Source organism: Streptosporangium sp. NPDC087985, assembly GCF_044741965.1.
Taxonomy (GTDB): Bacteria; Actinomycetota; Actinomycetes; order Streptosporangiales; family Streptosporangiaceae; genus Streptosporangium.
Map to the genome: position 1 here is coordinate 151,993 of NZ_JBIUTQ010000010.1, position 43,298 is coordinate 195,290.

32 protein-coding genes and 1 riboswitch are annotated in these 43,298 nt (G+C 69.9%); of the genes, 11 read left to right on the forward strand and 21 right to left on the reverse strand.

The genetic code is table 11. The features are described from left to right. Window positions 1-54: 54 nt before the first annotated feature. Window positions 55-1,740 (forward strand): heparinase II/III family protein, encoded by a 1,686-nt coding sequence (locus tag ACIN94_RS20155; RefSeq protein WP_400708080.1) that lies wholly within the window; start codon window positions 55-57, stop codon window positions 1,738-1,740. 56 nt (window positions 1,741-1,796) lie between these two features. Here the strand turns inward: ACIN94_RS20155 and cimA are convergent, their stop codons facing one another. Next, complete coding sequence (cimA, locus tag ACIN94_RS20160; protein ID WP_400708082.1) at window positions 1,797-3,374, reverse strand: citramalate synthase; 1,578 nt, start codon at window positions 3,372-3,374, stop codon at window positions 1,797-1,799. 294 nt (window positions 3,375-3,668) lie between these two features. On the opposite strand from cimA, the gene ACIN94_RS20165 reads away from it, so the two are divergent. Next, window positions 3,669-4,322 (forward strand): O-methyltransferase, encoded by a 654-nt coding sequence (locus tag ACIN94_RS20165; protein WP_400708084.1) that lies wholly within the window; start codon window positions 3,669-3,671, stop codon window positions 4,320-4,322. A gap of 56 nt (window positions 4,323-4,378) precedes the next feature. Here ACIN94_RS20165 and ACIN94_RS20170 read toward each other — a convergent pair whose 3' ends face one another. Both ACIN94_RS20170 and ACIN94_RS20175 read right to left on the reverse strand, forming a co-directional pair. Then, the gene (locus ACIN94_RS20170) at window positions 4,379-5,473 is read right to left on the reverse strand and encodes a branched-chain amino acid aminotransferase (protein ID WP_400708086.1); all 1,095 of its coding nucleotides are present in this window, start codon (window positions 5,471-5,473) and stop codon (window positions 4,379-4,381) included. Between the two features lie 171 nt (window positions 5,474-5,644). After that, entirely contained in the window at window positions 5,645-6,691 is a 1,047-nt protein-coding gene (locus ACIN94_RS20175; protein ID WP_400708088.1) for a 3-isopropylmalate dehydrogenase, read from the reverse strand. Window positions 6,692-6,848: 157 nt separating this feature from the next. After that, window positions 6,849-7,065, forward strand: a riboswitch (cyclic di-AMP (ydaO/yuaA leader). Window positions 7,066-7,067: 2 nt separating this feature from the next. Here ACIN94_RS20175 and ACIN94_RS20180 point away from each other — a divergent pair. From ACIN94_RS20180 to ACIN94_RS20190, 3 genes are all read left to right on the forward strand, one after another. Continuing rightward, window positions 7,068-7,694, forward strand: a complete 627-nt coding sequence (locus ACIN94_RS20180) for a C40 family peptidase (protein ID WP_400708090.1) — start codon at window positions 7,068-7,070, stop codon at window positions 7,692-7,694. A gap of 184 nt (window positions 7,695-7,878) precedes the next feature. Then, window positions 7,879-8,730, forward strand: coding sequence for a helix-turn-helix domain-containing protein (locus ACIN94_RS20185; protein WP_400708092.1), 852 nt, complete (start codon window positions 7,879-7,881; stop codon window positions 8,728-8,730). 47 nt (window positions 8,731-8,777) lie between these two features. Further along, window positions 8,778-9,071, forward strand: coding sequence for a hypothetical protein (locus ACIN94_RS20190; RefSeq protein ID WP_400708094.1), 294 nt, complete (start codon window positions 8,778-8,780; stop codon window positions 9,069-9,071). 568 nt (window positions 9,072-9,639) lie between these two features. On the opposite strand, the gene serA is transcribed toward ACIN94_RS20190, so the two are convergent. Then, window positions 9,640-11,229 carry a phosphoglycerate dehydrogenase gene (gene serA, locus ACIN94_RS20195; protein ID WP_400708096.1) on the reverse strand — a complete coding sequence of 530 codons (1,590 nt, stop codon included), beginning with the start codon at window positions 11,227-11,229 and terminating at the stop codon, window positions 9,640-9,642. Between the two features lie 208 nt (window positions 11,230-11,437). Between serA and ACIN94_RS20200 the strand changes: the two genes are divergently transcribed. Beyond that, entirely contained in the window at window positions 11,438-12,415 is a 978-nt protein-coding gene (locus tag ACIN94_RS20200; protein WP_400708098.1) for a hypothetical protein, read from the forward strand. A 57-nt stretch (window positions 12,416-12,472) separates the two neighbouring features. Here the strand turns inward: ACIN94_RS20200 and ACIN94_RS20205 are convergent, their stop codons facing one another. Genes ACIN94_RS20205 through ACIN94_RS20215 form a run of 3 tightly spaced genes read right to left on the reverse strand, consistent with a single transcriptional unit; the run spans window position 12,473 to window position 16,387 of the window. Further along, complete coding sequence (locus ACIN94_RS20205; RefSeq protein WP_400708100.1) at window positions 12,473-15,103, reverse strand: ABC transporter permease; 2,631 nt, start codon at window positions 15,101-15,103, stop codon at window positions 12,473-12,475. Window positions 15,104-15,155: 52 nt separating this feature from the next. Beyond that, the gene (locus tag ACIN94_RS20210; protein ID WP_400708102.1) at window positions 15,156-15,863 is read right to left on the reverse strand and encodes an ABC transporter ATP-binding protein; all 708 of its coding nucleotides are present in this window, start codon (window positions 15,861-15,863) and stop codon (window positions 15,156-15,158) included. After that, window positions 15,860-16,387, reverse strand: a complete 528-nt coding sequence (locus ACIN94_RS20215; protein ID WP_400708104.1) for a PadR family transcriptional regulator — start codon at window positions 16,385-16,387, stop codon at window positions 15,860-15,862. The genes ACIN94_RS20210 and ACIN94_RS20215 overlap by 4 nt, the downstream gene beginning before the upstream one ends. An 88-nt stretch (window positions 16,388-16,475) precedes the next feature. On the opposite strand from ACIN94_RS20215, the gene ACIN94_RS20220 reads away from it, so the two are divergent. Continuing rightward, window positions 16,476-17,021, forward strand: coding sequence for an FHA domain-containing protein (locus ACIN94_RS20220; RefSeq protein ID WP_400708106.1), 546 nt, complete (start codon window positions 16,476-16,478; stop codon window positions 17,019-17,021). A gap of 196 nt (window positions 17,022-17,217) precedes the next feature. Beyond that, the gene (gene dacB, locus ACIN94_RS20225; RefSeq protein WP_400708108.1) at window positions 17,218-18,768 is read left to right on the forward strand and encodes a D-alanyl-D-alanine carboxypeptidase/D-alanyl-D-alanine-endopeptidase; all 1,551 of its coding nucleotides are present in this window, start codon (window positions 17,218-17,220) and stop codon (window positions 18,766-18,768) included. A 132-nt stretch (window positions 18,769-18,900) separates the two neighbouring features. Here the strand turns inward: dacB and ilvC are convergent, their stop codons facing one another. From ilvC to ACIN94_RS20250, 5 genes are all read right to left on the reverse strand, one after another. Then, window positions 18,901-19,881 (reverse strand): ketol-acid reductoisomerase, encoded by a 981-nt coding sequence (ilvC, locus tag ACIN94_RS20230; RefSeq protein WP_400708154.1) that lies wholly within the window; start codon window positions 19,879-19,881, stop codon window positions 18,901-18,903. Between the two features lie 39 nt (window positions 19,882-19,920). Beyond that, on the reverse strand, window positions 19,921-20,445 hold the full coding sequence (gene ilvN / locus ACIN94_RS20235) for an acetolactate synthase small subunit (protein ID WP_400708110.1): 525 nt from the start codon (window positions 20,443-20,445) through the stop codon (window positions 19,921-19,923). Between the two features lie 55 nt (window positions 20,446-20,500). Next, window positions 20,501-22,237: an acetolactate synthase large subunit gene (locus ACIN94_RS20240; protein ID WP_400708112.1), complete on the reverse strand. Its 1,737-nt coding sequence runs from the start codon at window positions 22,235-22,237 to the stop codon at window positions 20,501-20,503. Between the two features lie 239 nt (window positions 22,238-22,476). Continuing rightward, the gene (locus ACIN94_RS20245) at window positions 22,477-25,143 is read right to left on the reverse strand and encodes a putative bifunctional diguanylate cyclase/phosphodiesterase (RefSeq protein WP_400708114.1); all 2,667 of its coding nucleotides are present in this window, start codon (window positions 25,141-25,143) and stop codon (window positions 22,477-22,479) included. A 254-nt stretch (window positions 25,144-25,397) separates the two neighbouring features. Continuing rightward, window positions 25,398-26,306, reverse strand: a complete 909-nt coding sequence (locus ACIN94_RS20250; protein ID WP_400708116.1) for a 2-hydroxyacid dehydrogenase — start codon at window positions 26,304-26,306, stop codon at window positions 25,398-25,400. 73 nt (window positions 26,307-26,379) lie between these two features. On the opposite strand from ACIN94_RS20250, the gene ACIN94_RS20255 reads away from it, so the two are divergent. Next, complete coding sequence (locus tag ACIN94_RS20255; protein WP_400708118.1) at window positions 26,380-27,459, forward strand: PQQ-dependent sugar dehydrogenase; 1,080 nt, start codon at window positions 26,380-26,382, stop codon at window positions 27,457-27,459. 168 nt (window positions 27,460-27,627) lie between these two features. Here the strand turns inward: ACIN94_RS20255 and ACIN94_RS20260 are convergent, their stop codons facing one another. Further along, on the reverse strand, window positions 27,628-29,427 hold the full coding sequence (locus tag ACIN94_RS20260) for a VanW family protein (protein ID WP_400708120.1): 1,800 nt from the start codon (window positions 29,425-29,427) through the stop codon (window positions 27,628-27,630). 546 nt (window positions 29,428-29,973) lie between these two features. Here ACIN94_RS20260 and ACIN94_RS20265 point away from each other — a divergent pair. Next, window positions 29,974-30,933, forward strand: a complete 960-nt coding sequence (locus ACIN94_RS20265) for a tripartite tricarboxylate transporter substrate binding protein (RefSeq protein WP_400708122.1) — start codon at window positions 29,974-29,976, stop codon at window positions 30,931-30,933. Between the two features lie 164 nt (window positions 30,934-31,097). On the opposite strand, the gene gatB is transcribed toward ACIN94_RS20265, so the two are convergent. The 8 genes from gatB to ACIN94_RS20305 all read right to left on the reverse strand — a co-directional run bounded on the left by gatB (window position 31,098) and on the right by ACIN94_RS20305 (window position 41,772). Then, window positions 31,098-32,603 carry an Asp-tRNA(Asn)/Glu-tRNA(Gln) amidotransferase subunit GatB gene (gatB, locus tag ACIN94_RS20270; protein ID WP_400708124.1) on the reverse strand — a complete coding sequence of 502 codons (1,506 nt, stop codon included), beginning with the start codon at window positions 32,601-32,603 and terminating at the stop codon, window positions 31,098-31,100. Beyond that, window positions 32,600-33,178 (reverse strand): hypothetical protein, encoded by a 579-nt coding sequence (locus ACIN94_RS20275; protein ID WP_400708126.1) that lies wholly within the window; start codon window positions 33,176-33,178, stop codon window positions 32,600-32,602. The genes gatB and ACIN94_RS20275 overlap by 4 nt, the downstream gene beginning before the upstream one ends. Next, complete coding sequence (locus ACIN94_RS20280; protein WP_400708128.1) at window positions 33,175-34,263, reverse strand: AAA family ATPase; 1,089 nt, start codon at window positions 34,261-34,263, stop codon at window positions 33,175-33,177. Before ACIN94_RS20280 ends, ACIN94_RS20275 begins: the two co-directional genes overlap by 4 nt. 30 nt (window positions 34,264-34,293) lie before the next feature. After that, a complete protein-coding gene (gene gatA / locus ACIN94_RS20285; RefSeq protein ID WP_400708130.1) occupies window positions 34,294-35,784 on the reverse strand; it encodes an Asp-tRNA(Asn)/Glu-tRNA(Gln) amidotransferase subunit GatA in 1,491 nt (496 codons plus the stop codon). Beyond that, on the reverse strand, window positions 35,781-36,080 hold the full coding sequence (gatC, locus tag ACIN94_RS20290; protein ID WP_400708132.1) for an Asp-tRNA(Asn)/Glu-tRNA(Gln) amidotransferase subunit GatC: 300 nt from the start codon (window positions 36,078-36,080) through the stop codon (window positions 35,781-35,783). The genes gatA and gatC overlap by 4 nt, the downstream gene beginning before the upstream one ends. Window positions 36,081-36,228: 148 nt before the next feature. After that, window positions 36,229-38,310, reverse strand: coding sequence for a putative bifunctional diguanylate cyclase/phosphodiesterase (locus ACIN94_RS20295; protein ID WP_400708134.1), 2,082 nt, complete (start codon window positions 38,308-38,310; stop codon window positions 36,229-36,231). A 130-nt stretch (window positions 38,311-38,440) separates the two neighbouring features. After that, window positions 38,441-40,621 (reverse strand): NAD-dependent DNA ligase LigA, encoded by a 2,181-nt coding sequence (gene ligA, locus ACIN94_RS20300; RefSeq protein WP_400708136.1) that lies wholly within the window; start codon window positions 40,619-40,621, stop codon window positions 38,441-38,443. Window positions 40,622-40,767: 146 nt separating this feature from the next. Next, window positions 40,768-41,772, reverse strand: coding sequence for a methionine synthase (locus ACIN94_RS20305; RefSeq protein ID WP_400708138.1), 1,005 nt, complete (start codon window positions 41,770-41,772; stop codon window positions 40,768-40,770). Between the two features lie 197 nt (window positions 41,773-41,969). On the opposite strand from ACIN94_RS20305, the gene mycP reads away from it, so the two are divergent. Continuing rightward, complete coding sequence (mycP, locus tag ACIN94_RS20310) at window positions 41,970-43,121, forward strand: type VII secretion-associated serine protease mycosin (protein ID WP_400708140.1); 1,152 nt, start codon at window positions 41,970-41,972, stop codon at window positions 43,119-43,121. The last annotated feature ends 177 nt before the right edge of the window (window positions 43,122-43,298 follow it).

The window sequence follows — 43,298 nt, forward strand, 5'->3', positions numbered from 1 at the left end:
CTGGGATTCGGACAGCATGATCCGCTCCCCTCGTCCGGCCCGGAAGGAATTGGCGTGCGCCGCCGCACCGAAGCACTCGTCCTCTCGCTCATCCTCCTCGTGACCTGTGGTGCGACGACCGGCCCGGCAGAGGCCGCGGAACAGGTCAGACGCACGACCGAGTGCCAGGGCGACTGGTTACCGGCGACGCCGACGGCGCCGGACATCATGAACGGCGAGGTGGAGTTCCTGGGCCTCCCCCCGGTGAAGGTGAGCAAGGGCGTCAACTGGCGCACCGATCCCTATCGCAACCGCTCGTGGAGCATGGTGTTCCACTCCCTGCGCTGGATGGGCCGCCTGGTCGCCGACTACGAGACCACCGGTGAGACGGCCTACCTCACCCGCGCCACCGAGATCGCCAAGAGCTGGGTGACGGACAACCCCCGGCGAGGGGGCCCCAAGGCCAGCCCCTACGCCTGGCAGGAACACCCGATCGCGCTGCGCGCCCCCGCCCTGGTCTGCCTCAGCAAGCACGTCAACGCGTCCTGGCTGACCGCCAGCCTGGCCGAGCACGCCACGATGCTGTCCAACCCGAACCTGTACGAGAAGGGCCACAACCACGGCATCGACCAGGACATCGCCCTGCTCGGCATCGGCTGCCGGTACGGCAACAGCACCTGGTCCGGTCTCGCCGTCAGGCGGCTGACCGAGACGGTGATACTCGACGTCGACGCCCAGGGCGCGCTGCGCGAGCAGGCCCCGCGCTACGCGATCTACGTCCATGAGCGGCTCAAGGTCGCCATGGACGGGATCAGGGCGTGCGGGCTGAAGGTGCCCGCCGAGATCACCCGGCGCTGGGAGTCGCTGGAGGACTTCATCTCCCACTCCACCCAGCCCAACGGGTTCATGGTCCCGATCGGGGACGGCGGCGCCGACGTGCGTCCGGTCGGGTACGACCACCCGAAGCAGACCGTGCGGGTGTTCGGCAACGGCTACGTCTACGGACGCACCGCGTGGGACAGGCCCGAGTCGGCGTTCTACTCCATCCGCTTCGGTCCCGGCCTGAAGCACCACGGCCACGAGGACCACCTCGGCGTGACCTACTACGCCCAGGGCCGCGACGTCCTGGTCGACGTGGGCTTCCACTCCTACGAGAACACCGCTTACCGTCGCTGGACGATGTCCACCGAGGCGCACAACACCCCGTCCGTCGTCGGCGCCACGTTCCGGGGCAAGACGGCCACCGCGCTGAGCAGATCCTCGATCGGGGGGGACCGACAGAGCTACCGGCTGACCGACAACGCCTACGGCGTGCCCAGGACCCGCTCGGTGCTGGTCAACCACGGGCAGGACGTGATGGCCGTGCTGGACACGGTCCCCAAGGGCTCCCGGGTCAGCAACCTCTGGCACCTCGCCCCCGAGCTGTCGACCGTGTCGAACAGCGGCGGCCGGATCGTGGTCAAGGACAAGGCAGGCTGGAAGGCGACGCTGGTCCAGGTGTCGATGCCCTCCTGCACGCCCGTCAGCGGGCTGAAGGTGGTCCGGGGTCAGTCGGACCCCTACCAGGGCTGGGTCTCCCCCGCCTACCTGCAGAAGCAGCCCGCTCCCACGGTCGTCTCCCCCGCCTCCGCGGACCCGCTGCTCACCATCGTGGTGCCCGGCACCGACAAGCCCTCCGTCTCCTGCTCCGGCGGCAGGGTGAACCTGGAGACCTCCACCGGCCCGGTCAGCTTCCGGGTCAGCGGCGCCGACCTCTCCTGAACCGTTCGCCGACGGTCACGCGGGGTACGGCCTGGCCGTACCCCGCGGCAACCGGATCAGTCGACGGGGTGGCCCGCCTTGAGCAGGCCGTAGGTGACGGCCTGCTCAAGGGCCTGCCAGGAGGCCTCGATGACGTTCTCGTCGACGCCGACCGTGGCCCACTCGCCGGTCGCGTCGCTGGAAGTGATCAGCACGCGCGTGACCGCGTGGGTACCGTGGGTGCCCTCCAGGATCCGCACCTTGAAGTCGATCAGCTCGACCTCCGCCAGCTCGGGGTAGAGCCTCTCCAGTCCCTGCCGGACAGCCCTGTCCAGCGCGTTGACCGGACCGTTCCCCTCGCCGGTGGCGATGATCCGCTCGCCCTTGGCGTGCAGCTTGACCGTGGCCTCACTGACCAGCTCGCCGCTGCGGGTCCGCTCGACGATCACCCGCCAGGACTCGACCTCGAAGTGGCGCCTGCGCCCGCCCGCCACGGTGTCGCGGAGCAGCAGCTCGAAGGAGGCGTCGGCCGCCTCGAAGGTGTGGCCCTTGGACTCCATCTCCTTGACCCGCTCCACCAGCTCGCGCGAGGTCTCCGGTGACAGCTCGTAGCCCAGCTCGCGGCCCTTGAGCTCGACGGAGGCGCGACCGGCCATGTCGGAGACGAGCATGCGCATGTCGTTGCCGACCTGGGCCGGGTCGATGTGCTGGTAGAGGTTGGGGTCCACCTTGATGGCGCTGGCGTGCAGCCCGGCCTTGTGCGCGAAGGCGGAGACGCCCACATAGGGGGCGTGGGAGTTCGGGGTGACGTTGGTCACCTCGGTGATCGCGTGCGCGATCCGGGTCATGTCGGCCAGCGCCTCCTGCGGGACGAGGTCGAAGCCCCGCTTGAGCTGGAGGTTGGCCACGACGGTGAACAGGTTGGCGTTGCCCGACCGCTCGCCGTACCCGTTGGCGCAGCCCTGCACGTGGGTGGCGCCCGCCTTCACGGCGGCCAGGGTGTTGGCCACCGCGCAGCCGGTGTCGTCGTGGCAGTGGATGCCGATCCGGGCGGAGGTCCCCACGGCCGCGTGGACGACCTCGGCGAGCTCGTCGGGGAGCATGCCGCCGTTGGTGTCGCACAGGGCGATGACCGAGGCGCCCGCCTCGGCGGCGGTGCGCAGCACCTCCAGCGCGTAGGCCGGATTGGATCTGTAGCCATCGAAGAAGTGCTCGGCGTCGAGGAAGACCCGCTGTCCCTCCGCACGGAGGTGGGAGACCGTGTCGCGGATCATCGCGAGGTTCTCCTGGAGAGTCGTGCGGAGGGCCAACTCAACGTGGCGGTCGTGACTCTTGGCGACAAGGGTCACGACCGGCGCGCCGGATTCGCGCAGGGCGGCCACCAACGGGTCGTCGGCTGCCTTCACTCCGGCTCGGCGGGTCGCGCCGAACGCGGCGAGCTGCGCATGCTTCAGGTCGAGCTCGGTCTGAGCCCGCCGGAAGAACTCGGTGTCCTTCGGGTTGGAGCCGGGCCAGCCGCCCTCGATGAAACCGACCCCGAGGCCGTCCAGGTGGCGTGCGATCGCCAGCTTGTCGGCCACCGTGAGGTTGAGGCCCTCCTGCTGGGCGCCGTCACGGAGTGTCGTGTCGTACACATGGAAGCGGTCGTCGGCCATGTCAGTCTCCTTCGCGGTTCGATGGTTCGCCGCGCGCTCATCCGGCTCTGAGAAACAAAAAAACCCCTCACGGACGTGAGAGGTCTGCGCGCTGGCGGTGTCCCTTTTCAGCCAGCGCGCCTGCCGATAATGAGCAGACCGTAGAACATGATGCTTCGGAGTCTGCCACACGCCGACACTATTTGACACATCGATCTCACTATACGAGATCCACCGTCTCATCCGAGCCGCTGGACACGCCCTTCCATCCGTCCTCCGCCTGAAGGATCGGCGACACGGACAAGAATGGCGCGCATGAAGGCTACTTATCTCGACCCGGGCATCGGGCAGTACCTGATCGCGCACACCACCCCGCCCGACGACATCCTCGACGCGCTCGCCCTGGAGACCCGCGAGGCCACCGGCGAGAGCGCGGGCATGCAGATCTCCCCCGACCAGGGGCGGTTCCTGACCATGGTCACCCAGCTCGGCCGCGCGAGGAACGTGGTGGAGGTGGGCACCTTCACCGGCTACTCGTCAGTCTGCATCGCCCGGGGGCTGGCCCCCGGCGGCAGGCTGAGTTGCTTCGACGTCAGCGAGGAGTGGACGGCGATCGCCCGGCACTACTGGGAGAAGGCGGGGTTCGCCGACCGCATCGAGCTCAGGGTCGGCCCGGCCGCCGAGCGGCTGAAGGAACTCCCTCCCGAGCAGACGGTCGACCTGGCGTTCATCGACGCCGACAAGGCCGGTTACCCCGTCTACTACGAGATCCTCATGTCCCGCCTCGTTCCGGGCGGCCTGATCCTGGTCGACAACACCCTGTGGGGCGGGCGCGTCGCCGACCCCACCGTCGACGACGACGGCACCCGGGCCATCCGCGCGTTCAACGACATGGTCATGGCCGACAGCCGGGTGACCTCGCTGATCCTCCCCATCGCCGACGGCCTCACCATGATTCGAAAGCACTGAAGAGAACGGAGGAGAGCCCGGCCTCGTGGAAGGCCGGGCTCTCCTCGGTGCGGGGATCAGCAGATCTTGTGGACCCAGCTGTACGGGTCGGGGCGGGAGCCGTACTGGATGCCGACCAGCTCCTCGCGGATCCTGGAGGTGACGGGTCCCTCGGTGCCGTCGCCGATCGTCCAGGCGCGGTCGGCGCCCTTGACCGAGCCGACCGGAGTCACGACCGCGGCGGTGCCGCAGGCGAAGGCCTCGGTGAGCTCGCCGGACTCGCTGGCCGCCTGCCACTCCTCGATCGACAGGCGCCCCTCCTCGGCGGTCAGCCCGAGGCGGGCGGCGAGGGTGAGGATCGAGTCGCGGGTGATGCCGGGCAGGAGCGTGCCGGTGAGGGCCGGGGTGAGCAGGCGGTCGCCGTAGACGAAGAACAGGTTCATCCCGCCCATCTCCTCGACGTAGCGGTGCTCGCCCGCGTCGAGCCAGACCACCTGGTCGCAGCCCTGCTCGACGGCCTGGCGCTGGGCCACGAAGGCCGCCGCGTAGTTGCCGCCGCACTTGGCGAAGCCGGTCCCGCCGGGGGCGGCGCGGGTGTATTCGGTGGAGAGCCAGACCGAGACGGGCTTACCGGCGCCGAAGTAGGCGGCCGCCGGGGAGGCGATCACCATGTACCGGTAGGTCCTGGAGGGGTAGTTGACGCCCAGCGCGGCCTGCGTGGCGATCATGAAGGGGCGCAGGTAGAGGCTGTGACCCGGGGTGGTGGGGACCCACTCGCGATCGGTCTGGACGAGAAGCTCCAGCGACTCGACGAACGTCTCCTCGGGCAGTTCCGGCATCGCCATCCGCGCCGCCGACCGGTTGAAGCGGGCGGCGTTGGCGTACGGCCGGAAGGTCGCGATCGTGCCGCCCTCCTGACGGTAGGCCTTCATACCCTCGAAGAGCTCCTGGGCGTAGTGGAACACCGCGGTCGCCGGGTCCAGGATCAGCGGGCCGTACGGCGTGAGCCGCGCGTCGTGCCAGCCCTCACCTTCGGTGTAGTCGATCGAGACCATGTGATCGGTGAAGACCTGCCCGAATCCTGGACTCGCCAGTACCTGCTCGCGCTCGGCTGCGGTGCGCGCGTGGTCGGAGAGCTGCACGTCGAAGCTGAGCTTCTGAGCGGTGGTCATGGCGGAGATCCTTCTCTTTGTGACGGTTTGCCCTTAGTCCATTCTGCGATGGACCGGGTAACGGGAAACTACTGCATCCAGGTCGAAACCCGGCAGCGCCCCGGATAAACAGAGACGCGCCTGGCGGCTCGTGAGCCGCCAGGCGCGTCTGAGATCGGGGAGGCGGCTCCGTCAGCCGGCTACTCGGGCGGTGATGTCGTCGCCGATCTCGCGGGTGGTCCGTCCGGCCCAGCCGGTCAGCCGTTCGAGGAGGTCCTCGGCCACGGCCTGCTCGACCTGGGCCGCCTGGGCGGACAGGCCGAGGTGGTCCAGGAGCATGGCGACGGACAGGATGGTCGCGGTCGGATCGGCCTTGCCCTGGCCCGCGATGTCGGGGGCGCTGCCGTGGACCGGCTCGAACATGCTCGGCGCGGTGCGGTCGGGGTTGACGTTGCCGCTGGCCGCCAGGCCGATGCCGCCGGCGACGGCGGCGCCGATGTCGGTGAGGATGTCGCCGAACAGGTTGTCGGTGACGATCACATCGAACCGCTCCGGCTGGCTGACGAAGAACATCGAGGCCGCGTCGACATGACAGTAGTCGGTCTCGACGTCGGGATACTCCAGGCTGACCCGGTCAAACGTGCGGGCCCAGAGGTCGCCGGCGTAGGTGAGCACGTTGGTCTTGTGGACCAGCGTCAGCTTCCTGCGTGTCCGGCCGAGCGCCTTGTCGAAGGCGTAGCGGATGACCCGCTCGACGCCGAAGGCCGTGTTCAGCGACTCCTGGGTGGCGATCTCGTACGGCGTGCCCCGGCGCATCACGCCGCCGGCTCCCGCATACGGCCCCTCGGTGCCCTCGCGGACGACGATCATGTCGATGTCCTCGGGGCGGGCGTTGCCCAGCGGGGTCTCGACGCCGGGGAAGAGCTTGACCGGGCGGAGATTGACGTAGTGGTCGAGCTGGAAGCGGAGCCTGAGCAGCAGATCGCGCTCCAGGATGCCCGGGGGCACGCTGGGGTCGCCGACCGCCCCGAGCAGGATCGCGTCATATCCCCGCAGTTCGTCCAGGACGGTGTCGGGGAGGGTCTCACCGGTCTCGTGGTAGCGCCTGGCGCCAAGATCATAGGTGGTGGTCTCCACCTGCGCGCCGACCGCTTCGAGGACCTTCAGGCCCTCGGTGACGACCTCGACTCCGATCCCGTCCCCGGGGATGACTGCCAGGCGAATGTTACGCGCGTCCATGCAGGCACCTTACCGGCCCGTCTCGGTAACCGAACACTGGTCTCATCCATCGGACATTTCCGACCCCCGGAGTCCTCGCGATCATTTTGTCCGGTTTTGCGAGGTATTGACCCTTTCGTGAAGTTTCGTTATCGTCCTCACCATTCGAACCGATGCCTAATCCGCACGGCCGCTCCCCCATCGGCCTGCGCGGAGCCGGGGAACCACTTCCGGGGCCACGGCCGCCCAGGACATCTCGCTCCCTCACGCGGAGCCCAGATGTCCAGGGCCGCCATCACTGGGTCCCTTGGGGCGAATCAGCGCTTCTCGCGCCGTAGGGCGGCCTCCACGCCCGAGCCCGACAGCTAACCCGGCCGGCCTTATGGAAGGAATCATCTTGTCCGGCAAGATCTGTCCCCGCGTCCTGACCCTGCTCGTCGCCGGCGCCGCCGCGCTCGCGACCCCGTCACTCGCCCAGGCCGCCGTCTCCGCCCCCCAGGCCGCTCCCAAAGCCCCCGCCTCCGCCCCTGAGGCCGCCACGCTCACCGGCGCCAAGCTCAAGGAAATCCTCACCCACCAGGCCTCCAAGCCCGCCTGGCAGAAGGCCCTGCAGTGGGCCATGGCCCAGCGCGGCACCCCGTACGTCTGGGGCGGCACCGGCAACGGTGGTTTCGACTGCTCCGGCCTGATGCTCCGTGCCTACGGCGCCGCCGGGATCAAGCTGCCCCGCGTCACCTACGACCAGTACGCGGCGTTCTCCAAGAAGATCGCCTGGAAGGACCTCAGACCCGGCGACCTGGCCTTCTTCAGCGGTCTCGGCCATGTCGGCATGATCAGCAAGCCCGGCTACATGGTCCACGCCCCGCAGACCGGCGACGTGGTCAAGGAGGAGAAGCTCAGCGACTGGCGCCGCAGCAGTTTCGTCGGCGCCGTCCGGCCCGACGCCCAGGGCGTCAAGATCTCCATCGAGCAGGCCAAGCTCGCCGCCGAGCCTGCCCCCTCGATGCTCGAAGCCAGCCTCTGATCGACGGGCACCGGCCCGGGTATCCCCGAGGCCCGGGCCGGTGCCCGTCAGGAGTACACCGGAGTTCGGGCGAGCACCGCCCCGCCCGATGACGAGACGCAATAATTCGCAACATAACGAGATATTTCACAATTTCGGGCGTATCCTCGCAGCCAATACCCCCCAACAGGGACGAGGTGGCTCGATGGCAACCTCCACCCGCATCGACGAAGCGAAGGGCATCCTCGCGGCGCGCCTGCGCGCACTCCGCTCGGATGCCGGCCTGACCGGCCGGGCGCTGGCCACACGGACCGGCATGGACCACACGAAGATCTCCAAGATCGAGAACGCCGTTCAGATGCCGAACCAGACCGACATCCGGGCCTGGTGCAAGGCGTGCAGCGCCGAGGAGCAGGTGGTCGACCTGATCGCGGCGGCCCAGAACATCGAGGCCATGTACACGGAGTGGCGACGCCTGGAGGAGACGGGGCTCGGGCGTGTCCAGCGCTCGTTCCAGCCCCTGTACGAGAAGACCAGCAGGTTCCGCGTGTGGCAGCACTCCGCGATCCCCGGCCTGCTCCAGACCTCCGGGTACGCGCGGGGGCATCTACGGACCGTCATCGACTTCCGGAACATCCCTGACGACATCGACGCCGCGGTGGCCGCGCGGCTGCGGCAGCAGGGCGTGCTGCGCGACGGCACCAAACGGTTCGCGTTCATCGTCGGCGAGCAGGCTCTCCGCACGCCGCTGGTCGGACCGGCGGAGATGGCCGCCCAGCTGGACCGGCTCATCGAGCTGACGAGCGGCGTGGCGAACCTGTCGTTCGGGATCATCCCCGTGACGGCGAAACCGCCGATGATGCCGCCGGAGAACTTCTGGATCTACGATGCCAGCCGGGTGCGCGTCGACACGGTGCCCGGCCAGATCCAGCACAAGGCCCCCTCGGACGTCGCCGTGTACGAGAAGGCGTTCGAGGCGCTGCACACGGCCGCGGTGTACGGCGAGGCCGCCCGCGCCGTGCTCCGGGCGGTGGCGGGCGAGTTTCGCGCAACATAACGCAACATCGTTGATGCGGGCGCATCCGGCTCCTTAGCGTGGCTACCGTGCCCCCGCCGCGCTTCTCCCTGACCGGGTATGACACCGAGGAGATCGACGCCGCCGCCAGGGTCCAGGCGGACGCGCCTGGCTGGCTGGTCATGTGGCGGCCGTGGCGGCGGTGCTTCACCGCGTTCGAGTGCCGCGACCCGTGCCAGGTCCGGATCGTCGAAGCCGGGACGGCCGACGAACTACGCGATCTCATGCAGCACGTCGAAGTCGAGCTCTGGCAGACCTTGCCCCTTCCGTCCACGGCGGAGTCGCCACCCACACGCGACCTGCCGCTGAGGTCTGCCAGGTAACAACCCTGTGGCCCCGGGGCGAGGACTCGTTCTCGGAGGGGTGCTCTTCAGGGAGAGGGGAGCCTCCCGGGGCCACAGGCGCCACCACCCCCGTCGCGCCGGGGGTCACAGGGTGGGGCCCGGGGGGATCAGCGGGTGGGAACGCCTCCGTTGTCGCGCCGGTCCAGGGCGATCTGGAGGGCCTCGGCGGCCTCGTCCCTGGTCTCTTCGGGACGGTTCCAGGGATACATGTCGTACATGGCGATCCTCATCTCGGTCGCGTGCGAGCAGGGGAGATGGTCCGGACTCCGGTCACGAGTCCAACCGGGCCTGGAGGTCGCGGGTCCGGATCACGGACCGGCGACAAGACATGGGACCGGCGAGCACCGCGACACCGCGGCGGGCCGCCGGCCTGTCCTGTCAGGCCCCGCCGCGGCAGGTAATGAGTGCGAAAACCTGGCGCATTGCCTCCCACGGTACCCGCTCACGGACATACCGTCTCGCCTGCCGTACGCACTTCTCACATGATGAGACGACATACGGCTGCCGCCACCCCCGGTCGAGGGTGGCGGCAGCCGTACGGGACGATCTAGTCGGCCAGGTCGACCGAGCGGCCGCTGTCGGCGCCGATCTCGCCGCCGATCTGGTCGATCACGTTGGCCGGGATACCGGTGTCGACGGTCAGCGCGATGAGGGCCTTGCCGCCCTTGACGTCGCGGGCCACCTGCATCGAGGCGATGTTGATGCCGTGGTCGCCGAGGATCCGACCGACGACGCCGACCACGCCGGGACGGTCGGTGTAGGTGAAGAACGACAGGTGGTCGGTCGGCTCGATCTCCATCTGGTAGCCGTTGACCTCGACGATCTTCGTGATCTGGCGCGGGCCCGACAGCGTGCCGGAGACCGAGACCGTACGGCCGTCGGCGAGGACGCCGCGGACGGTGACGACGTTGCGCCAGTCGGGGCTGTCAGAGCTGGTGACCAGCTCGACGGTCACGCCGCGGTCCTTGGCCAGGAGCGGGGCGTTGACATACGTGACCGAGTCCTCGACCACGTCGGTGAAGATGCCCTTGAGCGCGGCCAGCTCCAGCACGCGGACGTCGTGGGAGGCGATCTCGCCGCGGACCTCGACGTCGAGCCTGGTGGCGACCTCACCGGCTAGAGCGGTGAACACCCGGCCGAGCTTCTCGGCCAGCGGCAGGCCGGGCTTGACGTCCTCGGCGACGGCACCGCCCTGGACGTTCACCGCGTCCGGCACGAACTCGCCGGCGAGGGCGAGCTTCACGCTCCGCGCGACCTGGGTGCCGGCCTTCTCCTGGGCCTCGTGGGTGGAGGCGCCCAGGTGCGGGGTGACGACGACCTGGTCGAGCTCGAACAGCGGGCTGTCGGTGACGGGCTCCTTGGGGAAGACGTCGATGCCGGCACCGGCGACGCGGCCTTCCTTGATCGCGGAGTAGAGCGCACCCTCGTCGATGATGCCGCCGCGGGCGACGTTGACCAGGCGCACCGACGGCTTGACCGTGTGGAGCTCCCTGTCCCCGATAAGCCCGATGGTCTCCTTGGACTTGGGCAGGTGCACGGTGATGAAGTCGGCCTCGCGCAGGGCCTCCTCCAGCGACACCAGGCGGACGCCCATCTGCGCGGCGCGGGCCGGCTGCAGGTAGGGGTCGTAGGCGATCAGCTCGACGCCGAACGGCTGCAGGCGCTGGGCGACCAGCTGCCCGATCTTGCCGAGACCGAGGATGGCGACGACCTTCTCGTCGAGCTCCACCCCGGTGTACTTCGAACGCTTCCACTCGCCGCCCTTGAGCGCGGAGTGCGCCTGGGCGACGTTGCGGGCGGAGGCGAGGATCAGGGCGACGGTGTGCTCGGCGGCACTGGTGATGTTGGAGGTGGGCGCGTTGACGACCATGACGCCGGCCTTGGTGGCGGCCTCCACGTCCACGTTGTCCAGGCCGACGCCGGCGCGGGCGACGACCCGGAGCTTCGGCGCGGCGGCGATGGCCTCCGCGTCCACCTGCGTGGCACTGCGCACGATGAGCGCGTCCACGTCGGCGAGGGCGGGCAGGAACTGGGCGCGGTCGGCGCCATCGGTGTGGCGGACTTCGAAGTCCGCGCCCAGGACCGCGAGACCGGCTTCGGAAAGTTCCTCTGCGACCAGTACGACGGGCTTGTTCACAGGCTGGATCCTTTGAGACGTGAAGGCTGCTGCACGGACCTCACGTAGTCTATCGGCGCTTGTGAACGTATTCACGAATGTCCCGCGATCCGAGACGGCTACCCGCCCCGGCTCCATCTCATGCGGAGAAAATTCAACTTGGTCTTGATCCGGAGAAAACTTCACGATTACCCTCATAGGCCGTGGTCCCCTATCTATCGTTCTTTATATGAGCATCGGGAACCCCGCTCTCGGCGATGTGCTCGCGCAGCACGGCGGCCCGCACCGGCTGCTGACGGCGCTTGCCGAATGGGGCCTCCTGGTTGCCGTGCGACCGGATCGCTCCGTCGTGCTGGGCACGACGCAGACCGGTGACCGAGTCCTGCTCGGATACACCTCGGCGAGCACCTACGCACGGCACCGTGGCAGCCACTCGTTGTCGGCCTGCGACGCCGACACCATCCTCGACATCCAGCGCGTCACCGGTGTGCGGGAAATCGTGATCGACGCCGCGGGACCGGCGGCAGCCGCCGTGCCCATCGAGGACCTCCAGCGCTACCTGCTCTCGACCCGCACCGGCCCCACGCCGGCGCTGTCGAGCGCGACCCCGACGGCGTACGCGACCGGGGCGATGGCCACGGTCCCGCCCCTCCCAGCCATCCCCGCTCCCCCTGTGGCCCCTGTGGCGCGCCCCCAGGACGTCCCTGTGACGCGTCCCCAGGACATCCCTGTGGCGCGCTCCCAGGACGTCCCTGTGGCGCGCTCCCAGAGTGCCCCGGTGCCGGCGGCTCAGCGGATCCCGGTGCCGGCGGCACCCGCCCAGCCGTGGATCCCCGCGCCCCGGCCCCATCTGTCGGGGCCGATGCAGATGGTGGACCCCGGCTACCGGCGGTGCGAGCATCCGATCCTGCCCGCGCTCCGCGTCGCGATCTCGCACCTGCTCACCGGCTACCCGCTCGTCCACCACGTGTGGATCTCCGAGGCCAAGACCTCCTCCGGCGCGCCGGGGATCATGCTGCACGTGAAGGTGCACATGTCGGCGGCCGAGGACGTGGTGCGGGACATCCACCGCGGGGTCCGCGCCCGGCTGCCGCAGCTCGCGGCGAGCGAGGCGCCGATCCTCATGGCCCGGGTCGCCGACGCGCGCAGCGAACAGCGGATGGTCGAACTGGGCGCCCACGTGGTCTGCGCCGACGTCACCGACTGAACCGGCGGGAACCGCCTGCCGGACAGGACCGCGCCCCTGTCCGGCAGGCGGTTCCGGCTAGCCCGTCCGCCGCACCAGCGTGACCTTGGTCCTGGCAGACGCCATCGCGATCAACGCCGCCAGCAGCGGCAGGCCGATGCCCACCGCCAGCAGCGTCGGCCACGGCACGCTGAGGACGACCCCCACCTTCTCGAATGGGACCCCGTTCAGCCCGATCTCCGGCTCGCCGCCATGCCGCAGGCTCACCTGGCTCGCCAGCGCGAGCCCGGGGACCAGCCCGACGAGCAGGCCGAGGGGCACACCGAACCCGGCGACGACCGTCGCCTGCCCCGCCGCCACCAGCCTGCGTGTCAGGGGACGTGCCCCGACCGCCGAGAGCGTGTCAAGGTCGGAACGGGCGTCCGTCGCGGCCAGCCCCGAGGCGGCGAGGGTTCCGCCGAGCACCACCACCGAGGCCAGGGCCGCCATGATCCACAGGGTGCGGAGAGCCCCGCTGTCGTCGTTCTGCCGGCTCCCCCGCTCGGTCCGGACCGCGACTTTCGACGTGACGGCGCGCACCGGCACGCTGAGCCGTTGCTCCTGCTCCGGGGTCAGGCGTGCGACCGCCGGGTCCACGAGCAGGTGACTCAGCTTGGGGGTGAGCCCGGCCTTGGTGATCGCGGCGACCGGCATCACGCCGAGCACGTTGAACGGTCCCGGAACGGTGACCACCACCGCGGGAATGGTGAGTGCCTTCACCTTCTCCTGGTCTGCCGTCCAGTCCCAGCTTGAGACATTGAAGCGGATCCTGCCGTCCCTGACCGCCTCCGGGTTGAAGATCACCATCTTCCCCTCCGCCAGCGCCGTCTCGGCTACCCGGTCGGTACGGCCCAGCAGGAGGCGGAGCAGGTCGGGCCCGCCCGCCGGAAGCCGGCCCAGGGGCCCTTGCGAGGTGAAGCAGCGGCTGCAGTTGCCGTCCACCTGGTCGAAGTACACCGACTGGCCGTCGGCTTCGACGGGCCGGTATGTCTCCACCAGCGGCACACCGGGGAGCGTCCGATCGACGATCGGCCGGATCTTCCCCCAGGCTTCCTCGGTGACGTCGTCACCGTAGATCGCCGTGGCGCCCGTCGGGTAGGCCTGCCGGTAGTACTCCTGCGATGCCCTGTCTCTGCTGGCGACACTGACCGCGACCGTGCTGAACGCCGCCGCCGCGGCCAGCACCGCCACGATGGCGGGAGCCGTACGGCCTCGGTTGCGGGAGGCGTCGCGGACGGCCAGCCGGAGGGGGAGCGGGAGCCTCCCTGCCGGCCTGCCGATCAGCCGGACCAGCCAGGGTGTCACCATGACCAGGCCAAGCAGCCCGAGCACCCCGCCGAAGAGGATCATCACATCGGCCGACCGGATCCCGAAGACCATGGCCCCTGCCCCCGCCGTCAGCAGGACCAGCCCGAGCAGCGGCCAGCCGGCCCGGTCGCGCACCGTGGGCCGCCGACCGGCCAGCGCCGCGACCACGTTCACCCGGGCGGCCTGCACGGCGGGCACCACGGCCGCCGCCACCCCGCTGAAGACCCCGAGCGCCGCGACCAGTGCTATCTGTCCGAAAGGCACTTCGAAGGGGCCGAGCCTGCCGGCCGGCCAGATCCCCATATAGGCCACGATCCCCCTGGCGACGCCGACTCCGAGGACGGCGCCGAGGACGGCGGCGGTCAGTCCCAGGGTCAGCCCGTCGGCCAGCACGACCAGCTTGAGATGGCGGGCCGAACCGCCCTGGGCGGCGATGAGCGCGAGCTCCCCGCGGCGGCGCCGCAGTCCCACGGCGAAGGCGGGCCCGGCCAGCAGGACGACCTCGATGATCGCCAGGGTCACCCCCAGCACGGCGGTCAGGACGTCGATGCCGTTCAGGGGCCGCGCCATGGAGAGAAGTGCCTGCCCGGGTCCGTTACCCTCGGGTGGCGGGTTCTCCAGTACCGCCCGCGACCACACGCGCACCCCCGCCTGATTGAACCGGAGCGTGTCGTCCCAGGTGATCGGCGCCGGAGCCGCCACCAGCCAGGACCGTTCGACCTCGGCCGGGCCCGAGGCGAGGATCAGCGAGCCGGGAAGCCCGATGATTACCATCCGGGGATCTAATGGCCGCCGGACCACCGTCCCCACCACGCGTTTGGGCACGCCGTCCCGGTGGTAGACGCGGAGGGTCGAACCCGTGGCAAGCTCCATGGGCGCGGTGACGACCACCTCGTCGGCGGCCTGCGGGTAGCGTCCCCGGACGAGCGGGAACATGGCGCCCGCCATCGGGTCGCGCAGGTCCACCTCCCGGACACCGACGTACTCGTCGTCGGTTCCCGCCCAGTAGGGGGCGTAGCCCTCGTTCATCGGGATGAGCCGGCTACCGGGCCCGGCCAGGGCCTGAATCTCCGCCTGGGACCGCCGCGACTTGCCGACGACGCCCCCGGGCTCCCAGGCGCCACCGGTCACGTCCTGCCGGATCGGCTCGGTGGCCCCGGTGTCCGTCAGCTTGGCATCGGCCGCACCGAGTTCCATGGTCAGCCGCTCCTCCGGCCGGAGGTCCTCGGTCGCGAAGTAGGTGAGCACGGCGGTGATGGCGAGGACGGGCAGGCCGATCATGACGATGATGAGTGCGCTGCGCGCCCTGGCCCGGCCGATGCCTCGTCGGGAGATCCGCAGCGCGGCGAGGAGGGCGCTCACGCGGCGCCCTCCCCGGAGTTCGCCGAAGTGCTCCTGCCGTCTGTCCGTTCGCTCACCGGGCACTCTCCAGGGGGACGGCGGTGGAGTCGGCGATCTCGCCGTCTCGGAGGAAGACCACCCGGTCGGCCCAGGCGGCGTAGCGGGGTTCGTGGGTGACGAGCAGCACGGTGGCTCCCGCGTCGCAGCGGGCGCGCAGGAGCTGGAGGATGTCGTCACCGGTGGGGGTGTCGAGGGCGCCGGTGGGCTCGTCGGCCAGGATCAGCCGTCGCTCCCCGGCCAGGGCGCGGGCGATCGCGACCCGCTGGCGCTGGCCGCCGGAGATGTCGTCGGGGAAGCGGCTGGCGACGTCGGCGAGACCGACCTCGGCGAGCACCTCCAGCGCCTCGCGGCGGGCGTCCTTCGCCTTGATGCCGTCCAGCTCGCGCGGGAGCATGATGTTCTCCACGGCGGTGAGCGACGGGATCAGGTTGAGGTCCTGGAAGACGTAGCCCACGTGCCTGCGGCGGAGCGCGGCGAGCTCCCTGGCCGGCAGCCCGGCCAGGGAGGTGCCCTCGACGACCACGTCGCCGGAGGTGGGCAGGTCGAGGCCGCCGGCGAGGTTGAGCAGGGTGGACTTGCCGGAGCCGGACGGTCCCATCACCGCGACCAGCTCTCCGGCGGCGACGTCCAGGCTCACCCCCCGGAGTGCCGCCACGGCCTGTGGTCCGTCACCGTGCACGCGGCTGACGTCCGCGAGCCGTACGACCGGATCGAAACTCATCTCTGTGTCTCCTGCGTCTGGGGGGAGGCCGTGAGCACGGCCTCGCAGTGATCGAGCCAGCGCTGCTCGGCCTCGGCCTGGAAGATCATCGAGTCGAGCACCAGCCGCTGTGCGGTGCCGTCCACGCCTGACCGCTTGGCGCGGGTCAGCTCCTGCAGCGTGCGCATGGTCGCGGTGCGCTGGGCCTGGATGACGGGCCGTACGTCGGCGACGGCGGTGACCGCCATCGCCAGCTTGATGACCAGTTCGTCCCGGGGCCGGTCGGCCTGGGCGACGGGGGTGCCGAACCATCGCTCCATCTCGGCCCGACCGGCCTCGGTGATCGTGTAGACGACCCGGCCCTGGTCGTCCTGCTCGCCGGGGGTCACCAGGCCGTCGCGTTCCATGCGGGAGAGCGTCGTATAGACCTGGCCGATGTTGAGTGGCCAGGTCGCCCCTGTGGACGCCTCGAACTCGGCCCGTAACTGGTAGCCGTGCTGGGGCCCCTGGCTCAGCAGAGCGAGCAGCCCATGTCGGATCGCCATGGATACTGAGTATGCATACTCAGTATGTCCACTGCAAGAGATCCGCATATTCTGGACAGGTTCCGCCCCGGGGGCGGATACTCGGGGGATGAGCTCGCCGCCTCCCCCGTCCCGCGCGTCCGATGGGGACCGCGATCGTGCGATCAACGAGCTCCGCGACCGCGCCGCCGAGGGCCGGCTCTCCCACGACACGTTCCTCGGCCGCGTCGACATGGCACTGCGCGCACGCAGCCAGGGCGAGCTCGACGACCTGATCGCCGACCTGCCACCCCGGGGCCGGTTCCGCCGTGTGGTGACCGAGATCGTCTCCTCGGCCTCCGACTTCACCAAACGGGTGGAGTCCGCCTGGAGACGTCCCCGGCTGCCCCGGCTCGCACTGCCCGGCGACAGCCGTACCCGCTACGTGGTCGGCCGCGGCTCGGCCTGCGACCTGGTGCTGGCCGACCTGACCGTGTCACGGGTGCACGCCGAGCTCCGCCGCGACGAGGACGGCTGGATCGTCGTCGACCTCGGCTCGCTCAACGGCACCCGGCTGAACGACTGGCGCCTGGTCGGGCCGGCGAAGGTCCGTCCGGGCGACGTCCTCTCCTTCGGCGACTGCATGTTCCTGGTGATCACCGCCCAGCTGCTCTGAGCGCCTCCACGGTGACGGTGCAGCCGACGCGGGGCACGGTGACCAGGGCAGGAACGGGCTCCGATGTGATCGTGCGCACATCCAATCGCAGCAAGCAATCGCTTGGCAGACCCGAAAGATACGAATATTTCCGTATTGTCGCGCGGTCTGCGATTCCTCATGATCTTCGCAGACACCCTAGGCACAGGGAGAAACCGTGCGGCCCTCGCGACGAACCACGCTCTCTTTATCCGCCCTCCTCCTCGCCGGTCTTGCCTGGACCTCGGTCCCGGCGAGCGCGCTCGAACCCACCTCCGGAGTCACCGACCTGGTCAAGGACCTCGACCAGATTCTCAGCGACGCCCGGCTGACCCCCGCGCGGGCGGGCGTGGTGGTCAAAAGCGCCACCTCCGGTGAGGAGCTCTACGCTCAGGACCCGGGCAGGATCCTCACCCCCGCCTCCAACACCAAGCTGGTGACGTCGGCCGCCGCGGTCGACTCCCTCGGCCCGGACTTCCGTTTCACCACCGATGTGCTGTCCACCGGCCGGCGCGCCGACTCGGTCCTGACCGGAGACCTCTACCTCAGGGGCACCGGCGACCCGACCCTCCTCGCCGCCGACTACGACGCGCTGGCCGCCCGCGTGGCCGCCACGGGGCTCAAGGTGGTCACCGGCAAGCTGGTCGCCGACGACACCTGGTTCGACTCGGTACGGCTGGGCACCGACTGGGCCTGGGACGACGAGCCGTACTACTACTCGGCGCAGATCTCCGCGCTGACCGCCTCGCCGGACACCGACTACGACGCCGGGACCGTCATCGTCTCGGTCGCCCCCGGCAACTCCGCGGGCAAGCCCGCCAAGGTGTCCACCACCCCCGAGACCGACTACCTGAAGATCGACAACCGGGCGACGACCGGGACCTCGACCGACGTGACGGTCGAGCGGCAGCACGGCACCAACACCGTGCTGATCACCGGGACCGTCGCGGAGAAGTATGACGAGTGGGTCACCGTCGACGATCCCACCGGGTACGCTGCCTCGCTCTTCCGTAAGGCACTGACCGGGCACGGCGTGCGGGTGCTGGGGGCCACGGCCCGCGAGACGACCCCCGCGGGGGCCGTCACCGTGGCCTCGCGCGAGTCGATGCCGCTGGGTGAGATGCTCGTCCCGTTCCTGAAGCTCAGCAACAACATGCACGCCGAGATCCTGACCAAGTCGATCGGGCGCAAGGTCTCCGGAGCGGGGACCTGGAACGCCGGGCTCGCCGCCATCACCGCCTTCGCCCGGGCCAACGGCATGCCGACGCTGCGCGTGCGGGACGGTTCCGGCCTGTCCCGGGTGGACGGCCTGACTCCTGACGGCGTCACGGGCCTGCTGATCGCCCTGCGCTCCAAGCCCTGGTTCTCCACCTGGTACGGTGCGCTGCCGATCGCCGGAGAGCCCGACCGGATGGTGGGCGGAACGCTGCGGAGCCGGATGCGCGGCACCCCCGCCGCCGGGAACGTCCGCGCCAAGACCGGGTCGCTGACCGGCGTCACGGCCCTGTCCGGTTACGTGACCAGTGCGGACAACGAGCCCCTGGTCTTCTCCGTGATGCTCAACCAGTTCCTGTCCGGCTCCCCCAAGGACATCGAGGACAAGATCGCCATCCGTCTCGCCCAGTTCAGCCGGACCGCCCCCGCCGACATCGCAAACGTCCAGCTCCGCCAGGTCCAGCAGGACTCCGCCGACCTCGAGTGTTCCTGGCTGAAGCCCGCCCAGTGCTGACCCGCTGACCTCCTCCCCCGTCGCCCCGCGGCGAGGGAGAACGGCGACGCCCCCGCGACGGATGAGCGTCGCGGGGGCGTCGCCGTACGAGATGACCCGTTCAAGCACGGGCCACCCGGAGAGAGCCCGCCGCTACTTGAGCCAGCTCATCATCGGACGCAGCTTGGCGCCGGTCTTCTCGATCGGGTGCTTGGCCAGCTCCTCGCGGTAGGCGGTGAACTTCTTCTGGCCGCTGTCGAACTCGTCCACCAGCTCCCTGGCGAACTCACCGGACTGGATCTCGGCGAGGATGCGCTTCATCTCCTTCTTGGTCTCGGCGTTGACGACGCGCGGGCCACGGGAGTAGCCGCCGTACTCGGCGGTGTCGGAGACCGACCAGTACATCTTGTGGATGCCGCCCTCGTACATCAGGTCGACGATCAGCTTCATCTCGTGAAGGCACTCGAAGTAGGCGACCTCGGGCTGGTAGCCGGCCTCGATCAGAGTCTCGAAACCGGTCTTGATCAACTCGGACACGCCACCGCAGAGGACGGCCTGCTCACCGAACAGGTCGGTCTCGGTCTCCTCCGTGAAGGTCGTCTTCAGCGCGCCGGCGCGAGTGCCGCCGATGCCCTTGGCATAGGACAGCGCGAGGTCCCAGGCCGTGCCGCTGGCGTCCTTCTCGACGGCGATGAGGCACGGCACGCCGCGGCCCGCAGTGTACTGGCGGCGGACGAGGTGACCGGGGCCCTTGGGCGCGACCATGGCCACGTCCACACCCTCGGGGGCCTCGATGAGGCCGTAGCGGATGTTGAAGCCGTGGCCGAAGAACAGGGCGTCGCCCTCGACGAGGTTCGGAGCCACGTGCTCGGCGTAGAGGTGACGCTGGATGTGGTCCGGCGCCAGGATCATGGTCAGGTCGGACTCCTCGACGGCCTCCGCGGGGGTGACCACCCGCAGTCCGTCGGCCTCGGCCCTCTCACGGCTCTTGGAACCCTCCGGCAGACCGACCCGGACGTCCACGCCGGAGTCGCGCAGGGACAGGGCGTGGGCGTGCCCCTGGCTGCCGTATCCCAGGACAGCCACATGCCGGCCCTGGATGATCGACAGGTCGGCCTGGTCGTCGTAGAAGATCTCAGTCACTTGCTTAACCTTTCAGGTTTCTCGTACTGCCTACGCAGTCCGGTCCAGGGCCCGGAGAGAACGGTCGGTGATGGAACGGGCGCCGCGGCCGATGGCCACCATGCCCGACTGGACCAGTTCCTTGATGCCGAACGGCTCCAGAAGCCTGATGAAGGCCTGCAGCTTGTCCGGCGTGCCGGTGACCTCTATGGTCACCGCGTCAGAGGCGACGTCAACGCAACGCGCGCGGAAGAGGTTGACCAGTTCCAGAACGCTGGAACGGGTCTCGGCGTCGGCACGCACCTTGATCAGCGTGAGCTCGCGCTGCACGGCCTGCGCGGGATCGAGCTCCACGATCTTCAGCACGTTGACCAGCTTGTTGAGCTGCTTGGTGACCTGCTCAAGCGGCAGCTCCTCGACGTTGACCACGATGGTCATCCGCGAGATGTCCTCGTGCTCGGTCGGCCCGACCGCCAGCGAGTCGATGTTGAACCCTCGGCGGCTGAACAGCGACGCGACGCGCGCGAGCACGCCGGGCTTGTTCTCCACCAGCACGGAGAGCGTGTGCCTGCTCATGCCTTCCCCCTCGCCCGGCCGTGCCTGCCCGGCCACCCGCTTCGATCACTCACCGCTAGTCCTCGCTGTCCCAGACCGGCGCCATGTCGCGCGCGAACTTGATGTCGTCGTTGCTGGTCCCGGCTGCGACCATCGGCCAGACCATGGCGTCCTGGTGGACGACGAAGTCGATCACGACGGGCACGTCGTTGATCTCCATCGCCTTCTTGATCGTCGCGTCCACGTCCTCAGGGCGCTCGCACCGCAGACCGACGCAGCCGTACGCCTCGGCCAGCTTCACGAAGTCGGGGATCCGGCGGACCGTCTGCAGGTCGGTGTTGGAGTAACGCTTGTTGTAGAACAGCGTCTGCCACTGCCGGACCATGCCGAGGTTGCCGTTGTTGATGATGGCGACCTTGATCGGCACACCCTCGATGGTGCAGGTGGCCAGTTCCTGGTTGGTCATCTGGAAGCAGCCGTCACCGTCGATGGCCCAGACCGTGGTGTCGGGGCTGCCCATCTTGGCGCCCATCGCGGCCGGGAGCGCGAAGCCCATCGTGCCGGCCCCACCGGAGTTGATGAAGCTGCCGGGCTTCTCGTAGCCGATGAACTGGGCGGCCCACATCTGGTGCTGGCCGACACCCGCGGTGTAGATGGCGTCCGGCCCGACGATCGCACTCAGCCGCTCCATGACGTACTGGGGAGCGAGGGAGCCGTCCTCGAACTCGTCGTAGCCCAGCGGGTAGGTCTTCCGGTAGGAGTCGAGCTGGGTCCACCACTCGCTGTAGTCGCCCTTACGGCCGTCGTTGCGCACCGCGGCGATCAGCTCGGAGATGACCTCCTTGCAGTCGCCCACGATCGGGACGTCGGCCTGCCGGTTCTTGGAGATCTCCGCCGGGTCGATGTCGGCATGGACGATCTTCGCGTGCGGCGCGAAGGTGGAGAGCTGTCCGGTGACGCGGTCGTCGAAACGGACCCCGAGCCCGATGATCAGGTCGGCGCGCTGCAGCGCCCCGACCGCCGGCACCGAACCGTGCATGCCCGGCATGCCCAGGTGCTGGCGGTGACTGTCGGGGAAGGTACCGCGCGCCATCAGTGTGGTGACCACGGGGATGCCGGTCAGCTCGGCGAACTCCAGCAGCTCCGCCGCGGCCCCGGCCTTGTGCACGCCGCCACCGACGTAGAGGACGGGCTGCCTGGCCTCGGCGATCAGCCTGGCGGCCTCTCGGATCTGCTTGGAGTGCGGCCGGAGGACCGGCCGGTAGCCCGGCAGCTGCATGACGACCGGCCACTGGAAGGTCATCGTCGCCTGGAGCGCGTCCTTGGCGATGTCGACCAGCACCGGCCCCGGACGCCCGGTCGAGGCGATGTGGAAGGCCTCCACGATCGTCCTGGGAATGTCGTTCGGGTCGGTCACCAGGAAGTTGTGCTTCGTGATCGGCATGGTGATGCCGGAGATGTCGGCTTCCTGGAATGCGTCGGTGCCGATGGACCCGCTGGCCACCTGGCCGGTGATCGCGACGATCGGGACCGAGTCCATGTAGGCGTCGGCGATCGGGGTGACCAGGTTGGTCGCGCCCGGACCGCTGGTCGCCATGCAGACCCCGACCCTGCCGGTGGCCTGCGCGTAGCCCTGGGCCGCGTGCCCGGCGCCCTGCTCGTGCCGTACAAGCACATGCCGGACCTTGGTCGAGTCGTAAAGGGGATCGTAGGCGGGAAGAATCGCGCCGCCCGGGATCCCGAACACGGTGTCGACCCCGACGTTCTCCAGTGCTCTGACGAGGGCCTGGGCTCCTGTCATCTGTTCGGTCATCGGCTCGTTCCTTGTGGCTCAGCGTGTTCGGCGGCATAAAAAATGCCCCATCCCGCCAGGGATGGCGGAGCTGGGGCGGCGCGCAGGTCGAAGTGCTTCGCTATCGGCCCGCGCGCCGGCGAAGTACTACGAGAATCCCACTGTGATGCATGAATCCACCATGACCGACGGAGTGCGTCCACGTCAAATTCATGGGACGCGAGTCTCAAGATTCGAGACCACGATCAAGGTGAGCGCCGTCAGACGCCGCTGTGCAGGCTGGAGAGGCTGGTCCGCATGAGGGAGTCGACCCCGCGGGCGGCCATCGGCCGCGCCACCAGGAAACCCTGCCCCCGGGTGCAGCCCATCTCGCGCAGCAGTTCGAGCTGCTCCGGACGCTCGATGCCCTCGGCCACCACGACCAGCCCCAGGTCATGGCCGAGCCGTACGATCGTGCGGGTCAGCAACGTGAGCGTCTCGTCGCGGCCGAGCCCGGACACGAACGACGGGTCGATCTTGATCATGTCCACCGGGAGCTGCCGCAGGAGCGCCAGCGACGCATAGCCGGTGCCGAAGTCGTCGATGGCCAGCCGTACTCCGAGCCTGCGCAGCTCCGAAAGCCGCGTGATGGTCTCCTCGGCGTCCTCGACCAGCATCTCCTCGATGACCTCAAGGGTCAGCGCGCTGGGCGGCAGACCGCTCTCGGTGAGCGCCGACTCGACGGTCTCCACGAAGCGCGGTGCCATGATCTGCCGGGCCGACAGGTTGAGCGACAGCCCGATCTCCCAGGAGGACGTGCGCCACACGGCCACCTCCCGGCAGGCCTCGCGCAGGATCCACTCGCTCAGCGGGACGATCAGGCCGGTGTCCTCGGCCGCGCCGAGGAACTGCTCGGGCGGTACGAACGCGCTCCCCCGCCACCAGCGCACCAGCGCCTCGACGGCGGTGACGCGCGAGGTGGCCAGGTCCACCACGGGCTGGTACTCGATGGCGAACTGGTTCTCCAGCAGCGCCCGCTGCAGGTCGGCGGCGAGCTCCAGGCGGCGCACCACGTCAGCGTGCATGTGCGCGGCGAACACCTCGACTCGGCGCCCCCCGAGATCCTTCGCCCTGGCCATCGCCACGTCCGCGTTGCGGATCAGGTCCGCGGAGGAGACGTCGTCATCGGCGAAGGCCACCCCGACGCTCGCGGTCAGCGCGATGTCGCGGTCGGCCACCCGGAACGGCTCGGACGAGACCGTGCGGACCAGCCACTCGGCCAGGTCCACCGCCGTCTGGGCGTCCATCGCCCCGTCCAGCAGCACCGCGAACTCGTCGCCGCCCCAGCGGGCCAGGGTGTCGTCGACCCGTACGGCCGCGCGGAGCCTGCGCGCCGCCTGGCTGAGCAGGTAGTCGCCGCTGGCGTGACCGACCGAGTCGTTGACCGCCGTGAAGCCGTCGAGATCCAGGAACACCACGACGGCGCTGCTCGCACCGGGGCGGGCCAGCACCTCGCGGGTGCGCTCCTCGAAGTAGGCCCGGTTGGGCAGGCCGGTGATGCCGTCATGGAAGGTCAGGTGGGCGACCTGGTTGCGCAGTGCCTCCTGGTCGCTGACGTCGCGGGTGGTGACCAGCAACAGTTCCTCACCGCGCACATGACGCGTGGCGACCGACTCGGTGGGCCGCCAGGTGCCGTCCGCCGCCCGGATCCGGCAGGCGATCATGTAGGTACCCGGCCCCTCGGCCGGCCCCTCGTCCAGGTTCATCGTACGGAGCGCCGTCTGGATGCCCGGCGCGTCCTCGGGATGGATGTAGTCGAAGATGGTTCCGCCGACCAGCTCGTCGGGGCGGTACCCGTAGGTGGTCTCGACACCCTCGCCGATCTCCCGCACCACGCCGTCGTAGTCGCACAGCAGGACCACGTCGCCGGTGCTCTCCGCCAGATCCTGCAGCTGCCGCTCGCCAAGGTCCACCAGACGCCGCATCCGGCCCGACTCCAGCAGCATCACGGACAGCCGGACCACCAGGATGCCGACGATCGACGCCGACACCAGAGCCAGGACCGCGACCGGCCCCTGCACCTTGCCACCGAGCACGCGGAAGAGCACGACCGCGGTGGCCACGGCGACGAGGATCAGCGGCACGGCCGCGATCAGCGAGGAGGCGGCGTGGCCGACGGACGGCCCCTCGTCGTCGGCGGAGTCCCGGGAACGGGCTGTACGGTCGCGCCACGGGACCGCCGCGAGCACCAGGAAGGCCACCGGAGCCGGCCACATCCCGATCGGTGACGGCGTGTCGCCGCTCACCCGGGCCAGCGCGGTGACCGTCTCGGCCGCCGTGATGGCGGCCAGTACGGCCAGCGCCGCCAGGCCCGCCGGCCAGGCGGACCGCCGGACGGGAACCACCGCGGGACCCACGGCACACGCGAGGATCAGGCAGAGCAGCGGCAGGCCGACCGTGACCGCGAAGGTACCGGCGTCGTCGGCCTGGCGGGACGCCGGACCCAGCAGAAGGACCCAGCCGATCACGAAGAGCGAGGCGGCGCACACATACGAGTCGGTAAGGTCCCGCAGCAGCGCCCGCCCGCGGGCGGGCCGGGTGGCCAACAGGCCGGTGCCCACGGTGAGCATCGCCGTACCGACCAGAACCACCAGGTCGGCGAAGGTCACCACGAAGGGGGTACCGTCCGCGAGCGGCCGCACCCCGATCCCGACCAGCCAGGTGATCGAGCCGCCGGCCAGCCAGCGCCAGGCCGGCGCCCTGCGCCGGTCGGTGCCTCGCAGGAGCGCGGTGAACAGCGATACCGCCGCGACCGCGGCGGCGACGACTCCCGCCCCCGCGCCGGCCAGTGCGACCGGGACACCGCCGCGAAGAGCGGCAACGAGCCCCACCACGCCGGTTCCCGCCGCGACGGTCAGCGCTACCCGGGGGTCACGCCAGCGGATCAATGTCGTCTGCCCATCAGTGTCGGTCTGTCTCGCTTCCGCGAAGGCACACGGCCAGTCTGTGCTCTCCAACCCGTGTTGGTGGCGACAACACCGCAGTCGTCACCGATCTGATAACCATTCGAGGATCGGTATCAGGATTCACCGTACGTACTCCAGGTCACGAGGTAGCCACGGTCAGGATTCCTTTGCCGGTCAGTACGGCCCGCGGAGAGTAAAGACCTGGTCAGCAAGGATCTGACCGGTACGGACGGCGGTCAGTACGATCCGGTGATCACATTCTTGAGCGGTTCGCCCGCCAGGTGACGCAGGAGCTGGGAGCGGAGAAGCCGCAGCATGCGCCGTCCGGACGCCGGGGTGCTGCCCGCGACATGCGGGGTGATGAACACCCCCGGCGCCGTCCACAGCGGATGTCCCGGCGGCAGCGGCTCGGGATCGGTGACGTCGAGCGCCGCCAGGATCCGGCCCCTGCCCAGCTCGGCGACGAGCGCACCGGTGTCCACCACACCGCCTCTGGCCGCGTTCACCAGCACGGCGCCGTCCTTCATCGCCGCCAGGAAATCCGCGTCCACCAGCCCGGCGGTCGCGGGGGTGGACGGGACCAGCAGCACCACCACATCCGCCCGGGGCAGCAGCTCCGGCAGCTCGTCCTGACCGTGCACGTTTCCCCGCGCGGTCCTCGCCACCCGGACGACGTCCACCTCGAAACCGTCCAGCCGCCGCTCCAACGCCTCGCCGATCGAACCGTAGCCGACGATCAGCACTGTGGAGTCGGCCAGCACACCGGTGTGGTGGTAGGTCCACTCGCCTTCCCGTTGCGCGGCGGCGAACCCCGGGAACTCCCGCAGCACGGCGATCATGGCCCCCACCGCCCACTCCGCGGTCCCCGCGTCATGCACCCCCCGCGCGTTACACAGCACCGCGCCCTCCGGGAGGTGCGGCCGGTAGGCCTCCACCCCCGCAGTGACGGTCTGCAGCAGCCGGAGCCGGGACATCCTGCCGAGTAGCTCCGGGGTCCGTGCCACCGGTATCAACGGCGGGATCCAGACCTCGACCTCCTCCGCCCCGTCGGGGACCGGACCAGTGCCGTCGTAGACGACGCACTCCACATCGGGTAGGTCACTCAGGACGTCGACAGCGGCTTTGGAGGGGACCCAGATCTTCATGGCCCCATTATTCAAGGGATCGTCCGGGAACCTCCCCTCCGTACTCGACGGTAGGAACGGAAAAGGAGCTTTCATGATTCGGATGACACGACTGACGTCCCTTTTCGCGGCTGCGCTGCTGGTGGCGGGGTGCTCGGCGGTACCCGCCGACACCACGCGGGTCCCCGCTCTCCCCTCCACAGGCACCGCCGCGCCCCTCGGCGAGCCACGCACCCTGGTGAAGAACCTGGCCGTGCCCTGGGGTCTCGCGTTCCTGCCCGGTGGCGACGCCCTGGTGACCGAGCGCGACACCGCCAGGCTGTTGCGGGTCACGGCGGCGGGAAAGGTCACCGAGGTCGGCACGGTCGACGGCGTACTGCCCGACGGCGAGGGCGGCCTGCTGGGCGTGGCGGTCTCTCCCTCCTTCGGCAAGGACCACTACGTCTTCCTGTACTTCACCTCCGCCCAGGACAACCGGATCGTGCGCTACCGCTACGTCCGGGGTCTGACCGATGCCACCGTGATCCTCGACGGCATCCCCAAGGGCTGGATCCACAACGGTGGCCGCCTGGCCTTCGGCCCCGACGGATACCTCTACGCCGGCACCGGCGAGACCGGCGACCGCGCCCTCGCCCAGAACCTCGGCTCCCTGGCGGGCAAGATCCTCCGCATGACCGTCGACGGCAGGCCCGCCCCCGGCAACCCGTTCAAGAACGTGATCTGGAGTTACGGCCACCGCAACGTCCAGGGCCTGGCCTGGGACCCGTCGGGGCGCATGTACGCCAGCGAGTTCGGGGCCAGCTCGTTCGACGAGATCAACCTGATCAGGAAGGGGGGCAACTACGGCTGGCCGGAGGTCGAGGGCGTCGGCCACGACTCGCGCTTCATCAACCCGGTCGTCACCTGGCCCACCTCGGAGGCCTCCCCCTCCGGCATGGCCTACGCCGACGGCTCCCTCTGGGTCGGCGCGCTGCGGGGCAGGAGGCTCTGGCAGGTCCCCGTCGCCTCCGACGGCACGACCGGCACCCCCGTCGCCAGGTTCGACGGCCGGTACGGCAGGATCCGCGCGGTCGCCGCCGCCCCCGACGGCTCCCTGTGGTTCGGCACCAGCAACAAGGACGGCCGAGGCTCCCCGGCCGCCGACGACGACCGCCTTCTCACCGTGACCCCGTAGCTCCTGCTGCGGGGCTTCCGGCTTGCCTAGGGTCCGACCGGCCTCCGGTTCGCGCTGCGGTGGGCGGTGAGACGGCCGGCCGGAACACCCACCCACCGCAGCGCGCACACCCGCACCGCGAACACCCGCAAGCCGGAACACCCGCACCGCGAACGCCCGAAGCAGGAACTACCCGTCCTGAGCGGGATCCGGCGTGGGAACGCATTTGAGGTCGGTCTCGGGTCTGTAGACGGTCTTCCTCGTCTCCCGCTTGACCTCCTTGCCGTCCTGCTTGAAGACCCGGGTCACGTCGATCGTGAAACCCTGCTGCCCGGTCATCGCGATGCAGTCGGGACCGCTGTCGGTGGCGCTCTCGAACGGGGTGACGTTGTAGCGCTCGGAGGAGATCGACTCGATGTCGTAGCGCTTGGTGCTCCAGAAGGCGACCGTGACCGAGGTGGCCGTGGAGGAGGCCTTCACCAGCACGCCGTACTTCGAGTCGTTCTTCCAGCGGAAGTCCGGCTCCGGCCAGGAGACCGTGGACTCGCGTCCGGCGGGGTAGCGCGAGATGTAGAACTCGTGCGCCATGTGCTGGACGTCTTCAAGGCCGCCGAAGAACACCGCGTTGTACATGGTGGTGACGAACTGGGAGATGCCGCCGCCCACGGAGTCGATCAGCCGGCCACCCTGGATCATGGGAGCCGGAACGAAGCCGCGGGCCGTGTCGCGCTGGCCGATCACACCGTTGAGCGAGAAGGTCTCGCCGGGCTTGACCAGGTAGCCGTCCAGGAGAGCGGCGATCGTGCGGATGTTCGTCACCCGGGGGGCGCAGCAGGGGTACGGCGTGGTGAACTCGCTGATCTTCTCCTTGATTCCGAGCTTGTGCGCCTCGGCGTCGGAGACGCGAGGCTTGACGGTCATGAGAGCGACCGGGATCGTCCGGCTACCGCCCTCGGTGACCATCCGGGCCACGGCATCGGCGAGCTTATCGTCGTTGATCCCCTTGCCGTTACGGCCGGGGATCAGTTTCGGCGTGTTGCCGACGATCTGGAAGGTGGGCTCCCTGGGGGCCTGGGCGGGATCGACGAGTTTCTTCTCCACGGTCACGACCGCGTTCCTGGCGTCGAACACCGGGACCATGCCGCCGGAGCTTCCGGACGTGAAGGACAGGTGGGCGGCGAGGGTCTCCACCGGGAGCTGGGCCTGCCTGCCGGCGTAGGTCAGGGTGACCGGGCCGGACAGGGCCTTGTCCGCAGCGGCGGCGGCCTTCTTGACCACCTCCGCCGTCACCTTGGGTTTGATCACCGAAACCGGCAGCTCGATCTCTCCTCCGGCCGCCAGGAAGGCCTTCCTGATGGCAAGGGCCGCGGCGGACTGCTCCAGTTCCCGGCCGTCGCGGGGGGTCACCACGACCGGCTTGGTGTCCTCGAAGGTGACCGAACCCTCGCGGACCTTGAGGTCGATCTTCTTGGCCAGGGCTGTGACGGTGCTGTCCATGCGCTCGGAGTCGACGGAGACCTTGAGGTCCAGCTCGGTGGTGCCGGTCAGCCCTCGCCAGACGTCCGCCGGAGTGGGGAAGCCGCTGGACGCTTGGCCGATGGTGGCGACGACATCGAGATCCAGCCCGATGTCCTCGGAAGCGATGGCGTATTTCTTGCCCGCGGCCCGGAGGGTCATCCCCTTGCCGATTTTGCCGGGCAGCTGCTCCCTGAGCCTGTCCGCCGCCTCGGTCGCGGTCAGGCCGCCGATGTCGACGCCGTGGATCCGGGTGCCCGGCAGTATTTTTCCGGACATGACGATCGCGGGTACGGCATAGGCGAGGGCGGCCAGCAGCAGCAGGACCGCGACGACGAGGAGGGACCTGCCTCCCCTGCGGCGGGGCGGCTCTCCGAAACGGGGTGGCTCCGGCGGCCGGGGGCCACCGGCCCCGGGCGAGAACTCGTCATGCGGAGGCCGTTGCTGAGGGGAGCGCTCGGGCGGGGCTGCCATCTGCCAGGGCTGGGCCGGGGAGGCCGGAGGCGGCAGCTGCCCAGGGGCGGGAGCGGCGGGCCGGCCGAACCCGGAGGGCGCCGCGGGCTGGCCGGACCCGGAAGAGCCGAAGATGTCAGGCGAGACACCCGGGGGAAGCCGTGAGCCTCCCTTCGGCTGCTCTCCGGGGGGAGCAGCGGGGTCGCGGGCGCCCGGCCGGACCGGACGTGAGGGGAGAGGAACCGCCGCGAACGGGTCCGTCGGTGGGTCTATCGACGCTCCGGCGTTCCGCACGGCCTCCGTCTCCTCCTGCTCCGCAGTTTTTACCTTTGTTAACCCTAAACCACATCCACCAGCCAAGACCCGAAAAGCAATAACGAATCAGCCCGTCCACCTGGCGGTGCCGTACCTTGGCGGACTCGTGGGCCCGGGCGCATGGCACGTTGGTCGCGGTGGCCGTGAGCGATGTGACCGGGACAGACGATATAACGGCAACCTCGCAAAGGATCACCGCTGTCCGCGGCACCCGGCATCCTCGCCATGCTTTTACGTTGTTTGGAGTTGACCATGCGTCTTCGGAGAGCCGCCGCCCTGGCGGTACTGTCCCTCGCCGCCCTTACCGCGTGCGGCTCGGGCTCCAGCGTCGGCACGCTGAGAATCATGGCTCCGGCGTCGCCCGGCGGCGGCTGGGACCGGACCTCCCGTGCGGCGGCCCAGGCCTTCACCTCAATCGACCGGTCCACCAAGGTGGAGGTCTACAACGTCCCCGGGGCGGGCGGGACCGTCGGTCTGGCCCAGCTCGCCGGAGAGAAGGGCAACGGCAACCTGCTGATGACCATGGGCCTGGTGATGGTCGGCGCGGTGGAGCAGAACAGGTCGAAGGTCACGCTGGCCGAGACCACGCCCATCGCGAAGCTCACCGAGGAGTACGAGATCGCCGTGGTTCCGGCGGCCTCGCCGTACCGGACGCTGGCCCAGCTGGTGGCGGCGTGGAAGGCCAACCCGGCGAAGATCACGATCGGGGGCGGCTCCGCCGGAGGCACCGACCACATCGTGGCGGGCCTGATGGCCAAGGCCGCCGGGATCGACCCCGGGAAGGTCAACTACATCGCTCACTCGGGCGGTGGTGAGGCACTCAACGCGCTGCTGGGCAACAAGGTCTCGCTGGGGATCTCCGGCATCGGCGAGTTCGCCGAGCACGTGAGGTCCGGCAAGCTCCGCGCCCTCGGCGTGACCTCGCCCGTCCGCGTCGACAGCGTGAACTCGCCCACCATGAAGGAGGGCGGCCTGGACGTCGAGCTGGCCAACTGGCGCGGGTTCGTGGCCCCGCCCGGGCTGGACGACGCCGCCAGGAAGGACCTGACCGACCTGGTCACCAGGATGCACGGCTCGCCGGCGTGGAAGGAGGCGGTGGCCAAGAACGGCTGGATCGACTCCTTCCAGACCGGCCGGCAGTTCGCCGACTACCTCGCGGCCGAGCAGGCCAGAGTCAAGACCATCATCGCGGAAATGGGACTCGCCCCGTGACGTCCTCCACCGAATCGGGTCAATACCTGGTCGATATGAAAAAACGGAATTAACACTGGGAAAAGGCTCCGCCGAGAGGGCGGAGCCTTTCCGTCAATCGCTCAGGACGCCTTACGGGCCGTTCACGGATGCCCTGCCCGCTGCCCTCCTGCGTCTTCGGCGGACTACTCGGAGACGCCGAGCTTCTCCAGCAGGAGCTCACGGGCCCGGCCGGCGTCGGCCTTGCCGCGGCTGGCCTTCATGACACCGCCGACGAGAGCGCCGACCGCGGCGATCTTGCCACTGCGGACCTTGTCGGCCGCGGCGGCGTTCTCGGCCAGGACCTGGTCGATGATCGCCGTCAGCTCGCCCTCGTCATTGACGATCTGCAGGCCGCGCGCGGCCACCACCTCGTCCGGGGAGCCCTCGCCGTTCAGCACGCCCTCCAGGACCTGGCGGGCCAGCTTGTCGTTCAGCGCTCCCCCGGCGACCATCGCGCACACCCGGGCGATCTGGTCCGGGGTGATCCGCAGCTCGCTGAGCGGGACCGCGGCCTCGTTGGCCCGGCGGGCCAGCTCGCCCATCCACCACTTGCGGGCGTCCGCGGGCGGGGCCCCGGCGGCGACGGTCGCCTCGACCAGGCCGATGGCGTCGGCGTTGTGCATAGCCGCCATGTCGAGGTCGGAGACGCCCCACTCCTGCTGGAGCCGCTTGCGCCGTACGCTCGGCAGTTCCGGCAGGGCGGCCTTGAGCGAGGCCACCCACGCGGTGTCGGGGGCGATCGGCACCAGGTCGGGCTCGGGGAAGTAGCGGTAGTCCTGCGCCTCCTCCTTGGACCGGCCCGAGGTGGTGGTGCCGGTGCTCTCGTGGAAGTGGCGGGTCTCCTGGATGATCCGGCCGCCGTCCGCCAGGATCGCGGCCTGACGCTCGATCTCGCCGCGGACCGAGCGCTCGACGCTGCGCAGCGAGTTCACGTTCTTGGTCTCGGTCCGGGTTCCCCACTCGGAGGAGCCGCGCGGCATGAGGGAGACGTTCACGTCGAAGCGCATGGACCCCTCCTCCATGCGCACGTCCGAGACACCGAGCCCGCGCATGACCTCGCGCAGCTCGGTGCCGTAGGCGCGGGCGATCTCGGGGGCGAGCCGGTCGGTCCCCGGGATCGGCTTGGTGACGATCTCCACCAGCGGGATGCCGGCGCGGTTGTAGTCGACGATCGAGTAGTCGGCGCCGTGGATGCGGCCGGTCGCGCCGCCCACGTGGGTGGACTTGCCGGTGTCCTCCTCCAGGTGGACCCGCTCGATCTCGATCCGCACGGTCTTGCCGTCCACCTCGACGTCGAGGTAGCCGTCGAAGCAGAGGGGCTCGTCGTACTGGCTGATCTGGTAGTTCTTCGGCATGTCCGGATAGAAGTAGTTCTTCCGGGCGAAGCGGCACCACTCGGCGATCGAGCAGTTGAGGGCCAGGCCGATGCGGATCGTCGACTCGATCGCCGCGGCGTTGGCCGTCGGCAGCGCTCCGGGCAGAGCCAGGCAGACCGGGCAGACATGGGTGTTCGGCGGAGCGCCGAACGTCGTCGGGCAGCCGCAGAACATCTTCGACGCCGTACCCAGCTCGACATGCGTCTCCAGGCCGAGCACCGGCTCGAAGCGCTCCAGCGCCTCGTCGTACGGCATGAGCGTATGGGTGCTCATAGGTAACCAAGTCCCTTCAGTGCGTTCCTCGTCTCGGCGACCCAGTCGGCATACGCGGGCACCTGGGCCAAGACCGCGAGATCGATGTTTCTTCCTATGTATTCGAAGTAATCGCGGATCGGCTTTCCCCGCCGCGGAACGGTCGCGGCCAGGATCCCCGCGGGGTCGGTGATCCTCTCGACGTCACGCGGGCGGGCGGGCAACAGGCCGAGGTCGCTCCCCTCCAGACCTGCCCACACGCCGCGGTCGGCGAGTAGCCAGGCCTCGGTGTCTCCCAGCCCGATGACCGGCACCAGGTAGTGCGAGTGGTAGCGGATACCGTCTGTCTTGCCGCCCGCCTTGCCGCGCTCCCGCAGATCGTCGTGGGTGAAGAGCAGATGGCAGTCCGCCGCGAGCTCCTCCAGCGCCGTGACCATGTGCTCCCGGTCGCACGGGACGACCTCCGTCGCCTCGACGTCGACCGCGTACGGCGACATCCACGTGAGCTCGCGGAGCTGCCGGGAGATGACGATGCCGAGGAAGCCCTCGTCGGCCTCCCCCTCGGCGATCAGTCCGGGGACCAGGGGACGGCTCATGCCGCCGCGCCCAGATATTTACGGACCTGCCGGGGCGAGACGAACGTGCCCGGCTCTCCGTCCGGCAGGACGGGCTTGGCGACGGTCACCCGTGAGACCCGGTCGTTGTCGGGGTCGACACGGACCACGGTGTCCAGGAAGGTCAGCGCGTCGGGATCGGTCCGGTAGAGCTCGGCGACCACCACCGGGGAGTGGCTGGTGAGGATCACCTGACGGAACGGCCTCGCACCCCCGGGCTCGGCGACCCGCTGCCGGATCCGGCGGAGCAGCTCGCCCAGGCTTCCCGGGTGCACACCGTTCTCGATCTCCTCCACCAGAAGGGTGCCGGGATGGTCCGGATCGTGCAGGGCGGTGAGCAGTCCGAGGGTCCGCAGGGTCCCGTCCGACAGCAGCGCGGCCGGCACCTTCCCCTGACCGTCGACGACAAGTTCGAAGGAGCATTCCTCACGGTCGACGCGGGGCACCAGCTCGACCACGTCGGGGAGCACCCCGGCGAGGTCGGCCATGAGGTCGGCCAGCGCGGCCGATCCCGCCATCCGCCCGAGCACCGCGGCGAGGTTGGCGCCGTCGGCCGTGAGCGGGCCGCGATCGGCCGAGGAGCACCGGCGGCGCATGACCGCCGGCGACGGAACGTAGCGACGCCACGACTGGACCGTACGGCGAGGCGTGATCTCCGGCTCCGGATCCTCGACGATGAACTCCAGCAGCTCCTCCGGGAGCCGGTGAGCCATATGGCTGACGACGGCCCCGCTGGACCTGGGGATCCTGAGCACCATCTCCGCACCCACGTCGAACCGGATCGGCAGCAGCGCGCCGGGCTCCGGGGAGACCAGGGCCTCCACCGAGACGACGAAGCCGGGAACCGGGGCTCCCCGCGCGACCCGGTGGAACTGCTCTCCCGGCAGGCCGCGTCGCGCGTCGAGCAGCCCACCGGACCCGGCGATCTCGTCGGCGACGAACGCGACGGCGTCGAACACGTTCGACTTGCCGCTGGAGTTGGGGCCGACCAGCGCGAGGAAGGGCGGCACGTCGAGGTCGAAGTTCAAGAAGGACTTGAACCCGTCGATCTCGATCCGAGTGATCATGCCGCCTTTCCCCCTGTCGCCTCGAAACCCTTAAAGCGCCGGCGCCTTGGACAGCAGGCTGCCGCCCCAGCGCCCTTCAAGGGCCTTCTCCACCGCGGCGCCGACCCGGTAGCAGCGGTCGTCGCCGAGCACCGGGGCCATGACCTGCAGACCGACCGGCAGCCCGTCCTCGTCCGCCAGGCCGCACGGCACCGAGATGGCCGCGTTGCCCGCCAGGTTGGTCGGGATGGTGCACAGGTCGGCGAGGTACATCGCCATGGGGTCGTCGGCGCGCTCGCCGATCGGGAACGCCGTGGTCGGCGTGGTCGGCGAGATGAGCACGTCCACCTGGTGGAAGGCCGCCTCGAAGTCACGCGAGATCAGCGTGCGGACCTTCTGCGCCTGGCCGTAGTAGGCGTCGTAGTAGCCGCTGGACAGCGCGTAGGTGCCGAGGATGATGCGCCGCTTGACCTCGGGGCCGAACCCGGCGGCCCGGGTCAGCGCCATGACCTCCTCGGCGCTCCGCGTGCCGTCGTCGCCGACCCGCAGGCCGTACCGCATGGCGTCGAAACGGGCCAGGTTGGACGAACACTCCGACGGGGCGATCAGGTAGTACGCCGGAAGGGCCGTGGTGAACGACGGGCAGGAGATCTCGACGACCTTGGCGCCCAGGGACTCCAGCAGTTCCACGGTCTCGTGGAACCGGGCGAGCACGCCCGCCTGGTAGCCCTCGCCGCCGAACTCCTTGACCACGCCGATGCGCAGCCCGGCCACGTCACCGTTACGCGCCGCCTCGACGACCGAGGGCACCGGAGCGTCGATAGAGGTCGAGTCCATGGTGTCGTGGCCGGAGAACGCCTCGTGCAGGAGCGCCGCGTCCATGACGTTGCGGGCGAAGGGGCCCGGCGTGTCCAGGGAGCTGGCGAAGGCGATCAGACCGTAGCGGGACGAGCCGCCGTAGGTCGGCTTCATGCCGACGATGCCGGTGACCGCGGCGGGCTGGCGGATCGAGCCGCCGGTGTCGGTACCGGTGGACAGCGGTGCCTGGTAGGCCGCGACCGCGGCGGACGAGCCGCCGGAGGAGCCGCCCGGGATCCGGGACAGGTCCCAGGGGTTGCGGGTGGGGCCGTAGGCCGAGTTCTCCGTGGAGGAGCCCATCGCGAACTCGTCGAGGTTGGTCTTGCCGACGATCACCAGACCGGCCTCGCGCAGCCGGCGGGTCACGGTCGCGTCGTACGGCGGGCGGTAGCCCTCAAGGATCTTGGATCCGGCCGTGGTCGGCATGTCGACGGTGGTGAAGACGTCCTTGTGCGCGATCGGCACGCCGGCGAGCGGGCCGAGGTCCTCCCCGGCGGCCCGGCGGGCGTCGACGGCCCGGGCCTGCTCCAGCGTCGTCTCCGCCTCGACGTGGAGAAAGGCGTTGACCCGCGGCTCGACGGCGGCGATCCGGTCGAGGTGGGCCTGGGCGACCTCGACGGCCGAGACCTCCCCGCTCGCGACCAGCGCGCCGAGTTCGGCGGCGGACTTGTGGATGAGGCTCATGCTTCCTCCCCGAGGATGCGCGGAACACGGAAGCGGCCGTCCTCGACTGCCGGGGCGCCTGACAGCGCCGCCTCGGGCGTCAGGCCGGGGCGTACCTCGTCGGGACGGTAGACGTTGGTGAGCGGGAGCGCGTGCGAGGACGGCGGGATGTCGTCGGCCGCCACCTCGGCGACGCGGGCGACCGCACCGATGATCACATCGAGCTGGGCGGCGAAGTGGTCGAGTTCCTCATCGGCCAGCGCCAGCCGGGACAGCCGGGCGAGGTGAGCGACCTCGTCGCGGGTTATGGCGGACATGAGTCGTTGAACCCGTTTCGTGGAATGGCAATTGGACACTGTCATCTTAGGGCTCGTGACCTAACGTGCCTGACCCATTAACCCCCGGCTGGCCACGCGAGGGCCCGCGGGAGCGGGCGTACGTCGCCGACGTACGCTCTCGCGTCTTTCAGGCCGTCTGGGGGTCGAGCACCTCGACCGCCCCCGGGAAACAGAGGCCGGGCGTGGCCGGGGCCCGGTGTTTCCGGAGCCAGGCGGTGGCGTCGGCCGCGGACATGGGTTCGGCGAACAGCCAGCCCTGGGCGAGGTCGCACCCCATACGGGCCAGGCGGGTGGCCACCTCGGCCGACTCGACGCCCTCGGCGACCGAGCGCAGGCCCAGGGAGCGGACCAGGTCGATGATGGAGCGGACGATCCGTTCGTCGTCCTCGGACTCACCGATCCTACGGACGAACGAGGCGTCGATCTTGACCTCGGAGACCGGCAGGCGCTGCAGGCGGACCAGTGAGGAGTAGCCGGTGCCGAAGTCGTCCAGCGCGAGCGGCACGCCGAGCGAGGCCAGGGCGCGGACCGCGTCGGCGGTGTAGGCCTGGTCGGTCATCAGGATGCGCTCGGTGACCTCAAGCTGGATCGCCTTGGGCGGCAGCCGGTACTGGGCGAGACCGGCCTCCAGCCGCTCGGGGAGGGCGGAGTCGAGCAGATCGCGGGCGGAGACGTTCACCGACACCTGCTCGCGCAGACCGGCGTGCCACCAGTGGGCCGTCTGCTCCAGGGCCGCGTCGATGACGTACTGGGTGAGGTGCCGCATGAGATACGACTGCTCGGCCATCGGCACGAACTCTCCCGGGGAGATCATCCCCCTCTCGGGGTGGCACCACCGCAGCAGCGCCTCCACTCCCCGCACCTCCCCGCTGGCCAGGTCGAGCTTGGGCTGGTAGTGGAGCCGGAGCTCGGAGCGGTCGATGGCCCTGCGCAGGTCGCCGATGAGGTTGAGCCGTTCGGGGCTGTTGCGGTCCTTGTCGGCGACGTAGATCTCGACACCGGTCCGGCCTTCCTTGGCCAGGTACATCGCCACGTCGGCGCGTTGCAGCAGCAGCTCGAAGTCCGGCGCGTGATCGGGGTAGAGCGCGATGCCCACCGAGGCGTCCAGATCGAAGGTCATCCCCTCCAGGCGGACCGGCTCGGTGAGGGCCACCCGCAGCCGTGCGGCCACCTCACGGGCCGCGGCGGCATCCCTGACCGAGGGCAGCAGCACCGCGAACTCGTCGCCGCCGAGCCTGGCCACCACGTCGCCCGGCCGTACGCTGTGGGTGAGCCGGTGCGCCACGATCTGCAGCAGCCGGTCGCCCACCGGGTGGCCCAGCGTGTCGTTGACCTCCTTGAACCTGTCGAGATCGAGCAGCAGCAGGCCGACCCGCTCGCCCATCCGCGCCTCGGCGAGCGACTCCTCGGTGCTGAGCACCAGCATCTTGCGGTTGGGCAGGCCGGTGAGGCCGTCGTGCATCGCCTGATGGTCTCGGCGGAGCGACATGGTGGCGGTGAAGTAGACCGCGGCCAGCGGCGCGACGAACAGCGGCACCAGCGCCGGGGAGTGGTTCATCACCACCACGACCAGCGGGGCCAGTCCGAGCAGCCCGGCGTAGACCAGGCTCTGGTGGCCGACCGTGGTCCTGATCACCCGGATGACCGAACGGCGCTCGTGCAGCGCCACGGCGCCGGAGACCAGCAGTGCTCTGACCACGAAGTAGGCGAGCCCGGCCAGCCCGATCGCGAGCATGTCAGGTCCCCTGGGCACCCAGGGGACCTCCCGCACCAGGCCGCTTCCGAACAGCACGATCACCACACCGGCCGCGGTGCAGGCCAGTGTGGCCTGTGCGATGTTGAACATGACACGGTGCCACGCCTTGCGGGTGACGGCGCCGTTGACGACCATGCCGACCGCCTGGACCAGCACCGCGATCGGCAGCCCGTAGTGGAGCAGCGCGGCGAAGGTGAACATCGTCGACGGGTAGGTGCCTCCAACCGTCGCCGACGACGACAGCAGCACCGGCCGCAACTCGCCCAGCACGATCAGGACCGCCAGCATCCAGAACAGTGGGCTGCGGGCGAGGGCGGCCGCCTCCGGCGAGCCGATCCGCCCTTGGGCCACGACGAGAGCGGTGAACCCGAGCGTGATGACGGTCACGAGATAGGCCCACAGGGGTGAGCCGGTGCGCGGTCCGGTGTCGCGTGTGTCGTTTGGGTCGGCCATGAATAACAAAACCCCCATTAGTTCACTATGGGAGAGTACGGCCTCTGAGCCACTTCGCGAAACCGGTTGCGTACGTTCCGTTACCGGTCATTTGAAACATTTGCGACATAACAGCTTTTGTCCCCCGTGATTACTCTTCCGGCCTGACCGCTACCCCGGCCGCCGCCTCCGGCCCCTCGGCCAGGAGGACCTTCAGGCCGCTCTCGTCGAGGATCGGCACGCCGAGCTTGGCCGCCTTGTCTAGCTTGGACCCGGCGTTCTCACCCGCCACCACGAAGGAGGTCTTCTTCGACACCGAGCTCGACACCTTCCCGCCCCGGCCCGCGAGGACCGCGCCGGCCTCGTCACGGGTGTAGGCGGCCAGCGTGCCGGTCACCACGAAGGTGAGCCCGGCCAGGGTCTGCGGGAGCCGCTCCGCCGGCGGCTCGTCCTCCATCCGGACCCCCGCGGCCCTCCACCGGCCGACGATCTCCCGGTGCCAGTCGACCTCGAACCAGTCGCGGATCGCGGCGGCCACGCGCGGCCCCACACCCTCGACGGCGGCGAGCTCCTCCTCCGAGGCGTTCGCGATCGCGTCGATCGAACGGAACTCGGCGGCGATGGCCTGGGCGGTGGGCGGTCCGACGTGCCGGATGGAGAGCGCGACCAGGACCCGCCAGACCGGCTGGTCCTTGGCCTTCTCCAGCTGCTCCAGCATCTTCTCGGCGTTCTTGCTCGGCTCGCCGCTCTGGTTGGCGAAGAAGGAGACGACCTTGGGTTCACCCGTCTCCGGGTCGGTCCTGGGCAGCCCGGTGTCGGGGTCGCGGACGACCGACCGGATCGGCAGCAGCCGCTCGATGGTCAGGTCGAACAGGTCGGCCTCGGTGCGGACCGGCGGCTCCTGCGGAGGCAGCGGCTGGGTCAGCGCGGTGGCCGCCACGTAGCCCAGTCCCTCGATGTCGAAGGCCCGGCGCCCCGCCGCGAAGAAGATCCGTTCGCGGAGCTGGGCGGGGCACGCCCGGGTGTTGGGGCAGCGCAGGTCGGCGTCGCCCTCCTTCTCGTAGGCCAGCTCGGTGCCGCACTCCGGGCAGTGCGTCGGCATCGTGAACTCGCGCTCGGTGCCGTCGCGCAGGTCCACGACCGGCCCGACGATCTCCGGGATGACGTCGCCCGCCTTGCGCAGCACGACGGTGTCGCCGATGCGCACGCCCTTGCGCGCGACCTCCGAGCCGTTGTGCAGGGTGGCGCGCTCAACCGTGGAGCCCGCCACGACGACCGGCTCCATGACGCCGTACGGTGTGACCCGGCCGGTGCGGCCGACCCCCACCTGGATGTCCAGGAGCTTGGTGTTGACCTCCTCGGGCGGATATTTGTAGGCGATCGCCCACCGGGGCGCCCTGCTGGTGGAGCCCAGGTTGTGCTGGAGCTCGACGCGGTTCACCTTCACCACGACGCCGTCGATCTCGTAGGCGGGGTCGTGGCGGTGCTCACGGTAGAACTCGATGAAGTCGTTGATGCCCTCGAGGTCGTCGACGACCCGGTAGAGGTCGCTGACCGGCAGGCCGAACTCCCGGAGCCGCTCGTAGATCTGGGACTGGGTCGAGGGCGGGGTGGCCCCCTCCCACCTGCCGACACCGTGAACGATCATGTGCAGCGGGCGCTGCGCGGTGATCCGCGGGTCCTTCTGCCGCAGCGACCCGGCGGCCGAGTTGCGCGGGTTGGCGAACGGCGCCTTGCCCGCCTCGGCCAGCTGCTCGTTGAGCTTCTCGAACCCCTCGACCGGCATGTAGACCTCACCGCGGACCTCGACCAGGTCGGGCACATCGTCACCGGTCAGGCGGTGCGGCACACCGGTGACGGTGCGCACGTTGGCCGTCACCTCGTCGCCCACGCGCCCGTCGCCCCGGGTCGCGGCCCTGACCAGACGGCCCTTCTCGTAGACCAGGGCGATCGCCAGACCGTCGATCTTCAGCTCGCACAGGTAGGGCGCCGGGTCGCGCTCGGCCAGCCGCTCGGCCCGCGCCTGCCAGGAGGCGAGGTCGTCGGCGCTGAACGCGTTGTCCAGGCTCTCCATCCGCTGCAGGTGCGCGATCGGCGTGAAATCAGTGGAGATCGGCGCACCGATCTTCTGCGTCGGCGAGTCGGGCGTGCGCAGGCTCGGGTGGTCCTCCTCCAGCCGTCGCAGCTCACTCATCCACGTGTCGTACTGGGCGTCGCTCACGGTGGGCGAGTCGAGCACGTAATAGCGCCAGTTGGCCTCTTCGACCAGCTCGGCCAGCTCCGCGTGCCGCTCCAACGCCTCCACCGGAACACCTTCGACCTCAGCAGCCATCGCCCAGCTCTCCCCTCGTCAATCCAGCCAAGAGAAACGCTATCGCCGGGCACCGACAACGCGGACGCGCGTTGCCCGGAGGTGGGCAGCCCCTGCTCAGACCTTGGAGCAGGTCCCGTAGCAGGTCCCGGGGCGGGCGGAGGTGGTCACCGGTCGGGATCGTCTCTCAGCACGCGGGCCGCCTCCCGGCACCTGGCCAGAGCCGCCCTGGCGTAGGCGGGCGAGGCTCCGGCCAGCCCGCAGGCGGGAGTGAGCACGACCTGCGAGGCCAGAGAGGTGGCGGGGAAGCCGAGGCGGCGCCAGAGCTCGATGGCCGGTTTGGCGACCACGTCGACGTCGGGCAGCCGGGAGTCCACGCCGGGCACGACGCCGAGGAAGAAGGCCGTCCCGGCTTCGACGGACTCGCCGATCGCGTCCTCATCCCGCCGCCTGAGCAGGGAGGCGTCCACCGAGACTCCTCTGACGCCGGCGGCACGCAGGATGCCGAAGGGCACGTTGGGAGCACAGCAGTGCACGATCGTGAACGTGTCGGCGGGCAGCACCGCGCCGAGCCACTCGGTGGCGACCGGGGCCTCGACGGCGGGCAGCCGCCCGAAGCCCGACGCGGTCGGCACCGTACCCGCGAGAACGCCCGGCAGCCCCGGCTCGTCGAGCTGCACCACGATCTCCGAGGCGCCCGGCACCCTCCGGCGCACGTCGGCGACGTGCGCAGCGAGCCCCTCGGCGAAGGAGGCCACGAGATCTCGCACCGCTCCGGGGTCGGCGAGCGTCTTGTCGCCGTAACGCAGCTCGACGGCCCCGGCCAGCGTCCACGGCCCGCACACCTGGATCTTGAAGGGCCCCTCGTACCCCTGGACCGTCTCCTCCAGCGCGTCAAGGTCGCGCACGAGGTGGTCGCGGGCCCGCTTGGCGTCGCGTCCCGGCCGGTCGGCGAAACGCCACCCGGACGGCTGCACCTCCACCGGGAGCTCCACGAGCAGCGACGCGGTGCGCCCGATCATGTCGGCGCCCACGCCGCGCGCGGGCAGCTCCGGCAGGTACGGCAGTGCGGGCAGCTCGCCGAGCACGACCCTGATCGCCTCCGCGTGGTCCACTCCCGGATGCGACCCGACACCGGTCGCCGCCGCCTCGCCCCACGGATATTCACTCATGCCCGCTGCTCCCAGCCACGCTCGTCGAGACATGGGCGATCGCCGCCGGGCCCGCTGGCCCGCCCTCCTCGCTCGTCCACGACAGCCAGCTTAGGACCGCGGACGCCGCGTCCGGCTGGACGACCTCTCCATCCCCACACAAGGGTTGATCGAGTTGAGTATGGTTTTGACCGATATTCACCCGCCTTGGGGGACGCATGATGATCGGTCGAGCGCTCGTCGCGGTGTCGATGTTGCTGGCGGTCACGGTTCCGGCGGCCCCGGCCGAGGCGGCGGAGCCCGCCAAGTGCCTACCCGAACGCGGCACCCTGACCATCGGGGAGTCGTGGGCCCAGCGGCGGTTCAACCTGCCCGACGTGTGGCAACTGACCAGGGGTGCAGGGGTGACCGTCGCCGTCATCGACAGCGGCCTGGACACCGGCCATCCCCAGCTGACGCGGGCCGGCGCGTACGAGGTCACCGGCACCGGCACCCGCGACTGCTTCGGGCACGGCACGGCGGTGGCGGGCATCATCGGCGCCGCCCCGACGAAAGGGAGCCCTTTCGTCGGGGTCGCGCCGGCGGCGAAACTGATCTCCATCAAACACACCGACGACCGCCAGGGCGATGTCGGCAGGCTGGCCCAGGCGATCGTGAAGGCCGTCGAACTCGATGCCGACGTGATCAACGTGTCGGTCGAGGCGAGCAACGTGCCCGACCTGAACAACGCGGTCGCCTACGCGCTGTCCAAGGACGTGGTGGTGGTCGCGGCGGCGGGCAACACCAAGAAGGAGGACGGCACCCCCATCCCCTCCTACCCGGCCGCCTACCCCGGAGTCCTGTCCGTCGGCGGCGCCGGTCCCGACGGGGCCAGGGTCGACTCCTCGAACGCCACCACACCGGTCACCGTGGTGGGCCCCGGCAAGGAGATCACCAGCACCTGGCCCTTCCGGGCCTACAAAGAGGGACTGGAGGGCACCAGTTTCGCCGCACCGTACGTGGCCGGGACCGTCGCGCTGGTCCGCTCCCGCTATCCGGAGCTGACCAACGCGGAGGTGGTGCGGCGCATCGCGCTCACCGCCGACGGCGGGTCCGGGACCGGGACCGGTGCGGGCATGGTCAACCCGCTGCTGGCGGTCTCGGCGATCCTACCTTCGGAGACGGTCGCGCTCGCACCGCAGGAGCCCGCACCGCTGGCGGCCGACGCGATCAGGCACGCGCCGCCGGAGGACTCCCGGAGCATCTCGATCGCCGTCTGGGTCGCCCTGCTCTCGCTCGCGACGGCCGTTGCGGTCACGCTGGGTCGCGTCGCGATCCCTCTGGGCCGCCGCCGCGGGTGGCAGCCGGGAACTCTGGATAACAGGACGTGAAAGAGAGGGGAAATCAGTGAACAGGGGAGCTCATATTTGCTTCGATAGGCACCGATAAACCCATTAGTAGCTTTACCGGCATTTGAGGTGGAAGGAATGCAATGGGGGATTTAAACCCATTACTACCCGAAAATCCGGAGCGCGTAGGCGTCCATATCCTCGTCGGGCGACTCGGCC

What these genes read in the sequence shown, in the direction of transcription:
- ACIN94_RS20260 (WP_400708120.1), bottom strand. Translation starts at nt 29,427, where the DNA reads ATGGCAGCCCCGCCCGAGCGCTCCCCTCAGCAACGGCCTCCGCATGAC.
- ACIN94_RS20305 (WP_400708138.1), bottom strand. Translation starts at nt 41,772, where the DNA reads ATGAGTGAATATCCGTGGGGCGAGGCGGCGGCGACCGGTGTCGGGTCG.
- ACIN94_RS20280 (WP_400708128.1), bottom strand. Translation starts at nt 34,263, where the DNA reads ATGATCACTCGGATCGAGATCGACGGGTTCAAGTCCTTCTTGAACTTC.
- ACIN94_RS20165 (WP_400708084.1), top strand. Translation starts at nt 3,669, where the DNA reads ATGAAGGCTACTTATCTCGACCCGGGCATCGGGCAGTACCTGATCGCG.
- ligA (WP_400708136.1), bottom strand. Translation starts at nt 40,621, where the DNA reads ATGGCTGCTGAGGTCGAAGGTGTTCCGGTGGAGGCGTTGGAGCGGCAC.
- gatB (WP_400708124.1), bottom strand. Translation starts at nt 32,603, where the DNA reads ATGAGCACCCATACGCTCATGCCGTACGACGAGGCGCTGGAGCGCTTC.
- ACIN94_RS20295 (WP_400708134.1), bottom strand. Translation starts at nt 38,310, where the DNA reads ATGGCCGACCCAAACGACACACGCGACACCGGACCGCGCACCGGCTCA.
- ACIN94_RS20210 (WP_400708102.1), bottom strand. Translation starts at nt 15,863, where the DNA reads ATGAGTTTCGATCCGGTCGTACGGCTCGCGGACGTCAGCCGCGTGCAC.
- mycP (WP_400708140.1), top strand. Translation starts at nt 41,970, where the DNA reads ATGATGATCGGTCGAGCGCTCGTCGCGGTGTCGATGTTGCTGGCGGTC.
- ACIN94_RS20250 (WP_400708116.1), bottom strand. Translation starts at nt 26,306, where the DNA reads ATGAAGATCTGGGTCCCCTCCAAAGCCGCTGTCGACGTCCTGAGTGAC.
- ACIN94_RS20255 (WP_400708118.1), top strand. Translation starts at nt 26,380, where the DNA reads ATGATTCGGATGACACGACTGACGTCCCTTTTCGCGGCTGCGCTGCTG.
- ACIN94_RS20220 (WP_400708106.1), top strand. Translation starts at nt 16,476, where the DNA reads ATGAGCTCGCCGCCTCCCCCGTCCCGCGCGTCCGATGGGGACCGCGAT.
- ACIN94_RS20175 (WP_400708088.1), bottom strand. Translation starts at nt 6,691, where the DNA reads ATGGACGCGCGTAACATTCGCCTGGCAGTCATCCCCGGGGACGGGATC.
- cimA (WP_400708082.1), bottom strand. Translation starts at nt 3,374, where the DNA reads ATGGCCGACGACCGCTTCCATGTGTACGACACGACACTCCGTGACGGC.
- ACIN94_RS20185 (WP_400708092.1), top strand. Translation starts at nt 7,879, where the DNA reads ATGGCAACCTCCACCCGCATCGACGAAGCGAAGGGCATCCTCGCGGCG.
- ilvN (WP_400708110.1), bottom strand. Translation starts at nt 20,445, where the DNA reads ATGAGCAGGCACACGCTCTCCGTGCTGGTGGAGAACAAGCCCGGCGTG.
- ACIN94_RS20200 (WP_400708098.1), top strand. Translation starts at nt 11,438, where the DNA reads ATGAGCATCGGGAACCCCGCTCTCGGCGATGTGCTCGCGCAGCACGGC.
- gatA (WP_400708130.1), bottom strand. Translation starts at nt 35,784, where the DNA reads ATGAGCCTCATCCACAAGTCCGCCGCCGAACTCGGCGCGCTGGTCGCG.
- ACIN94_RS20215 (WP_400708104.1), bottom strand. Translation starts at nt 16,387, where the DNA reads ATGGCGATCCGACATGGGCTGCTCGCTCTGCTGAGCCAGGGGCCCCAG.
- ACIN94_RS20170 (WP_400708086.1), bottom strand. Translation starts at nt 5,473, where the DNA reads ATGACCACCGCTCAGAAGCTCAGCTTCGACGTGCAGCTCTCCGACCAC.
- ACIN94_RS20265 (WP_400708122.1), top strand. Translation starts at nt 29,974, where the DNA reads ATGCGTCTTCGGAGAGCCGCCGCCCTGGCGGTACTGTCCCTCGCCGCC.
- ACIN94_RS20275 (WP_400708126.1), bottom strand. Translation starts at nt 33,178, where the DNA reads ATGAGCCGTCCCCTGGTCCCCGGACTGATCGCCGAGGGGGAGGCCGAC.
- ACIN94_RS20240 (WP_400708112.1), bottom strand. Translation starts at nt 22,237, where the DNA reads ATGACCGAACAGATGACAGGAGCCCAGGCCCTCGTCAGAGCACTGGAG.
- gatC (WP_400708132.1), bottom strand. Translation starts at nt 36,080, where the DNA reads ATGTCCGCCATAACCCGCGACGAGGTCGCTCACCTCGCCCGGCTGTCC.